We start from the raw sequence: 57,671 nt of genomic DNA on the forward strand, positions 1-57,671 counted from the left end.
CCCGAACTCAGAAGTGAAACCTCTTCGCGCTGATGGTAGTGTGGCACTTGCCATGTGAGAGTAAGTCATCGCCAGCTTTTAAATCTAAACACCCCCATTCGAAAAAGTGGGGGTGTTTTTTATTGGGAATAGAAAATAATAGATAACTTTAAGGCCCAATTTAAGGGCCTTAAAATTTAAATAGAGAAAAATTTATTTAGTATTGATATTAGGACTGGTATGATTTTCTATACACTTTTATCTGGTATTGGTGCGGTCTATTTATGTTTCTTAATGTGGAGCAGATTGAAAAAATCCAAGCAAAAATATCAAGCACCTAGAATAATTCGTAAATGGGTCCTTGATAATCCTGAAGGAGAGCTTTATGAAGCTTTTATCACATCTGATAAGAAAGTCTGGTCTGCTTGCGGGCGTTATGCACATTCTTCTGGTTCAGCGAGTACGACTTGGTCTGATTTTCTCTCAGGCGATTTAAATGAACTTGTGCAAAGAACTATGGGGCAGAAAGTGCTTGAAGAAATGCTTGAATGTCTTAAGCAACAAAATATAAAGTAGTTGATACTTCCTCACCATAAAAAGATGCAATCTGCTCTGATAAGTGTTTCCATTTAACTTGAGCTATCATTTTCAAGAGAGCGTTGAGGTTAAAGTAGACTTCGTATTACAATAAATATTTATACTTTCGCTAATTTTTTGAACAAATAAGTCAGTAGAAAAGAATTTTCCTTATATGCGTAAACATTTCTTTATGTTATAAATAATTTTATAGGCATGTTTTTTGCTTGATTTTTGAAGGAAGATTTTATGAGATTATCTGTTGGGTTGAAAGTTACGAATAGTCTATCGCTAACTCCTCAATTGCAGCAGGCGATTCGTCTCTTACAACTTTCAAGTTTAGAATTAGAGCAAGAAGTACAAATTCAATTGGATAGTAATCCGTTACTCGAAAAAATTGAAGAGATTAGTACAACAGAAAGCTTATCTACATTAGAGTCAACGGAAAATGGGGATTTAACCACAGAGATTAATGCTGATCATCTACCCAATGATTTACCTGTTGATACAGAATGGGATGATATTTATACACATCAATCAACTGCTTTGGGATCACCTGAGTATGAAGAAAGAGAGGATAATCGGCAGGTTCAACATAATCTAAAAGAACATATTTTAGAACAGGTCAATTTATTACATTTTTCTAATCTCGATAAGTTGATTGCATATTGTGTAGTGGATTCTTTGGATGATAAGGGGTTCTTAGATGCGGATTTGGATGAAATTCTGTTTGCCGTAACGCGTATATTACAAGAATTGGAAAGTGAAGAAGAGGTTGAATTAGATGAAATCATCGTTGTCTTAAAACATATTCAACATTTAGATCCAATTGGTGTTGGTTCTCGAAATCTTGCAGAATGTCTCAGGATTCAACTGGAAAGTTTAAGTGAAAACGTTCTTTATGTGGCTGAAGCAAAAAAACTGCTGAAGAATTATGAATTACTCATTGCAAATGACTTAAATAGGCTGTTGAAGCAAACGGGCTTATCTAAAGAGCAGTTAAAAAGTGCAGTTGATTTATTAAAAACGTTGAAGCCTTATCCTGGTTTGGAATTCAATCAGCAAGAATCTGAATATCAAGTTCCAGATGTGGTTGTAGCTAAAAAAGATCTGCATTGGCAGGTGCAACTTAATCCAGATGTCATTCCAAAATTGAGAATCAATTCTTTTTATTCCAGTATGATTCGTCGTGCTGATCAGAGTGATGATAATATTTATTTGCGCAATCAGATGCTAGAAGCTAAAAATTTCATTAAAAGTGTTGATGAGCGTCATAAAACTTTATTAAAAGTCGCAACCTGTATTGTTGAGCATCAAAGAGCATTTTTAGAGTTAGGACCAGAGGCAATGAAACCTTTGGTATTGCGTGATGTCGCTGAAGAAGTTGAATTACATGAGTCGACTGTGTCTCGCGTGACAACAAATAAATATATGCTGACACCACGGGGACTTTTTGAATTGAAATATTTCTTTTCAAGTCATGTTGGAACAACGTCTGGTGGCGAGGCTTCTTCTACAGCAATTCGAGCCATGATTAAAAAATTAGTATCAAATGAAAACCCACGTAAACCTTTGTCGGATAATACAATTGCTGAGATGTTAAAAGAGGAAGGGATTGAGGTGGCTCGACGGACAGTCGCAAAGTATCGTGAATCGTTACATATTCCCTCATCTTCTGAAAGAAAAGTCTTGATCTGAGTTTCAAGGTGTGACTATTCTAGTCATTCATTATGACCAAATAATGAATTTTTTTAATAATCACTAGAGGATTCGCTAAGATGATTTAATGGGTGTTAAACCACATTCTGTGCATTAAATTGCTTGAGCGATGTTCTCGTATCCTAAGAAAAGGTGAGGGATAGAATTATGCAAATAACGATTCGTGGACACCATTTAACCATTACACCTGCAATTGAAGAAAATATTAAAGAAAAATTTAGTCAAATGACCAAGCATCTAGATCAAGTCAATAGTATGCAGATCAAATTGGCTAAAGATCATCAAGTTGATAAACGTTCACATAAAGGGAGTGCAAACCATATTGCAGAGGCAATCATACGCTTGCCGGGGATTGAATTGTTTGCACAGGCGACAGCTGACGATATGTATACTTCAATAAAAAAACTAACAGAAAAATTAAAACGACAACTTGCAAAACATAGAAAAATACAATGTTCTTATCAGCATGAACTTGCGATTTCGACTTAATTTTTAAGTTGAGTAAAAGAGGCTTTTTATAGAGCCTCTTTTTTTAATGATAAAAAAAGAAAACGCTTACTGAATTATATGAAAAAGTTATAGTAAAATATATCGTTTTACACCAATGGTTGTATAAGAGGTCTTGGCAATGAATAGTGAGCAGCTCACGCAAATTTTAAAAGAAGCTTTTCCTGAAGCAGAAGTAGCAGTGAGCGGACAGGCTGGGAAGTTTGACCTTCGTATTATCGATGACCAGTTTGAAGGTAAACGTACCGTCACTCGCCAACAGGCTGTTTATGCACCCCTAAATTCTTATATTGCGAGTGGTGCAGTTCACGCTGTTACGATTCGCGCAATGACAAAAGACGAATGGCGTAAAGCAAGCCTTTTCGGAGCATAAATATTAATGGATAAATTTTTAATTACGGGCGGTGTTAAGCTCGAGGGTGAAGTGCGCATTTCTGGTGCTAAAAATGCAGCTTTGCCTTTACTTGCAGCAATGATCCTTGCTGACTCTCCGATTACGCTAACCAATGTACCCAACCTAAAAGATGTGAACACATTGGTTGAACTGATTGCGGGTTTGGGTATCACCATGCGTTATGAGGGTGAAACGGTTTGTGCTGATGCTTCAACATTAGATAACCAATTTGCACCCTATGAACTTGTAAAAACGATGCGTGCATCTATTTTGGTGCTCGGTCCATTATTGGCGCGTTATGGCAATGCGAAGGTCTCATTACCCGGTGGTTGCGCGATTGGTTCACGTCCAGTTGATCAGCATTTAAAAGCATTAGAAGCATTGGGCGCACAAATTGAAGTTGAAAATGGTTATGTACATGCTTCGGTTGATGGACGCTTAAAAGGTGGTGAAGTTGTTTTTGATATGGTCACTGTCGGTGGTACAGAGAACATCTTAATGGCTGCGGCATTAGCTGATGGTGTAACGACGATTCGTAATGCTGCTCGTGAACCAGAGATCACTGATCTTGCGCAAATGTTGATCAAAATGGGCGCTAAGATTGAAGGCTTAGACACAGATACGCTCATTGTGACTGGTGTTGAAAGCTTGCATGGTTGTGAATACGCTGTGGTTGCTGACCGTATTGAAACAGGTTCATATTTAGCTGCTGCTGCGATTACAGGTGGTCGAGTCAAAACCACTCATACGGATCCTTTATTGTTAGAAGCTGTATTGGATAAGTTTGAAGAAATGGGTGCAGAAGTCACGCGTGGTGATGACTGGATTGAGCTTGATATGCAAGGTAAACGTCCAAAAGCGGTCAGTTTTAGAACTTTACCCCATCCAGAATTTCCAACTGATATGCAAGCACAACTGATGGCTGTGAATGTGATTGGCCGTGGTTTTGCAACGATTTCAGAAACAATTTTTGAAAACCGTTTTATGCATGTGCCTGAACTGTCACGGATGGGCGCGAATATTCAAGTTGAAGGGCATGATGCTGTTGTAACGGGTGTGGAAACACTTCAAGCTGCACCTGTGATGGCGACTGATTTGCGTGCTTCATTTTCACTGGTTCTTGCAGCTTTGGTTGCAGAGGGTGAGACATTGATTGATCGTATCTATCATATTGATCGTGGTTACGAACATATCGAAGAAAAATTGCAAAGTTTAGGGGCTCAGATTAAGCGAGTAAAAGGATGAATGACGTAAGAAACGATGATCCAAATTTCGATGTGATGGGCAATTTTGATCATGGTTTAACTTTGGCGCTCAGTAAAGGTCGTATTTTAAAAGAGACTTTACCTTTGCTTGAAAATGCAGGTATCAATTTACTGGAAGATCCAGAAAAATCGCGTAAGTTGATTTTTCCAACCACCCATAAAAAAGTACGTATCCTCATTTTACGTGCTTCTGATGTACCAACCTATGTTGAAAATGGTGCAGCAGACTTTGGTGTGGCGGGTAAAGATGTCTTGATGGAGCATGGTGCACAACATGTGTACGAATTGCTTGACCTTAAAATTGCCAATTGTAAGTTAATGACTGCGGGTAAAGTGGGAATGGAACGTCCGAAAGGACGTTTGAAGATCGCGACCAAATATGTCAATTTAACACGCCAATATTATGCAAGCTTAGGTGAGCAAGTGGATGTGATTAAGCTCTATGGTTCAATGGAGTTGGCACCATTGGTTGGCTTAGGCGATTACATTGTTGATGTGGTCGATACAGGTAATACTCTGCGTGCAAATGGCTTAGAACCATTAGAGGAAATTTGTAAAGTTTCTTCACGTTTAATTGTCAATAAAGCAAGTTTCAAACGTAAACAAGCTTTACTCAATCCAATCCTGACCCAACTTGAGCAGGCGATTAAAGAACGTTAGAAATAGAAGTCTAATTTTTGTAAATAAGGTCAACTTCGGTTGACCTTATATTCTTAAGTTAGCTGGGATTAGCTAAAACATAGATATTTTGAATCTGCTGTTGGCGATCAAATGTAAATATCAGCGCGAGAATGCAAATAGGTTGATGATCATATCACTTAGCCAATAACTATCATTGAGATGGCATATTTCCCAAAAACTCACTTCAAGCCTTAAAAGAGCAAGCGTTCAAAAAGCGTAAGATGTTGGGCTAAGAGATTATTTTTATTTAAAAAGTCTTTTCTTTTGTTTAGAAAATGTTTAGAAACAGAGAAAATGAATAGGTCATCGGAGAATTCACTTTTTCTCATTGATTTTTTAGGCTGATATTGCATCCACAAAGAGGGTGAAAAAGAGTAAACTTAGCGCTCTCTTATTCGCTTTGTGGGTAAATTGATGCGACGTTTATCGACTCAGGATCAAAACTTTAAACAGACATTTGCTGAACTTTTAGCATTTGAAACGGTTAATGATCCTCAACTCATACAAACTGTAGATCAAATTATTGCTGATGTTCGTCAGCATGGTGATGATCATGTGCTTAAATTAACGCAACAGTTCGATCGACATCCAGCGCATCAATTCTCTGATTTAGAACTCACTCAAGCGCAACTTAAAACTGCATTTGAGGGATTAACGGTTGAAATCCGTGATGCATTAGAACTTGCTGCAAAGCGTATTCGTACTTTCCATCAAGCTCAAAAGCAAGAAGGGTGGACGTATGTTGATGAGTTGGGAAATACTTTAGGTCAAAAAGTCACACCACTGGATCGTGTTGGAATTTATGTACCAGGCGGTTTAGCGTCTTATCCGTCCTCAGTGTTGATGAATGCCCTTCCTGCCCATGTTGCGGGTGTGCCTGAAATTATTATGGTTGTTCCAGCACCAAATGGTGAGTTGAATCCATTGGTTTTAGCGGCCGCATATTTAGCTGGGGTGAGTCGAGTTTTTACCATTGGTGGTGCGCAAGCAGTCGCGGCTTTGGCTTATGGAACGCAAACTGTTCCAGCAGTAGATAAAATTACAGGCCCAGGAAATCGTTTTGTTGCAGCCGCAAAACGCGCAGTATTTGGTCAAGTCGGTATTGATATGATTGCAGGACCTTCGGAAATTTTGGTGTATGCCGAAGGTGAAAATAATGCAGATTGGCTCGCGATGGATGTGTTGTCGCAAGCGGAACACGATACGGTTGCCCAAGCCATTTTTATTACCCCTGATGAAGATCTTTTGAATGCTGTTGATGCTGCGATTGAAAAGCATTTAAGTGAATTACCAAAAGCTGAAATTGCGAGAACTTCGATTCAAAATCGTGGTGCCTTGGTTTTAGTCAAAGATCGTGCAGAAGCGGTTGAATTGATTAATCAAGTTGCACCTGAGCATTTAGAATTATGCCTTGATGATGCAGAGTTGATGAGTCAGGAGATTCGTCATGCTGGCGCAATCTTTATGGGGCGCTATACGCCTGAAGCAATTGGTGACTACTGTGCTGGGCCAAATCATGTTTTGCCAACATCAGGCACCGCTCGGTTCTCATCGCCACTGGGTGTTTATGATTTTCAAAAACGTTCTAGCTTAATCATGTGCTCGCAAGAGGGAGTCAAACCTTTGGCGAAGACTGCGGATGTGCTTGCGGTACAGGAAAATCTGGATGCCCATGCGCGTTCAGCACGCTATCGTTATCAATAACTCTATTATAGAAACTCTCCCCTTGCGCAGCAGTGCTGCTCATCTCCTAGGAGGAGAGGGAATTGGTCACATGAATACTAAATATACATGTGGCGTAAGTCTAAGATTCCTCTCCCTTTGGGAGAGGTTAGGAAAGGGCAGAAAGAGAAATTAAAATGACATTTACAACAGAACAAATGCGTTTTTGGAGTCCTGAAGTTCGTGAATTGGAACCGTATGTTCCAGGTGAGCAGCCCAAAATTCAGAACTTATTAAAACTCAATACCAATGAAAATCCATATCCGCCATCACCGAAAGTTGAGGCAGCAGTTCAAGCTGTTTTGGCAAATCAAGCGGATGCCTTACGCCTATATCCTGACCCTGATGCAACAGTATTGAAGCAAGCCATTGCCAAGCAGCAAAATGTTGATGTTACACAAGTCTTTGTCGGCAATGGTTCAGATGAAGTGTTAGCGCATATTTTTAAAGCCTTTTTTATTCAGAAAGAACCTGTGCTTTATCCAGATATTACCTATAGTTTTTATCCTGTTTATAGTCAGTTCTTTGGAATCCACACCAAGCAGATTCCATTGAATCAAAACTTTGAAATAGATGTTTCAGACTATAAGCAAGAAAATGGCGGGATTATTATTACCAATCCAAATGCGCCAACCAGTATTGCATTGGGTCTGGATCAAATAGAGCGGATTCTGCAAGCGAACCCAAATCGTGTTGTGGTGATTGACGAGGCTTATGTCGATTTTGGTGCTGAGACGGCTGTGCAGTTGGTTAACACATATGAAAATTTAGTGGTCTGTCAAACAACCTCTAAATCACGTTCGTTGGCTGGTTTACGTGTTGGCTTTGCAATAGCTCAGCGTCATTTGATTGCTGCACTTGAAGCAGTCAAAAATAGTTTTAACTCTTATCCGATGGACCGTTTTGCAATTGCTGCCGCAGTGGCTTCATTTGAAGATCAAGCCTACTTTGAAACGCAGTGTGAAAAAGTCATTGAAAGCCGTGACAAACTAGTCAGTGAATTAACGGCTTTAGGCTTTCAAGTATTGCCATCGAAAGCAAATTTCATTTTTGCCACGCATCTAAAACATGATGCGGCTCGATTAACCCAACAATTGCGTGAGCAGGGGATTCTGGTTCGTTATTTCAATAAACCTCGGATTAACCAATTCTTGCGTATCACGATTGGTACGGAAGAACAAAATAAGCGTTTAGTGGATACGTTTAAAACGCATATTTTATAAATCTATTTTTGATTTATAGGTCTACTTTCTGCCATGTATTGAGCAAATCAAGCATGGCAGAAATTTTATCAAAGCATTCCTGATATTCCGCTTCTGCATCCGAAGCGATGGTGATACCACCGCCAGCCCACATTGATAATTCGTTTTGATATTTTTGAATGCTACGAATTAAAATATTCCAGCGACCTGTTCCATCAAAATTAAAATAACCTAAACTGCCACAATAGGCACCGCGAGGCGCACCTTCCAGTTCTTCAATGATTTGCATGGCACGAATTTTAGGTGCACCTGTAATTGAACCACCGGGCAAAGCCGACAAGAGCATTTGCATGGGATTGATTTCTTTTTTCAATGTTGCTGTGATTTCACTGACCATGTGATGCACTTGGCTGAAGCTTTCAATCTCAAATAATTTCGTGGTGGTGACAGAACCTGTTTCTGCATAAACACTTAAATCATTACGTAATAAATCCACGATCATGACATTCTCAGCCTGATCTTTTTCAGAGTTGCTCAGCTTATCTTTAGACATTTGATCCTGTTGAGGATCATCAAACCGTGGCATCGTACCTTTAATAGGGCGTGTTTTTATTTCCCGATTCTTTCGAAACTCGATAAATAACTCAGGAGAACAGCTCAATAATTCAAAGTCATCAATTTTTAGATAGCCTGCATACGGTGCATGTGTGAGTTGCCATAACGCTTGTGCTGAGCTTAGCAAAGAACCTTTAACCGCTGTTCTAAACTCTTGCGTTAGATTAATTTGATAACAATCACCAGCTTTGATGTATTCTTGAACGTGTTGAAATGCTTTGAGATATTGTTTTTTTGACCAACGAGGGCGGCATTCCTCAAGTAAGGAAAGTGTTAATTGATCCTTTTGAGATGGTTGATTGACGAGATCAGAGATAAGCACATAAATAGATTGAGCTTGTTTTTCATCACTATAAAAATACCAAGCATTATCCTGAAATTTTAAAAAAGTAGAATATTGGCCTAAGAAAAAACCTGGTTGGGAGTGAGTAGAAATATCTACATATTGATTGGCACTATAGTCATAACTAAAAAAACCAATATAACCCCCATTAAAAGCCACATCTTGCGGTGACGTTTGAGATGTTGGATCAAAGTTTGAGAATTCAGTAACGGTTGTTGCTTTTGCTTGTATTTGATATTGATTAAATTCAGTTTGATGAAATTGCTGAACTGTTGATCGTTGAAATATTAGAAATTTCTGAGGTAGAAAAGCAATAACAGGGGAGTTTTGGTCGTGTAAATACACCAAACCCTTTAAATCATAAAGTTGGGTGAGAAGATCAAATGCAGATGTAAGTTGCGTGTTCAGCTTTTGTTTAAAGTAAGACATAAAATGAAAATAGATTCATCTACATTTAGAAGAGAGGATTGTACTACAACCCAAAAAACTCTAGCGACACTTTAATCATTATTTAGAGTGAAAGATAGACAGACTTTTTATGTATATGATTAAAGATAATGAGGAATATAAATGTCAATGTTATCTATACGGCGAAATAGAGGAAAAATTTTTCTTACATTTCATCGTTACTTTTTAGAAGGAAGATAAAAGAAGCGTTTTTTACAATTTCTATCCAGATTTGAGTGTTCATTTCTTATAAAAATATATATTTCTTATGTGTTTATATATTTTTTTGTTGGTGGCGAAGTTAGGTGATGTTTTGCATGCCGTTTATCGGGTTGTTAGTAAAAAACATTTAACAGGAGTTGAACATAAAATAACAAACGAGTAATTTAGTAGTTGCTAAACGAACTACTCAAGGATTGGAAGTTCAGGTTGTCATTTAAGAAAAAACAACAGTGAACAGTTTAGAGTAGTGAAAGTCAAAAAATAAATGCTCTTGGGAGAGTGCTCAATGAAAATGTTTACTAAACTCGTTTTAGTTTCTTCAATGGCGATTAGCGCAAATGCAATGGCTATGCAGGCAATGGACGATACTGCACTAAGCGCTGCGACAGGTCAAGATGGGATCAATATCGGTATCGCTTTAGGTGCTGGTGGTATCTCGATCGATAAATTATATATTCACGATAATGATGGTTTACAAACATCAACTAATATTACTGGTGCAACAGGTGTTGCAGGTGCGATCACCATTGATGGTCTTAATATTACTCAAGTTGGTACTGGTAATCTGCTCGATCTAGTGATTGATAGTGATGCAGGTACTGCTGGTGCATTTCTGAATATTGCTGCTAGTGTTGGCGCAGTTGATGTGAGTATCGGTTCTATTGGTGTTGCAGCATCTAACGGCACAGCTTTAGCTGATACAGTTACTGCTGTTCGTGGTGTAGATGGTACACCAACAGAAATTTTATCTGGCTTAGATCTATCTTTGGGTGCAATTACAGCAAATGTTCAATTGGGTGCTACGCCACAAGGTGCGATGATCAAACTTGATTCTACTCTACAAGGTGGTTTAACGATTTCTAACCTTGGTATTAATGATGCTGCTGGTGGCGGTCAAATCTACCTAGACAATATTTATGTTCGTGGTACGGGTAATTCCACCGGTAACCTTAATATTGATACTGATATTTCTGTAACGACTTCAGGGCTTCAGTTAACAAATAACAGTACTCAAGGTATGAATGTTTATATTGAAGGTGTGCGCCTAGGTAGTAGTACTGCTGCTTCAATTGGCGATGTTGAAATTCAGGGCTTAAATGTCGGTACATCAACAATTACCATTTCTGGTCACTAATATCCTTTAAATAAAAAAAGCGCATCATGCGCTTTTTTTATTGCCTATATGTTGCTAATAAATATTGATATAGTCATATTGTGTCTAGGGTTATGTTTTGGATACATAAAATAGGTCTAACTCAAGAGAAAAACATACATTTCGTCAAAAAAAATAAAAAAAAGCTGTATTTTCTTATAAAAAAAGGTATCTTCAACAGGCAAGGACGTAGTGTTTGTGACTAAACACTAAAAATAAAATGAATAAGGCAAGTGCTGCCACGGTTAGAAAAAGAGACTTATGTTAGAGATCGCTTTAGGCTCGGCATTGATGTATTACTTCACAACGCAAGCCTTTGAAATAGAAAAAAAACCTGAGGGGACTGTCTACTATACAGAAACCCTGGATTCTCGTAACCCTTCTTTTACACGGAATCACCGTGAAGTCGTCACTATTAAACCTGCTGTGGAAGATCAGTTTCGCGGTATTGTCCGACAGGCGTATGACTATAGCTGTGGTTCAGCGGCTTTAACCACCCTATTAAATGGTTATGGTGGTCTGAGTTTGACAGAACAGCAAACGATGTCTGGTTTACTTCAATATGGTGAATATCAACGTATTATTGAGCGCCGTAGTTTTTCATTATTAGACATGAAACGCTTTGTCACCGCGCTTGGGCTGAACAGCGGTGGCTATAGAGGGAAGTTTTCAGATTTGATCGAATTGAAACAACCTGCGATTGTTCCAATTACTTATGCAGGCTTTAAGCATTTTGTTGTTTACAAGGCATATAAAGATGGACGTGTTTATGTCGCTGATCCTGCTTTAGGTAATATCAGCTTTGATGAGGTTCGTTTTAAAGAGGTTTGGGATAACAATACGCTTTTCCTAGTTGATGTGCCTGAGCAATATCGTAAAGACTTATTGGCATTGCAAGATGCGGATATGCGTCATGTAGAGGATGCGACCATCAATAAGTATGCACTTGCAGACATTCAATTTCAAACACCTCGGTTTGAGCGTTTAGCGGATAGAGCATCGACCATGCGCCGTGTGTTGGAAACAAACAAAGATTCAGCGAACTACAATCAACCAGTGACGACATATATGCGGATGTACTATAAGCGCAAATAGTTCTTAAGTTTTAGTAAATTAAATGCATAAGTAGGATGTTATAATGAATAATCAATGGATGAATATGAGTGTGCTTGCCTTAAGTCTAAGTGCAATCACAACAACTCTTTATGCGGAAGATCAAACACCACTAGATCAGGTTGAGCAGGTTCAAGATGCGGAACAGACCTTAGCTGTAGAATCAGATGAAGCTGCTGAGGCTCCGTCAGTTGTGGTTGAACCATCATCAGTTGGGAATGGTGTAAATCAAGCAGCAACAGCATTACAGCAGCAAGAGGGTGATGCATCACAGGAAACCAATCTGCAAGAGGTTTTTACCTCCAGTGAGCGCCAGTACTCCTTGATTAAGAAAGGTGTGATTTCTTCATATTATGATATTGATTATACCTATTATCGCGATAGTCGCATTGATGCCTCAATGGAAGATGGCAGTTTAAATAATCTCCGAGTTGAAGAAGATGCTAACCACACATTAACCAATACATTTACCTTGCAATATGGTCTTTTGGATAATGTCACTTTATCGGCTTCGTTGCCTTTTATGGCAAAAAAACAATTATTAGATGACAAGACAGCAGCAGGACTGGGTGATATTTCTTTTGGTGCTCGTTGGGAGCCATTCCCTCTCAAACAAGGACGTCTACCTTTGATTGTGTTTGGTAGCCTATCAACCAAGACGGGTGATAGTCCTTATGAAATTGCCATAGATGAGCTTTCTACAGGGAAGGGTTATTATTCTGTCGGTGGTGGCGTCAGTACGCGTAAATATATCGATCCAGTGGTTTTATTTACTTCTGTTTCAGCAAGCTATGGCTTTAAAGAGAGTGGCTTAAATCAAATTCGTGGTGGTGGGAATAGTAACGAAACTAAAGGTCCTCGAATTTTAGAAAGTTTTGATCCAGGTATCAGCGGTGGTTTTGCTTTTGGTTTTGCATATTCATTTAACTATGATGTTTCGCTGACGATGTCATATCAACAAAGCTTTAACACAGGCGCACAGTTCTATTTCAAAAATGGGGAAAGCTTTAAGTCAGCTGACCAAAGCAGTTCTATGTTGTCATTTGCTTTAGGTGTTCGTGTTTCACCTGCAACGATTGTCAATGGAACTGTTGGAATCGGTTTAACCGAGGACGCGCCAGATGTATCATTAGGTTTGTCTTTCCCGCTTGATATCATAGGTTTCGGTAAGAAACTACGTTAAGGAGACTAATGGTGAAATATCCTAAGTTATGTCCTTTGACGATTGGGGTTTTGATTGCGGGACTTTCGAATATTACACATGCTCAGCTCGGGCAAGATTTATCCGTTGATTTAAGATCATTGGCTTTGGGGAATGCGGTAACTGCGGACCCACCAGGCATTAGCGCTGTACATTTTAACCCTGCTGCCCTCGCAAAGTTGGAAGGTCTACAAACAGATGTACAAGGGATTTTAGCGAACTTCTCGATTAAGCGAGATTATACCGCACCTGCTGGCTACAATGTCTTTGGCTACTCAGATGATCCACTTGTTTGTAATGATGGTCCAGAGATAGACTCACGTATATGTACCGATTTTAAGGGAACGGTATCTGGTGATGTTGAGTATGCGAGTCTTTATGTCCCAATTTTGAAGAAAATCGTGGACTTAGGGCCTAATATGCCAATTGCTGCTCCGACAGCTGGTATTTCGTATAAACCACCAGGTTCTAAAGTCACCTATGCAACCGCGATTTACGCACCCTTAGTGGCTGGTTTTGGTGCTGAAGATGGTAATCCAAGTAATTATATGGGGCAACAAGTTGCATTAGAGCGTATTACGTATTTATCACCATCATTTGGTTATCAGGTGAATGATCACTTAGCGGTTGGTGCTTCATTTGGGATGTCATATCAAGCAATTGCATTGAAAACAGACTTACGTTTTCCCAATGAAATGATTGGTGTGCTACGGATGGTCGATGAGGTTGTCTGCGCTCCGTTTAAAGGGAATGGCGATATTATTACGGATTTATTACTTTTTGGGATGTGTAATTCCAAAGAAGGAATGAATCCGTTTAATAAAATGGGGGCACTTGAAGTCTCTATGGAGCAATCGCTGAGTCCAAGTTATAACCTAGGGATTTTGTGGGAACCCACAGATGATTTTAGCTTTGGTATGGTTTATCAAAGTGAAGCAAAAATGCGCTTGCGTGGTAAGTATCTGATTAATAATGCTGTTGCTCCACAGCAACTTGTTGCTGGTCTTAATTCATCTGCAACAGGACAGGTTTTGGCGGCGATCTTGGGGCTGCCAGGCTATGTTCCTGATATTGAATCTGGTTTAGTTGCAATGGATTTTAAATATCCGCAACATTTTAAGGCAGGGATCAAGTATAAAATCTTTCCAGACTTACAAATGAATTTTGATGTCGGTTGGACAGATTTCTCTGCTTGGGATAAATTCAAATTTGAGTTTGATCGTCAGATCTCTTTATTAAAAGTTGCGAAGTTATTGTCTGCGGATGTTTCGGATCGATCGCTAGCATTGCCATTACAATTTCAATCTGCATGGCGGTGGGGCATTGGTTTTGAATATTCAGCAACGGATCGCTTAAAACTTCGTATGGGATATGAGCCTCGAACCAGTTCAATTCCTGATGGTAAACGTAATACGATGGTACCGATTAACAATGCACAGTTATTTGGCTTGGGTATAGGCTATCGATTTGACCAAGATACTGACTTAGATTTATCGATTGGTTTTTTACGTAGTCGTGATGATATTCCCGCCAATACCAGTAGCCTAGCCAATAAAACTGGGGTTGATAATATTTTATTAAACCCATATGCAGGTCTAGATATTAAAACAAATACGAAGGTTACATTACTTGGTATTAATTATAGAACAAGATGGTAATGCAAAAGAGAATGAAGCAAGGATCTAAATTTGCGCTGCTGATGCTAGGTGTTGTATTGGCAAATGGGTCAAATAGCTATGCAGACGGCTTCTATACGATCATTGGGCCAGATGGTCGCCCAATGATTGTGCCTAAAAAAAATGTAAAACAGGAAGTATCGCCCAAAAAACAAGTTGAGAATGTCATTCCCCCAAAGAAAGTTGAACAGATAGAAAAGTCAAAGCCTGCGCGATTACAATCATCTGAACCAGTACCAGTATTAAATACGGTCAAAGATCTAATATCGCCGCAAACAAAGTCATTATCCTTACCTTCTGCAGAGATTCAACTTTCTCGTACAATCTCTACGAAAGATAAAGAAATAGAAGATCATGTTCTAAAACCTTCGGTAGAGCATGAAACAGCAACTCCTGTGGTGACCAAGATGAATCCTCAGTTGGAGGATAAACCTATTCTTCAACCGAAGAAAATAGAAAAACGGCCAGTACAGGTTGCTAAACAACAGAAATCATCAATTGTAAAAGAGACTACTGATCCTTCATCTTTAGCTCCTATTCAGCAAGTAACAGCACCAAGCTCCTTTGCTAAAATTGATGGTGTTGAGTATGTGAATAATGAATATCTTGAAGACCAAGAATTCAATTTGGATGGGAAAAAACGTTTTTATATGATGCCAGACGGCAGTGGTCGCTTAGAAACGGTAGAACGTAAAAAAGGTGTGAGTCGATCAGTTCTTGATAAGCTTTTAAATCGTTCAGTTCAAAGCGCAGCACCTATTGTTTTAGCTGACAGCTATATACGGTTGTCTGAACAGGATTTATCTCTCGCATTTGAAGATGATCGCTGTTTTTTAAAAGATTATTCTAAGTCAATTAAAACATTGGCACTTCAAAAGGAGGTGGGTGTATGGCCACGGAAACCTTTAAAAGAAAAGTTTGAATATGATTTAGTTAAAATGGATGCTTCTATTCAGTATATGCAGATTGATTCTTATGCTATCAGTAATGAAAAGCCTGTTTATTACTGGCCTCTGGTGGTTTTTTTAGATGAGCAAGGTTGTATCAAAGAAGGCGCAAGTGGCTTTAAGAGTGGCGAGACAAACGCGACTTTCTTACAGCATGCAGCAATTCATGGTGTAATCAAAGTCCCTTCCGATGCACGTTATATCATGATGACACCATTGGCTTCAGCAGTGGATGTATCAGAGCACGAACTCTCGAATCAAGGACAGATCAAAATCTCTGCTATACAGTAATTATAATTTAGGATGAATGATGGATGAATAAAAGAATAGTATTACCATTTGCACTTTCTGCATTAGCCATTTTATTGAATGGGTGTGGTGGAGAAAGTTCTAAAATTAATGAAGATCCTACCAAAGGTACGAAAGGTGTTACATCAAATACCAGTTGTGATGTAAATACAAGCACTTGCTTACAGTTTGCGACAGACTATCCAATAGCTGGACTGAACTTCGATTGTAGTACCGATATTGTGCATCATTTTGCGACTAAACTTGACAGTAATACGGTGACAGGTGCTTGTAAATTAGGTGATACCGCAACTTTTTATATTCAAGGTGAGGAGTCTCCAAAAATTAGTCTGGGTGCGATTAACTTAGACAGTATCAGTAAGCTGAAAATGCCAACCTTAGCACGTATCCGAGTGATTGATTTGGCGATGGCGCTGACTGGGAAAATACCTACTACTTTGGATACGACAGATGAGACTATCAGTGTTGCGGTGGCATTGATTAAGATATTCCAAAGTTTGGGTGCCGAGAAGGAAGATGAAGGTAATGTTATTGGTGATATTCAGCCAACTGAAATATCGCAGGAAAAGAAGAATCAACTTGCTAATATTAGTGGGTCGATTGGTGCCGCTGAATTGATTAGCGGTGAATATGTTAAAATTATAAAGCCTTGGATTGATGTTAGTTCAATTTCTGATGATCAAGCGTTAGCAATATTAGCGCAGTTGTTAAACCTTTCAAATACAGCAGTATGGACTGCGGATTTACCTGTTTTTAAACTTGGTAGCGGAAGCAGCTCTTCAAATACAACATCCCCAGATGGTTTTTTTGGTTGTAATGTTGATTATTCAAAATGTGTAGATGCTAGCGTGAGTAATTTATTACATTCGATGGGTAATTTTCTATTATTAACAGATCGACAGGGATATATTCTTGGTTATGGTCAACAATGGACTGGTGCTGCCACTGTAACGAATAATAGAGTACTTCCGCCTTATTATTTAACAAGTTTAGTTAAGCCGCAGAAAATACAATTAAAGACGCAAAATGATTGGTTGAATCCTTTTACATATTCTCTTAATACGGATAAACCTTTATCTTTCAGTACTAGTGCCGATCCGCTTAATGATTTAACGATTAAGCAAGGACGTTTTATGAATCAGAGTACGATTTCTGGAACAGAAGGGTTTTATCGCGGTTTAGTCAAGATGAAAGATAGTGACAAAGTCGATATCTCGCATTTAGGTCAATGGCAACAGACTGCTTCAAATCAGAGTTTTAAGGGGGCTATTGATATCGTGAAAGTGAATCAAGCGAGTTTTCTCTCAAAGGATATCTTTAGAACTGAGTTGAATGTGGCGTCAGGACAAAAATATGTATTCCCATTGTATGCCACCTTGACGATTAGGTTTGATGAGGCTGCAAAATTACCACCTGTAGATTTAGGTATCGTGATTGATGAGTTTGGTGATATCCGTACTGATATTCGAAAAGATTATACAGCAACGGATATGTCTGGAAACTGTGCGAAAGCTGAGCCAAATGCCGATGGTACCTATACCGATGAATATGGTGAAACTCAATATCGTATTGGTACAACAGGGGCAACATTATTTTCAACCAATGATAAATCGATCTCTGTTCGTATGTTGTTATCAAATCCGAAATTTGAGACGATTGATGGTGTGATGTTTGGAATAAACTTTAGTACAGTATCCGGTGCTAAAATCAACCTTCATAATTTGCTTGTTGGGCAAGCAGATGGGATTAACTTGACTAACTTTTCGAATAATACTGTTGTTTGGTCAAATCAGTATGCATTTTATCAGGCTGCTTATGTTGGCTTGTACGACCGACTAGATAAGGATAAAGACAAATATGTTGCGCCAACAGCAGAAGAACGTGAATTGGCGAAACGTTGGACGGGTGTAGTCAGTATAAAAATCGCAGATCAAGCGATTCCAGCGTGTAATGCCATTAAAACCAAGTCCTAAATTTTAGTGATAAAAAAGACCGCGATTTGCGGTCTTTTTAATTTAACCGGTATGGTCTAAACGCGTGCCTAGTGTCTCTAAATGAGGTGGAAAGATACCGCTTTTACGGTCAGAAAAATAGTGTCTTAAGGTTTGTTCTACACTGGGAAAGGCCAGTTCGTTCCAAGGGATCTCATGTTCTTCGAACAAACGACATTCTAGGCTTTCTTCACCCGCACCAAACATGCCTTGTTTTAATATCGCTTTAAATAGAACATATATTTGCCCAATACGTGGGATATTATACATACAGTAAAGCTGTTCAATTTCGACGTCAGCTTCAGCCTCTTCACGGGTTTCTCTGGCAGCACCTTGCTCCATGGTTTCAAAGAGTTCCATATAGCCTGCAGGTAAAGTCCATAGCCCATAGCGAGGCTCAATTGCACGACGACACAGTAAAACTTTATTATCCCAAATAGCCAATGCACCACAAATAACTTTAGGATTTTCATAGTGAATGTTGCCACAATGGGTGCAAACAAGTCGTGATTTATGATCACCTAATGGAATTTTTTGTTCGGTTTGATGCCCACACGCAACGCAAAAGCTCATAATTATCATCAGCGATAGAGATAGCCCAGCATAACTGAATTTTGATGACTTCGCATCATCATCTATATTTGCTGTTCAAATTTCAGCTATGATGCATAATGAAGGAAAAGGCGAAAAAGAGATGAGTCATATGGAAGAACCATCGTTAATACAACTTTTACAACAACGGTTGCGTTTTTCCAAACGAATCCAACAGGCTGATGCTGCTGTTTTGATTGCGATTACACAAGAAACGCAACCAAAAGTTTTACTGACACGCCGTTCGATCCATTTATCGCAACATGCGGGTGAGGTTTCATTTCCTGGCGGGAAGCGTGATCCGAGTGATACCAGTAACATTGTGGTTGCTTTACGTGAGGCGCAGGAAGAAACTGCGTTAAATCCATTTGACGTGAAGCTGTTAGGTGATCTACCGATCCAACGTGCTCGTAGTGGTCTGTTGGTTAAGCCAATTGTGGGATTGATCCCAGCGCAAGTTGACTTAATTGCACAGCCTTCTGAAATTGATCGTATCTTTTTTGCTCATCTTCAAGAGTTGATTGATGCTCCACCTTTGCCTTATGAAGTTCGCTTAGCTCGTCAATCGCTGTATTTTCCGAGTATGCAGGTTGAGAGTGAAGTGGTTTGGGGTTTAACAGCGAGAATGTTGGTTTCTTTGTTTCAATATGGTTTGGGGCATCAAAAAAATTGGCCTTTTCTTGTCAATCCACCTAATTTTGGTCTATCTAAGTTTTAATTTTTAAAGAAGTATTTTCTCATGATGTATACGTATCAAGGATTGAGTCCGAAAGCATTATATGAACCTTGGGATGGTTGGGTTGCGCCAACCGCGACTGTCATTGGTCAAGTGGAGTTTGGTCGTCAAGTCAGCATTTGGTTTGGTGCTGTGGTACGTGCAGATAATTGCGTCATTCGTATTGGTAATTTTTCTAATATTCAGGAAAATGCAGTAGTGCATACGGATGCTGGGATTGAATTGAATATCGGTGAGTATGTAACCGTTGGCCATAAAGCAATGTTACATGGTTGCAGCATTGGTGATAATTCCTTGATTGGGATGAATGCGGTAATCCTTAATCGGGCAGTGATTGGTAAAAACTGTATTATCGGTGCGAATGCTTTGATCCCAGAGGGTAAAGTGATTCCTGACAATTCTGTAGTGATGGGTTCACCAGGTAAAGTTGTAAAGACGATTGATGAACAGGATGTTGAGCGTTTGCGTTGGAGTGCTTTACATTATGCCGAGCACTATAAACATTTTTTAGCGTTAGAAGAATTTCATTTTTAAGAGTATCTTAATCAAAAATAACATTTGCCAAACAGTAGTTTGGCTTTTTTGTATCAAAATGGAGAACAACTCGAATATCAGAATGGAGTGGGGTATGATATCGCTCGTTTTTCATCATATTTCGCTTAAGGTTTTGAATGAAGTTGCTTGCATTGGAAACTGCCAATGAGCAGTGTTCTGTATCATTAATTGATGCGACTCAAGAGCTCTATTTTCAATTAGATGGGCGTGCAAAAGCACAAACTCAAACGATTTTGCCGTTAATTGAACAAGCTTTATTACAAACACAAAATCAACTTAAAGATTTAACCACAATTGCATTTAGTCGGGGACCGGGTTCATTTAGTGGTGTGCGGATTAATGCTGCGGTTGCGCAAGCATTGGCTTGGTCACATGATTTGCCTGTCATCCCTGTTTCAAGTTTACAAGCGTTGGCACAAGCAGCGTATCGTTTGCATGGGTTAACACAAGTGACGGCTGTATTAGATGCGCGAATGCAAGAAGTGTATATTGCAAATTTTAGCTTGGATGAGCAGGGTGTCATGCAGGCCGTTAATGATGAAAAATTATTGAGTTATGAGCAAGCTTCAAGCTATTGCAAAAATATTGCAGTGGGTTCAGGTTCAGCGTTGATTCAGTCTGAGCAGCGACATTCAGATACCGTTGTGGCGACAGCACAAGATATTGCAAGTATTGCGAAGGTTTATGCAGCAGAACAAAAATGGGTAGATGCAGCCTATGCATTGCCTGTTTATTTACGTGATGATGCGTGGAAAAAGATTCCAGAACAAGGTAAAGCGGGTTAAGTATGGATTTGTTACTGCTGCTTAAAGCAGCGATCATGGGTATTGTTGAAGGTATTACCGAGTTCTTGCCGATTTCAAGTACAGGTCACTTGATTTTAGCATCGGAATTAATGAACTTTTGGACACCTGAAAAAAGCGCTGTTTTTGTCGTGATGATTCAGATCGGCGCGATTGCTGCCGTGATCTATGAGTACTGGTCACGCTTGTGGAATGCTGCAACAGGTATGGTAACTGGCGAAGAAAAAGGGCGCCGTTTGGGATTTAGTCTTATTTTTGCCTCGATTCCCATTGTTTTAGTGGGCTTAACCTTTGGGCAAATGATTAAAGATGTGCTCTTTAATGATCTTGTGGTTGCGTTAGGCTTGATTATTGGTGGATTAATCATTATTTGGGTGGAAAAGAATCCACCTCAAATTAATGCAGTTGAAGTTGAAAATATCACCTTTAAACAAGCTGTTTGGATCGGTTTAATTCAAGTGTTGGCTTTGATTCCAGGAACATCACGTTCAGGCGCAACCATTATCGGTGCAATGTATTTAGGTGTATCGCGTAAGGCGGCAACCGAATTTTCATTTTTTCTCGGTATCCCGGTGATTATTGGTGCGGGCTTATTAGACTTGTATCAAAGTTATCATGTGTTTGATGGCTTCGATGATTGGATCGTACTTGCTGTTGGTCTTTTTGTTTCTTTTGTCTCTGCTTTACTCTTGATCCGTGCATTGGTCGCTTATGTAGCTAAGCGTGATTTTATGATTTTTGCATGGTATCGGATTGTTTCAGGACTATTAATTTTATTACTGTTCTTTACTGGTTGGAAATTATGGTAGGCGAATTTCGCTTATTTTTTGAAAGCTCTGAGGTTGAGAAAGCACAGCACTATCAAACTGTGCTTTCTTTACGTGGGGTGGTTGTCGAGCTCTGTTTGATCGAGCAATTAAATGCTCGATTTCTGCGTCTGAATCCTGAACTTGCCTTGTGTGCTGATGCATCGGGTTTGTGGTTATGCGCGAATGGTATGAAAATGCGACCTGATTGGCAGGCAGAGATTCCACGCTTAAAGCGTGCCAGTCTAAAGTCGGAAATGCTAGCTCGTGCATGTCAATTGGCTGAAAAACCAAACTTGGTTGATGCAACTGCGGGTTTGGGGCATGACAGTTTGTTAATGGCACATTTAGGCGCACAAGTTCATTTAATCGAACGCAATCCGATTCTATTTAGTCTATTAGAAGATGCCAAAGTCCAAGCACAGCAAGATCCATTTTTACAGCTCACGATGTCACGTATACAATTAATTTTTGCTGATTCAGCGGTGTACTTACAGCAGCTTAAGCAACAAGATCAGTCGGTTGATGTGGTGTATTTAGATCCAATGTTTCCTCAGCGTGATCAAAATCATCAAGCAATCAAAAAGCAAGCGCAAGTGAAGAAACAAATGCAATTATTGCACTTATTATTACCTGAGCAGGGTGAAATGGATTTAGGTGATCAATTATTGGCTTTGGCAACACAGGTCGCAAAACGCGTAGTTGTGAAGCGTCCACGACATGCTGTTTTTCTTGCTGAGCAAGTTCCTGATCATCAGTGGTTAGGTGATGCTTGTCGTTTTGATGCATATTTTTCCAAGGATTAATTTTAAAATACATTCCAAGGATTGTGTGGCTTCGGTCAATGCTCAGTAAAGATTTGTGATATAGTGCCAAAGCATAATTGCTAAAAAAATCTGGTCCAGCATACACTAGCACTTCACATCATATCTTTTTAAAAAATGAGATTCATTCTGTAAAAGATTGGCATATTTTGAGTTTAATCCCGAAGAATTTTATGATAGACCTCAAACCATCGATAAATATCTGGCATGATTTTAAAAGTAACCAAATTGCTGGAATGTGGTTGTTTCTAGGGTCACGTCGATCTTTACAAGTGGTTCATCCATCAATCACGCAATTGATTCTCTGGGGGATTTTAGGTGCTTGCACCAACTCACTTTATAGTTGGCTGGTTGCAGGGCAAGTCGGAGAGTTTAATTCTCAGGGCTTGATCGGTTATGCGCTTTGGCCTTTTATTGCCCTGATTGTCGGTATTTTTTTATCGCAGAGGATGAACCAACCGCGCTTGATGCTTGTTCCTGCATTATTGTGGTTAGTGCTTGATACCAATATTCTACTTTTACAATGTTTGGTCCAATATCTTGGTTCAAATGGTTATCTGAACTTTATTCCAGACAGTATTTATAATGGCTTGCTACCACCATTATTTGCTGGACTGTTTGTTTGGCAAAGTTTAGCTGTTATTTGGGTTTTTTCTCGTGCCTTGAATTGGCCGTGGTGGGAACGTACTTTAGTTTTTGTGGCGACCATTGCAACTTTGGTCGTCTGGCAGCTATCCGTAAAAGATCAACCGATTTGGAAGGTAGAAGAAACGCCTGCCAGTTTTGCCGAAGATGCTTTTTACGCGCAAAGCCATTTGCTGAATAATGCCTTAGATCAAATTCAATATAGTGATATTGCAACGAGTCATTGGTATTTTTTTGGTGTGGCTGGAGACAGTTATGCCGATGTCTTCAGGTCTGAAATTGAACGAATCAAAGAGCAGTTTGATACCCGTTTTGGCACTTTTGGTCGCTCTATTATGTTGGTCAATAACCCTGCAACGCGTTTAGATATCCCAATTGCATCTAAAACCAGTATTGAATTGACTTTGCGCCGTATTGGTCAGCAAATGAATCGTGATAGTGATGTGTTGTTTCTTTATATGACGTCACATGGTGAGCGTAATCATTTTGAGCTTGAAAATGCGCCTTTAGATTTAGGTCAAGTTGATCCGAAATGGTTGCGTGAAACACTAGATAAATCAGGGATTCGCTGGCGCGTGATCGTCATTTCAGCATGTTATTCAGGTAGTTTTATTCCTGCATTACAATCGCCAGATACTTTAATTATTACCGCATCTGCGGCAGATAAGACCTCGTTTGGTTGTAATAGCGAAGCAGATTATACTTATTTTGGTCGTGCTTTTTTTGATCTGGCAATGCGCGAACAAAATTCGATGAAAACTGCTTTTGAGCAAGCAAAACAGACGGTTACTCGGTGGGAAACCGCACAAGGAGTTGTACCCTCCGAACCACAATGGTCAATTGGACGCAATATGGAGCTGATGTTGCCGCAATTAGAACCGTATTTATTCCCAATACAGAATATGACAACAACAGATATGACAAAAACACAGGATAATGAACATGCAGCTACTGCAAAAAAATCGTTGTTTTGAGGGTGAGCAACGTATTTATCAAGTTGAATCTCAGCATCTAAAAGGCGTGAGCAAGGTTGGGGTGTATTTACCACCAGCTGCCTTAGAGGGAAAAGCATGTTCTGCGTTATTTTATCTTGCTGGTTTGACGTGTACTGAAGAAACTTTTGCGATTAAAGCTCATGCACAGCGTATGGCTGCTCGACTCAGTCTGATTTTAATTACGCCTGATACTTCTCCTCGTGGAGAAGGGGTTGCACAAGGTGATCATTGGGATATTGGGCAGGGTGCAGGCTTTTATATTAATGCGACGCAACAACCATGGGCTGAGCATTATCAAATGGAGTCTTATTTGGTCGATGAGCTGTATGCACAGGTGTTGCATACGTTTCCGATCATTGAAAACCAAGTCGGAATTTTCGGGCATTCAATGGGTGGTCATGGCGCATTGACCTTAGCATTTAAATATCCTGAACAATTTAGATCTGTTTCTGCATTTGCCCCAATTTGTGCACCCAGCATTTGTCCTTGGGGGGAAAAGGCATTTAGTCAATATTTAGGTACTGATCAGCAGCAATGGTTAGCCCATGATGCAATGGCTTTGGTTCAGCAAAAGGGGCAAGTGTTTGAGGAAATCTTAATTGATCAAGGTGTCGATGATCAGTTTTATAGTCAACTCAATCCTGAAGCGTTTAAGCAAGCGTGTTTAGATGCAAGTCAACCGATTACGTTGCGTCTGCATAAAGGTTATGATCATGGTTATTACTTTATTCAAAGTTTTATGGATGATCACTTACAGTTTCACGCGATCCAACTGGAAAAAGTAACGACTTAAGATTTAAACAGAAGCAAGAAGCTCATCTGAGCTTCTTTTAACGATGTTCCCATTCCGCAGTAAATTCTTGCTGCGCCATACGATTTAAATGATCAATCACCACTTGTTCTAAACGTTCGACATCTTCTTGTTGATTTTCAATGAGAATATCTAAATGTTGTTGTTGGGGTGTCAAGGTCACGGTTGCAGTAGGCATAAAGATTTTTGAATATGTGTCAGTTTCAGCAACTTCAAACTTGTGTTTCCAATGATTCACTAAGCGTTTGCTAATACGTTTTCCTTCGATGGTTGTGATTTGTGTCGTGCTATTCATTTCTCTAAGTCTTGTTATGGCTTAATTTTCAACTTAGCAAATTTGGTTTTGTTTGAAAGTAGTATTCCTGCAACGTGCTGTTGCAACTTTGCAATGCTGTTTTGATGACTTTGTAACAGACGGCGTTGCGGTAAATTTGTTATACTTTAGCCATCATTTTCTTCGTTTTTTGCCAGGTCATCCATGTCCAAGCCTTATTTAATTGCTCCTTCGATTTTATCTGCTGATTTTGCACGTTTAGGTGAAGATGTAGAAAAGGTTTTAGCTGCGGGTGCAGACGTTGTGCATTTTGATGTGATGGATAACCATTACGTACCGAATCTGACTTTTGGTGCGGGCGTATGTAAGGCATTAAAAAATTACGGTATTAAAGCATCGATTGATGTGCATTTAATGGTGTCACCTGTCGACCGCATGATTGGTGATTTCTTGGATGCGGGTGCTGACATTATTACCTTTCATCCAGAAGCGACTGATCATATTGATCGTTCTTTGCAACTGATTAAAGCAGGTGGTGCAAAAGCAGGATTGGTCTTTAATCCAGCTACGCCGTTACATCATCTTGATTATGTTTTAGATAAAGTCGATCAAATTTTATTGATGAGCGTAAATCCTGGTTTTGGTGGACAAAAGTTCATTCCAATGACTTTGGAAAAACTACGCCAAGCACGTAAAATCATTGATGCAAGTGGTCGTGATATTCGTTTAGAAGTTGATGGGGGCGTAGGTCCAGCCAATATCAGAGAAATCGCAGAAGCGGGTGCGGATATGTTTGTCGCCGGTTCAGCAATTTTTGGTCAACCAGACTATAAAACAGTGATTGACCAAATGCGGGCAGAATTGGCTAAAGTGCATCAGGTAGAGATTTAACTCCATTTTTATTTACAGCATATGAGTGTGGGTAACTTAATCCTTGCTACTCGAGCGTAGAGCTTGTTTTGCGCATGAGGAATATATTCCGCAAGAGCTTCGCTTTTCTTAACGCTGCTCATGTGGATAACTTTGTTTATAACTGGGTGGATAACCGTGTTGATAAGCAGGTGGATAAGATGTTGTTAAAATAAACAAAATGATTTCAGTTGTTTATATTCGCAACAAAATGATGAAAAAAGGACAAGTTTTTGTCCTTTTTTTGTGCGCTAACTTATTTATTTTGCTTTATTTTTGTTCATTGTTGCTTTAAAGCTGAATCGTGTAATAAAACAACGACTTCGTGCTGCAAATAGATGGAGTTAGCATAATTTGAACATAAAGAAGATTGTGCATAAGGTTGAAAGAAATTATGCTAAGCACATTCAACTCATTTGAACATTGACGCAAGGACATTCAGTGCAACTTCGCAAACGATACAAACATCTGTGGTTTGTATTCCTGATGATATTTTTCATCGGGGGAAGTAGTGTGGCTGTTGCAGCAGTTCAGTCGATTCAAGTTGATCAAAAAACCTCAACGGCACAAATCATACCGTGTCATGACATGCAAATGATGGATCAACATCATCACATGCAAATGTCACATCCCGACACAACCCCTCTCGCCAAATGTCATACTGGGCAAATGCAAGATAATCAGCAGCATTGTCAGGACTGCAATAGTCCTTCGCATTGCCAAGCCGTAAATCTTGCTCTGGATCAACACACGCCGAGTGTGTCTTCTTTGCCTCTTTTAGAACTTCATACGCATAAAAATACGGACTATCAAGCCCGACATCTTGCTGGATATTGGCAAGAGATATTACGCCCTCCTAAAACCTGATTTGTCTTTACAGGCTCTTTCTTTTACTGAAAAGAGAATAGGGCAATTTGCAAAGTTAACAGATTAGGAAAATATCATGTCTTCAAAAATATATGCTGGCGTTGTTGCTAGTCTAAGCCTATTGTTTGCACCCTATAGTTGGGCTGCGATTAAAGAATATCATCTGAATATTAATCAAGAGATGGTCAACGTTACGGGAAAACCAGTAAAGCGTATGACCGTAAACGGTAAGTTTATTGCACCACTTTTAGAGTTTGAAGAGGGCGATGAAGCGGTGATTCATGTCCATAATCAACTCAAAGATCAAGATACCTCATTGCATTGGCATGGATTACTTTTACCAGGGTTAATGGATGGCGTACCCGGATTTAATGGTTTCCAAGGCATTCAACCGAATGGTAGTTTTGAGTATCGTTTTAAAGTCCGTCAAAATGGGACTTATTGGTATCACGCGCATAGCAAAGGACAAGAGCAAGATGGTCTATATGGCGCATTGGTGATTTATCCAAAAGGAAAACAACCTGTTGCAGTGCATGAAAAAGCTGAGCGCGACTATGTGGTGATGTTGTCTGATTTCCATGAAACGGAAAGTGACAAAATCATGGCCAATCTGAAAAAATCTGCTGAGTACTATCAAGACCAACGTGAAACCGTTGCGGATGTTTGGAAACAAGTGAAGCAACAAGGTTTAAAAGCGACTTGGCAAGATCGCTCGATGTGGAATCAGATGCGGATGCTCAAAACCGATTTGTCTGATGTCACGGGGTATACTTTTCTTGTAAATGGAAAAACACCACAACAGAACTGGACAGGGGCATTTAAAACAGGTGAAAAAGTTCGCCTACGTTTTATCAATGCATCGGCAATGTCGTTCTTTGATGTGCGTATTCCAAATTTAAAAATGACGGTGGTCAGTGCGGATGGTCAGCCTGTGCAACCCGTAGCTGTTGATGAATTCCGTATTGGTGCCGCAGAAACGTACGATGTGCTGGTTGAACCAAAGCAGCCACATTATCAAATTGAGGCTGAATCGATTGATCGCTCAGGCTTTGCCATCGCTTCGTTACATAATGAAATGCAACCCCAGCATCAGCATATGATTGAAATGCCAAAAGCACGTCCACGTGCTTTACTGACGATGGATGATATGGGGCATGGTTCGCATGCTCAGATGGATCATAGTGCTCATGGTCAAATGGATATGACCGAAATGGATCATAGTGCTCATGGTCAAATGGATATGACTGAAATGGATCATAGTGCGCATCATCAACATTCGACATCTATAGCTGCACCTGCAAAAGATCAGCCTGATACCGTCCAAGGTTGGGCAAATGCTGCAACGCCTGCTGGGCATAAAGCTTTGCAGTACGCTGATTTGAAATCATTAACACCTCAATTGGATACGCGTCCAGCCGAAAGGGAGTTGGTAATTCGCCTTGGCGGCACCATGGAGCGTTATATATGGACCATGAATGGTAAGAAATTTAGTGATGCTGAACCCTTGCAAGTGAAGTTTGGTGAGCGCATTCGCTTGAAGTTTGTGAATGACAGCATGATGGCGCATCCGATGCATTTGCATGGCATGTTTATGCAATTAGAAAATGGGCAGACCTCTGCCAATATGCCAAATAAACATACGGTTGTCGTACCACCAGGTCAAACGGTTACTGCGATGTTGACTGCGGATGAGTTAGGTGAGTGGGCGATTCATTGTCATTTGTTATTCCATATGTCCGCAGGCATGATGAATAAACTGATTGTGGCAAATGTTGATGACGTGAAAGTACCTCAACAAAATATAGCGCCTGTTCAACCATCTCAAGGAGCGAGCCATGCACATCACTAAGCGATCTTCTGAAATGAAACGATCTACACGACGGTTTTTCATCGGTGGCATGATGTCCTCTTTGAGCGTATTGACTTATGCGCATGAAGGACATGATCAGATGATGCAAACGCAGATGAATAGGTCTGAGCAATCTAGTACAGTAATGGATCATTCATTACGCTCAAGTCAGATAAAATCAGTGCAATCAAAAACTGCTGTTCAACATCAACAGCACGATCATCGCCGTGAACATGGTGGACAGATTTATCAGGCAACCACTTTGGAAAGTGCTTGGACTATCGATGATCATGGACGCGGTAGTGCGAGTACTGAATTGAAAACATGGGTTGGTACAGATGAAAATAAAATCTTTGTCAAAGCGCATGTAGAAAAGGCTGAATCTAAGCAAGCCGACACTGAAGCAAAAGTATTGTACAGCCGTAATATTGCTGATTTTTGGGATGTACAGGCTGGCGTACGTTATCAATATCAGTCCGAACAACAGCAAGACCAAAATCAATGGAGTGCAGTGTTTGGTTTACATGGTTTAGCACCTTATTTCTTTGAAACGGATGCGTATGTGTATGCAGGGCAGGATCAACGTTGGCAGCTTAGTTTGGAAACAAGTCGTGATTTCTTGTTTACACAAAAGTTGATTGCTCAGCCTTATCTCAATGCAGATATTGTGTTGAGTGACCAATCAAAATATGCACGTAAATCAGGTTTAGCTAAACTGCAAACTGGCATACAAATGCGTTATGAAATCAGTAAAAAAGTGATGCCATTTATTGATGTTGCTTATGCCTATAGTAAAGGCGTAAAACAAACTGAATGGCAAACCGCATCGCAGCATGAAAAAGGTGGATTGTATGGGGCTGGTCTTACGCTAAAGTTCTGATATTTTGCTTAATTCTTAACATTTTTGAGATACTGTTAGTTTATACTAGCAGTATCTTTTTTGAGTCATTTATGGTGCATCAATGGCTTTAGAACAACAACACAATCAAATAACAGCAAAAACAAAGCAATCTGAAAAGATCGAGCGTGCTCAAGCATCCCTATCATCACAATTAGAGTTGATCGCAACCGATGGCAGTATATATGTGAGTTACTACTATATTCCACATATGAGCAGTGTTGTGGAGGCTCAACGCGTCAGAAAAGCGCTTATTCCTTTTGCTACGATACTTGTAGAACACAATATTGATTTGGATGTCCGCCATTTAACCCTTTATCACGATGATTCAATTGATGAAGTCACCGCTGCATTACAAGCTTTGAATTTAGGTGCAGAACTACAACAAACGATGTCTCATTATGAGCCATTGGAGCTTGCGAATCTCCAATCACAACAATTTGATGTATTGACCAACCAAGAAGAAACGCTGGGACGTTATTTCAAAGCGACTCAACAATTTTTATATGCTGTATTAGAAAAGTTAAGGCAATGGATTAAAGCGTTGCTAAGTAAAAAGGATAAATAAGATGCCAAGATGGATGTATGGCCTGATGGGCTTTGCATTGATTTGGTTGGTTTGGACCAATTGGCTCAAACCTGTACCCAATCTCACTCAGGTGACGGCACAGGGTGTGCAAATCGTAGAATTACAGTCTTATGAAGGTACCTTTCGTGTGCTTTCACGCAAAGATTATCATTCGGGGCGAGAGGCTGAGTTTTCTCCAATTGATTTAGCTGTGGGTTGGGGCGACATGGCAAAACCTGAAATTTATAAGCAGATTGATATTTCACAACGGAATCGTTGGTATTACTGGAAAGTAGATGCACAGCCTCCAATCGGTTTACGAGAGATCGCAGTACAAAGTGCCAATATGCATATGGTGCCTGCAACCGCACAGGTTGCTGATCAGCTTAAGAAAATAAAAAAAGATGATTTGGTTGACTTGAAAGGTGCGTTAATTGAAATTCAGGCTTCGGATGGTTGGCGTTGGCGGAGTTCTTTATCTCGTGAAGATACTGGGAATGGGGCATGTGAGTTGATGCGAGTGGACAGTGTGGTTTGGCACTAAATTATTAGCGTATTTATTTTCATTGTTAAAATGATTCGATGGTCTAAATACATAACAATTCACATAATCGTCAAATTTTAAATTACAATGTTGAACTGAGGAGGACGACCTCCCAGAATAGAATCACGTTGGGACGACCCAACCCTTGCTATGCATGAGAGAAAAAATGGCGTGGGCAATTTTAATTTTGGCTGGTATTTTCGAAATTATTTGGGCGTATTCGATGAAGTTGTCGGATGGTTTTACTCGTTTAACTCCGACAGTGATTACCCTCGTTTTTATGATTTTGAGTTTTGGTTTACTTTCATTTTCGATGCGGACCCTTCCATTAGGCACAGCATATACGGTCTGGACTGGGATTGGTGCAATCGGATCATTTGTTATTGGTATCGTGATCTTAAATGAACCAATGACTGCAATGCGGATGATCGCAGCAGTACTCATTGTATCGGGTTTGGTTTTGATGAAACTTTCATCCCCTTAATGTTATCTTCTTTGAAAAGAGGAATGAGGGGAGTTTATAAGGAGATAGTAGATGCAACTGGTTTATATGTACATGGACTCTCCAGTGGGTGCATTAAAATTGGTTGCACATGATCATGCTTTGGTGGCTGTGATGTGGGATAACGAGGATCATAAACGAGTACGTTTGGCCGAATTAATAGAAGACCGTCAACATCCAATGCTACATAAGGTAAAACAACAATTAGAACAATATTTTGCGGGGCAACGTCAGCAGTTTGATTTGCCTTTGGATTTTCAGGGTACTGCATTCCAGCAACAAGTTTGGCAAGCATTGCTCACGATTCCTTTTGGGGAAACGCGTAGTTATAAGGATATTGCGCTTCAGATTGGTAATGAAAAAGCGGTACGTGCTGTCGGTGCTGCCAATGGTAAAAATCCGATTTCGATTATTGCACCGTGTCATCGGGTGATTGGTTCGAGCGGAGCTTTAGTTGGTTTTGCTGGTGGTTTGGATAAGAAGCAGATTTTACTGAGTTTAGAACAGAGCCAAATTCAATAATCTATCTCGTTAATACTCGATTTTAATCGTCTTTTGGAATAAGCTTAAATCTTTCATAACAAGTTGAATGGATATCTATAATGGCTGTTGGTGACGTAACGATGCCACTTATGCATGTGGTGCAGGGTGTAAAAATTGGCTCAACTGAGGCGTATGTACGTTATCCAAACCGACGAGATCTAGTCATTTTTGAGTTTGCAGAAGGATCAAATGTTGCGGGTGTATTTACCCAAAGTGCATTTGCAGCCGCGCCTGTTTTAATCAGTAAAAAACATTTGGCTGAAAGTACTTCGCAAAAACAGCCACGTTACCTGATTATTAATACAGGCAATGCCAATGCAGCAACGGGTGCAGTCGGTTATCAAAATGCAGAAGTAACCTGTGCTCAATTAGCTGAATTGACAGGCGTGCAAAGCAATCAAATCTTGCCGTTTTCAACAGGCGTGATTGGTGAGCAACTGCCGATTGAGCGTTTAGTTCAAGGTATTCAACCTGCTTTGAATGATCTAGATGTTGATCATTGGGCAGATGCGGCATCGGGCATTATGACCACGGATACCACACCAAAAGGTGCGTCTGAACAATTTGAATTAGACGGCATCACCTATACCATGACAGGTATTAGTAAAGGTGCGGGCATGATTCGTCCGAATATGGCGACGATGTTGAGCTTTGTTGCCACCGATGCACCGATTTCAAAAGCATTGGTTGAACAACTACTAAAAACAACGGTTGAGCATTCATTTAATCGGATTACCATTGATGGAGATACCTCGACCAATGACTCCTGTATTTTTGTTGCAACAGGTTTAGCGGGTGGTGCTGAGATTCAGAGCCAAGATGATCCACGTTATCAACACGTGCTGGATGTCCTTGCTCAAATCATGAATCGTTTGGCGCAATTGATTGTACGTGATGGTGAAGGTGCAACCAAATTCATTACGGTTCAGGTTGAGGGCGGTGCAAATACCCAAGAGTGTTGTGATGTCGCCTATAGTGTTGCTGAATCGCCATTGATCAAAACAGCTTTATTCGCATCTGATCCAAACTGGGGACGTATCGTGATGGCGATTGGTAAAGCTGGTGTATCTAATCTAGATAGCAGTCAAGTACAAGTCTGGCTGGGTGATGTGCAAATCTGCTTAGATGGTGGTGCCAATCCTGACTATACCGAAGAGGCGGGTGCGGCAGTGATGGTAGAGAAAGAAATCACCATTCGTATTGATCTTGGGCGTGGTACGGCACAAGATACCGTTTACACCTGTGACTTTTCTTACGACTATGTGAAAATTAATGCCGATTATCGTTCGTAAATTTGCGTTATAATGAAGCCTCCACAGTGAGGCTTTTTTTATATTGCTTGTTTGTGGATGATGTGATTAATCCCAAATCTCAACAGATACCCACGTTATTAGTTTGCAGTGATGCAAGCACGCAGGATAGAGAAGACGCTTTATGAATGATGCGAATTTAATTGCGAACGACGCCAAAAATATTGTGCAGACGCATTTAGATCGTTTGGGCGAGCCAAAGGACAATAGCCTTAGCCCAGAAGTGAAACAACAGAAGTTTGCTCAAATTGCAGCCGAGCTTAAAAAAAGAAATGCTGTATTGGTCGCACACTATTACTGTGATCCTGACGTACAAGAGCTTGCAGAGCTGACAGGTGGATGTGTTTCTGATTCATTAGAAATGGCACGTTTTGGTCGTGATCATCCTGCGACGACATTGGTGGTTGCTGGGGTTAAGTTTATGGGTGAAACCTCAAAAATTTTATCACCTGAAAAAACCGTGCTTATGCCAACTTTAGAGGCAACGTGTTCACTCGATATTGGTTGTCCTGTGGATGAGTTCTCTGCATTTTGTGATCAACATCCTGATCATACGGTAGTGGTTTATGCTAATACCTCAGCTGCGGTAAAAGCACGTGCAGACTGGGTTGTAACGTCGAGCTGTGCAGTTGAAATTATTGAGCACTTAGATAGCTTGGGTGAGAAAATTATTTGGGCACCAGATCAACATTTAGGTCGCTATATTCAAAAGAAAACAGGCGCAGAAATGTTGTTGTGGGATGGTGCTTGTATCGTGCATGAGGAATTTCGTGCACGTGGTATTACTCAGATGAAAGCACTTTATCCCGATGCCGCTGTTTTAGTCCATCCTGAGTCGCCTGAAGCAGTTGTGGATATTGCGGATGCGGTGGGAAGTACTTCGCAGTTGATCAAAGCTGCACAGACGTTGCCACATAAACAGATGATCGTGGCAACAGATCGAGGCATTTTTTATAAAATGCAACAAGCCGCACCAGACAAAGAATTATTTGAAGCACCGACAGCAGGTGAGGGGGCAACTTGTCGTTCATGTGCGCATTGTCCTTGGATGGCAATGAATGAATTGGATGGTATTTTGCATGTGTTACAACATGGCGATGAAGAAATACATGTCGACCCAGCATTGGCTCAACGTGCGAAATTACCTTTAGATCGAATGTTGAACTTTAGTGCTGCGCTAAAGCGTTAAAATGTCTGTTAAATATACATTTGATAAGGAAAAATCATTTTTTTTAAAACTAGGTGTTGACGTGATGCAACGTCAAGCCTAGAATGCACACCGTACCGCACGATGTGCGATACAATAAAAGCTGAGATAGATCGGAGCATAGCACAGCCTGGTAGTGCACCTGGTTTGGGACCAGGGGGTCGTAGGTTCGAATCCTACTGCTCCGACCATTTAAAATAATGTTTTAAAACATCGTTTTATGATCGGCGAAGTATCGCTTGATAGTATTATCATCGTTATGCGCCTGTAGCTCAGTTGGATAGAGCATCCGCCTTCTAAGCGGATGGTCACAGGTTCGAATCCTGTCAGGCGCGCCATTTGGTAGCTTGGTACATAGAATCAAAAAACATGTTATGGTGGATGTAGCTCAGTTGGTAGAGCCCCGGATTGTGATTCCGGTTGTCGCGGGTTCGAATCCCGTCATTCACCCCACTCTTTTAGAGTAAATCGGAGCATGGCGCAGTCTGGTAGCGCACCTGGTTTGGGACCAGGGGGTCGTAGGTTCGAATCCTACTGTTCCGACCATCATCTTAAAGATGAGATAAAAGCCGCTAAATAAGCGGTTTTTTTGTGCCTAGATTTTTTAATTTATTCACTTGCTTATCGATTAAATCGCTTCTATTTTTATTGATTCATTTAAACTTTCAAAATTTAAATATAAGTTTGTTTGTCACAATTAAAAACGCGCCTTTTACCTTTAATATCTACTCTTATAACGAACCTAAAAATGATCTAATGTTCGATTGGTCAAAATATGAAATACTCATTGAAAAATTGATATCTAATTATATTTCATTTCTATAAATCGGCTTTAAAATTCTAAAAGAGAGAGGGCACGTGAATAATATAAACTATGTCTTTATTTGTCTTTTGGGTGGGCTTATTGTGCCGCTGCAATTGGCTATGATTAATGCTTTTCGTCATGCAAGCGGTGCTACACAAATACAATCAACATTTTTCTTATATGTTGGTGGTACGGTTGCGTCATTGATTCTTGCACTCTGTGTGGATGGTAGTATTAAACCACCGTTGTATCAACAAACCTCATGGTGGATGTGGTTATCAGGATTGTTAGGATCATTTTATATCCTGTGTATATTTCTTGCAGCTCCACATATAGGAGCAACCAATACCTTATTGTGGGTGTTTTTAGGTCAAATGATCTTTGCAACAATCATTGATAGTAGCGGTGTGCTTGGAATGCAGATTAAAAAAATAGATGGTCTTAAATTGATAGGTTTAGGTCTTATTTTTATTGGTGGGTTGATTATGATCTATAGTGAATATAAACATTCGACTCCTTAACAAGGTTGCAGATATTGCTGAGAAATGCTGAAGAGATTGATCAAAAATCTTGTTTTAAGTCGAATATTTAAAATCAAAAAAATGACAGGACGAATGAATAATTTCATGTTTTGATCGAACTGATTATTTGTTGCAAACCGCTTGCTGGATTTGGCTATTGTAGTTTGAGCGATATCCAGCTATTTTGCATTTTATGCGGCTGGTCTGTTCGACAGCTACAACAGTATTTAAATACCATATTTAGCATAATGCATGCACTTTTTAAAAAGAAAAAAAGGGATAGAAATGACACAAACAGCTTTTGATTTTGTAATTATTGGTGGTGGTTCAGCAGGTTGTGTACTGGCTGGGCGACTATCTGAAAATCCAAATATTTCTGTATGTTTATTAGAAGCTGGTGGTGATGGAAATAGTTGGCTCGTAAATACGCCTGCTGCTGCGGTCATCAGTATTCCTACAAAATTGAATAACTGGGCGATAGAAACTATTCCACAAAAGGGTCTGAATCAACGTAAAGGTTATCAACCCCGTGGTAAATGTTTGGGGGGAAGTTCTGCAATCAATGCAATGGTGTATATCCGTGGTCATCGTGATGATTATGATCATTGGTCGGCTTTAGGAAATATAGGTTGGTCCTATGATGAGGTGCTTCCATATTTTAAAAAGTCAGAACATAACGAAAGAATTAAAAATGATTATCATGGGCAGCATGGACCTCTTAATGTAAGTGAGTTGAATTCAGATAACCCCTATCAAAAAACATTTATAGAGGCTGCGAAACAAGTTGGTTATCCACTCAATGATGATTTTAATGGCGCTGAACAGGAAGGTTTAGGTGTTTATCAAGTCACACAAAAAAATGGTGAGCGTTGGAGTGCTGCACGTGGTTATTTATTGCCACATTTAGGCAAACGTCCAAATCTACATGTGATTACGCATGCGACAGTTACTCGTATCATTATTGAAAATGGTCGTGCTGTTGGTGTGGAATATAAACAAAAAAAACAAACAACAATTGTGAAGGCAAACAAAGAGGTTTTGTTGTCAGCAGGGGCATTTCAATCCCCGCAAGTGTTGATGTTGTCGGGCATAGGCCCACGCCAAGAACTTGAAAAGCACGGTATTCCTGTAATTAAAGATTTAGCTGGGGTGGGTGAGAACTTACACGATCACCCTGACTTTATTTTTGCTTATAAAACCAAGCAAATGGATGGAACCTTTGGTCTTTCGGTTGGTGGTAGTCTGGATTTGGTCAAACAAATTGGACGTTATCGTAAAGAACGCCGTGGTTTGATCACCACCAATTATGCTGAATGTGGTGGTTTCTTAAAAACTCGCCCTGAACTGGACAAGCCCAATTTACAATTACATTTTGTGATTGCCATTGTGGATAACCATGCACGGACGATGCATGCTGGGCATGGGATCTCATGTCACGTGTGTTTATTGAATCCACGTGCACGTGGTTCAGTCAAACTCAGTGGTAAAAATGTGGATGACCCTTTATTGATTGATTTTAAATTCCTTGAGGATGAGCAAGATCTTCAAGACATGGTGGATGGCTTTAAAGTCACGCAAAAATTAATGCAAGCACCTGCGTTAAATGAAAAGATCAAAGAAGATATGTTTACTGCGAATGTAAAGTCGGATGATGAAATTCGTGAGATTTTATGTCAGCGTGTAGATACGGTTTATCATCCAGTCGGTAGTTGTAAGATGGGTGTGGATGAGATGGCAGTGGTTGATCCTGAGCTGAAGGTTTATGGGGTTGATGGTCTTCGTGTGATTGATGCTTCAATTATGCCAACCGTGGTGAATGGTAATACCAATGCACCTACGATTATGATTGCAGAAAAAGCAGTAGATATGATTCGCCAAACTTGGAAGTAAGATTTTGGAGCTAAGGTTTTTGCCTTAGCTCTTTTCATTTTTAGCTGCGTTGCGTGGTGTTTCGAGCATGCGAGGGAAGGTGAAATTATAATCTTCGAATGCATAGCGAAACAATTGAGCAGGGCGTTTGCCCACAATTTTTTGTTGTCCAGTTTCCTCAACTGCACCTGCTTCTTGCATACGACGTCTAAACGATTTTTTTTCTAATGTATGACCTAAAATAATTTCATAAATAGTTTGTAATTCTGTCAAGGTAAATAGCTCAGGCATTAGGCTAACGGGAAGAGCGGTATAGCGAGTTTTGTTGCACAGACGGTCAAATGCTAGCCGTAGTAATTTTTTATGATCAAAAGCTAAATCAAATTTTAATGCCTGATTTATGGGAACCCATTGACTTGTTTCTGTAGTTGTACTTTCTTGAATTTCAAATTTGTCAAAATCAATTAGTGCAAAGTATAAAGCAGTAATTGACCAACCCCGTGGATCACGATACTGATTGCCAATGGTCTCGACTTGTTCAAGATATGGCGAGTTAATCCCTGTTTTTTCAAATAGTTTACGGTGCGCAGTGACCATTAAATCTGGATCGGTTTTTAAATTGACAAAGCCACCAGGTAAAGCCCATTTCCCTTTTTCTGGAAAGTTTGAGCGTTGAACCATTAAGACCTGTAATTGACCTTTTGTAACTGAAAATATAGCCATATCAACAGTAAACAGCGGTGTGTCATAGTCTGTTTTTTGATAATGGGTAAGGTATTCTTGTTCAGAAATATAGGTCACAGTTTAGAAATCTCGGACATGCATCAATAGATTGAGTATAGAGAGAAAGATTTCTGTGTACAGAGAGAAAGGCCTAAATTCTAATAAAAGAATTTAGGCCTTGAGATTTAAGCCAATCTCTCCCGGATTTGATCAAGTGAGCATTCTTTTAACAATTGACCATTTTCAAATACTGTTTGAAGTGCACCCATATTCTCCTGCTCAAAACTTTGTTGATCAAATAACTCAAAGCCATTCGCTGTTTGTTCAACCCTTAATAAACCCTTAGCCGATTTTTTAACACCTGAATCAGTTACTGGGTCTTTAAACAGTTCACGATCTACACCGTTGACTTGTCCCCAAGTAGCTTTCACTGCAAAACCAAAGGTATCGCGAGTCAAATAGTTATAGGTATAACTGCCGATTCCGAAGACCAGATTGTTTGAAGCAAAGCCTTTGGCCTCCAAACCGTTTAAAATATTTTGGGCACGTTCCAGTGTAATCGAATCACCATAGATCAAACCGACACGCTCGTTCAGTACTTTATAGCCTTGTGCAGTTTCTGTTCCGCCGAAAATTTCCCATAAACATTGCACCGCACCTTTATAAGCAGGGCTATCAATCTCTGCCTCGGGATCACCGCAGATAATTTTCACAGGATCACCTGAGTCGGGACGAAACACCACTTTGGCGAGTCCGAGGGCATTCGGTTGACGCTTCAAAATCTCAGCTTTTAATTCCACACTAAACTCAGTGACCACACGCCAAAAATCCCAAGTATCAGAGACGATACTGACCACCCCCATAGGATAAAGTTCACAGATGAGACGTTTAAAAGTGTCGATTTCACTTTCTTCGCTACCCATACACATGACACTGTGCTCAGTTGCAGGCACTGAAACCCCAACGATACCTGTGGCATTGTAATATTCTTCCGCATAATCAATTGAAGCCACCGAATCTGTTCCAATGAAACTGGTGAGGTGTCCGACACCTGATTGGGCTGCATCATAGATGCCACTCATACCACGGCTACTAAAATCATGGCCTTGAACCGGAACAAAATCTAAAGGTGCACCCGTTTTTTCAGCGTATTGTGTCAACAAGCGTTTGTATTCATAAGCAATGCTGGCTGTGGTACAGCTTTTCCAAAGTTCGGCACTGAGCACAGTCTCGATATAGTTGGTTAACCAAAAGAAATTTGGGTCAGTATTGATAATAGTTAATACTGGTACTTTGATATTGACTCGGCTACCTTCTGACAAGGCTTTAATTTTTAAGGGTAAATAGCCGAGATCGTGCAGGGCTTCGATGTGTTCGACAGGCACTGCACCTTCACCTAAAGAGTTGTCCATGCGACGTTTATAGGCTGCGACTACTTTGGCTTTGGGTTGCTTAAAAAAGCCTTCATTCCAAGTTTCAATCAAAAAGTGTTTGATAAAACCTTGTAGGCCGAAGAACACAATCTTGTCATCAAAATCAGGCAGCATTTTGGCTAGGCGTGATGAGCGAGGGGTAAAATTGGCATAGACGTATTCAGTTCCCACTGGATACTGACGACGGTGATCTGCTTTGTAGAAATCGATTGCATTGAGTGGGTTAATTTTAATACTCATTTTATACTCCTCGTTCTCTGAATCTTAGTTTTGAAAATTGATAATATTGAGTTTGGTTGGTTCTGCTTGTGGCAGACTATTACTGGTAAAGACCTGATCGACTAATCCATCAAATACAGCTAGCCCTTTGCTAAAAATGCCATGAGTGACATACAAAATAATGTTTTGGCAATTTAAGCTGCGTAGCTGTTTGGCAATCCCAATGAAGGTTGCACCACCATCACAAATATCATCGGTGATCACTGCTGTTTTTCCAGTCAGATCTGGGCTATCTACCGCTGTTGTTCTAATTTTGCCAGTGCTTGGATCACGTTGTTTTTCACAGTGAATGACGTCAATCGCCTGTTGGCGTTGCGGATTGATGTTGTTGGCAATGGCCAGAGTGCGTTGTGTTGCACCTGCATCAGGGCAGATCAACACAGTATTGTTAGCAGTTAAAATCTGCATCAATGCAGGGCTTTGCTGGATAATTTCAATCGGTTCGATATTGATCACCGCTTGAAAACGGGTATTTTTGCGTAACAGCTCTACAGTCATTGGACTATGACAATCCCACACCACAATTTTCTGACGCTGTCCTACAAATCTTTCGCTATTGCTATTCAATAACTTGGTCATTAAATCAAGTGAGAAGGCCTGACCTTGTGCACAGATACGATCTTGACGTGCATATGGAAAATAAGGGATTTCCACTGAAAGGCGAGTGCCTTGTTCCAGCAACACATTTTCTAGTAAAAGGTAATCCATCACATCCGCACTGTTATGCAGTGAAGCGGTGATCTGAGTGTCAGCTTGTAATTGGTTTAATAACTCAGGTTGCAGTTGAATATGACGCTCACCACCTGAAAACTGCAAAAACTCGATGGGAACATTCGCTTGAGCTGTCATAAGTTGAATCGTCATTTTTAGCTTCTCTTTTATGGTGGCTTAAAGCCAGTAAATATATATTGGCATAATGACACTATTAAATGCAAGCCTTAAAAATATACATTTTTATAAAGGGGAGTCTTGGTTCAGAGAAATTTACTCATCTATCTGAACTTAAATAAGAAATATTTTTAAGAAATCAAAACTAGCTTTAAGTGAATCAATTGGTAAAGTAAGCAATAGGAAAATTAGAAATTTGCTGACCCCATTTGATAACGATATTGATATTTGGGTCATGGATTCTGACAATACAGTTTGTCAAAATTAAAATGAAATGTGTTAGTCAGACTGTTTTAATCGAAAAAACTGAAAAGCTAACAAATGCAATAAAACAATAAGGAAAGCATCCTATGAAATCGCTAGTTTGTCATAACGCCGAGTTGAAGCTAGAAGACAGTCTTCAATTAGTTCCCGCTAAAGGGCAAGTATTACTTGAAGTTGTACGTTGTGGAATTTGTGGCTCGGATTTACATATGCAACATCACTGCGATCACATGCATGATTTGGCAGCGCGAGTAGGTTTTAATGGGGTTGCAAAATCCTCGGATAAATTAGTTTTTGGTCATGAATTCTGCGGAAAAGTACTGGATTATGGTCCAAAAACACGACGTAAATTAAAAGCCGATACATTGGTTTGTGCCATGCCATTGTTAAATGTTGATCCGCAAGGCTATGTTCCAACAGGTCTTTCACCAAGTGCTTCAGGTGGTTATGCTGAGCAGGTCTTGGTGCAATCAAGTTTAATGTTTGAAGTTCCCAATGGTTTAGATGCGGATCGTGCTGCGCTGACTGAGCCAATGGCGGTTGCCTTACATGCGGTACGTCGTAGTCGAATCAAGAAAAACGAGCCAGCGATCGTGATTGGTTGTGGTCCTGTTGGTTTGGGCGTGATTATTATGCTCAAAGCAGCTGGTGTCAAAACCGTGATTGCCAGTGATTTTTCACCGAACCGTCGTCATTTGGCTGAGCAATGTGGTGCGGATGTCTTGATTGATCCTAAACAACAGTCTCCATTTGGTAATTGGAAAGAGCTTGGCTTATTGGGCAATGTCTCTGAAGCAGTGAATATGGGCATGGGGATTTTTGACAAGGTTCAGACTTACTCATTACCGTGGGTTAATGCCATGCGTGTCGGTGATAAACTCGGGATATTGCCGAAACGCCCCGTGATTTTTGAGTGCGTGGGTGTTGCAGGGATTATGCAGCAGATCTTGGAAGGTGCACCACTGTTCTCGCGTATTGTGGGTGTTGGTGTCTGTATGCAAAGCGATAAGATAGAACCAGCATTGGCAATCAATAAAGAATTGGAAATCCAGTATGTACTGGGTTATACACCACTTGAGTTCCGTGACACCTTGCATATGATTGCTGAAGGGAAAGTGGATTGTTCTCCACTCATTACGGGTGTGGTTGGCTTGGATGGGGTGAGTAATGCCTTTGATGCCTTACGTGATCCAGAGCAACACGCCAAAATTTTGATTGATCCGAAACGAGCAGGATCAGAGATTCAACTGATCAAAGCTTAATGAGATAAAATAAAAAGCTGCTATTCCTGAAAATAGCAGTTTTTTTGTTTTAAATGACTAAAATAGCCTAAGCAATCTCTGTTTCAGCCGATATTAAGCTTAGGCAGATTCAGCACTTAAAAACTTTTGCTGAGCGAAAATGTCACAGTCGAATCAATTGGATTTGAAACTCGAGCATTCGGATTGCCATTACTATATGCTTTGTAATAATCCGCTTTGTCCCATGCTTTGCTATACATCAGGCTGGCTGCAAGATCATACGGCAATTCTTTATTGACTGAAAAACTGGCATCTTGAAAGCTTGCTGCTGAAAAGTTTTTAATACGTTGATTGCCATAATGTGCATCAGCAGACCAACCTTGTCCCAGTGGTTGGTGCCAGCTTACATCTAAATAACCTGAACCACGCGAGTGTTGATTATTGCCGATGCCTAAAGTATCCGAGTTATTACCGAAATAATCTTGGGTATAGGTGATCGCGTATTTCACGCTGAGCGGGCCATAGCTGATTTCTGGAATGATTTCTCCATAGTCAAAGCGGGTATTGCCTGTGTCAGCCGTGGTTTTTGCGCCGGGATAATAGTAATAAGCGACTTGAGTCCCTAAGGTTAAATCACCAAAGCTACGCGAATAACCAGTGTAAACATCCCATTCAACAGAGGCATCACGGATAAAATGATCACTTACCGTCGATGCCCACGTACCTGCATAAAAACCACTTGGATGGTTATAGTCGACACCACCTTGTATGGTGGGTTTGCCCCATGTTTGTTGAAAGCCTCGTGATACATATTGGCTTGCAACTGTGAGATTGGCACTAAATGGTGATTCTATTTCAGGTGTTGATTCGGCTGCATGGGTAGTGTGTAAAAAAATGCCCAAAGGTAGCGTGAGTAAAATTCTTTTCATTTGGATTTTCCTAATGGTTGGCAGCACCTTAGTGATATAAGGTGCTGAATATAACTGGACTAGGTTATGCAAATGGACGTAAAGGGGTTTGGCGTACTGGGGCTGTTCCAGCTTTGTAATAGTCTGCTTGCGAGCGAGGTAGCTTTTGACCGCGAATTTGATCTGCAATTTTCTCCGCCATCATAATGGTGGTGGCATTTAAATTCCCTGTAATGATCAATGGCATAATCGAGGCATCAACCACACGTAAGCTTTGTACGCCATGAACACGGCCTTGTCCATCAACCACGGCCATCTCGTCTTCGCCCATCTTGCAACTACATGATGGGTGGTAAGCGGTTTCAGCATGATTGCGGATAAAGTCGTCTAGTTCCTCATCTGTTTGCACTTGCTTTCCGGGGCTGATCTCTTCGCCACGATAAGGATCAAGTGCAGGCTGATGCATAATTTCGCGGGTAATACGGATGCCGTCTCTGAATTCACGCCAATCTTGCTCTGCTGACATATAGTTGAACAAAATACTTGGATGCTCAAATGGGTCTTTAGATTTCAGTTTAATTCGACCTCGTGATGGCGAACGCATTGAACCAACATGGGCTTGGAAACCATGCTCTTTCACGGCATTACTGCCGTTGTAGTTAATGGCAACAGGCAAGAAATGGTATTGAATATTTGGCCACTCAAACTCATCTGAACTGCGGATAAAGCCACCAGCTTCAAACTGATTGCTTGCGCCAATACCTTTGCCGAGAAACAGCCATTCTGCTCCAATTGCAGGTTGGTTATACCATTTCAGAGCAGGGTAAAGTGACACAGGTTGTTTGCATTTATACTGTAAATACATTTCCAGATGGTCTTGCAGGTTTTCGCCCACACCCGGCAAATCATGTACAACATCGATGTCCATTGATTTGAGGAATGTGCTTTCACCCACACCTGAGCGTTGTAAGATTTGTGGTGAAGCAATTGCGCCTGCACAGAGCAAGACTTCACGTTTTGCCTGTGCTTGTTTCATGTTGGCTTGATCAGTGCCGATAATATATTCTACACCCGTTGCTTGTTTCTGATTAAACAAGATTTTATTAGTGGTGGCATGCGTCACAATGGTTAAATTCGGACGATCTTTCGCCATATCTAAATAACCACGTGCCGTGCTTGAGCGACGACCTTGAGGGGTTACGGTACGGTCCATTGGGCCGAAACCTTCTTGTTGATAACCATTTAAGTCATCTGTACGTGGGTAACCTGCTTGAACGCCTGCATCAACCATCGCATGGAACAATACATTGTTGCCATTCTTAGGTGTCGCAACGGATACGGGACCATTGGCACCGTGGTAGTCATTGCCGCCAATATCACGTGTTTCTGCTTTTTGGTAATAAGGTAAACAATCCGCATAAGACCAATCTTCCAAGCCTTTCAGCGTAGACCATTGATCTAAATCCATGGCATTACCACGGATGTAGCACATCCCGTTAATGAGGGATGAACCACCTAAGCCTTTACCACGTCCACATTCCATACGGCGATTGTTCATGTGTGGTTCAGGATCAGTCAAATATGCCCAGTTATAGCGACGACCTTGTAATGGGTAAGCCAAAGCTGCTGGCATCTGAGTGCGGAAATCTAAACGATAATCTGGACCGCCTGCTTCTAATAATAAAACAGACACATCTTTGTCTTCTGTGATACGTGCTGCGAGAACATTTCCGGCAGATCCTGCGCCAATGATAATGTAATCGTATTCTTGCTTATTCATAATGAGCCTTTATTTGTTGCATGATCAACTGAATACCTGCTGATTCAGTTGATCAAGTGAAGATAAAGCGCAATGCTTTTTAGAAAATACTTTGGTAATCACCAAGTTCAACTTGAATGGATTTCATGCGTGTGTAGTGGGCAAGTGTCGTGATGCCATTTTCACGACCCACACCAGATTGTTTATAACCACCGACTGGCATTTCAGCAGGAGATTCACCCCATGTATTGATCCAGCAAATACCTGCTTCGATTTGATGGATAATACGATGTGCTCGACTAATATCCTGAGTCACCACACCCGCAGCTAAACCAAAGCTGGTATTGTTGGCGCGACGGATGACTTCTTCTTCTGTGTCATAGCTGAGAATACTCATCACAGGACCAAAGATTTCATCTTGGACAATACGCATATCATCTGTACAGTCGCTGAAAACAGTTGGTTGAACATAGGCACCTTGCGCCAAGTCACCCTCTGTCACACGTTCTCCTCCAATCAATAATTTAGCGCCTTGTTGCTTGCCTGCATTGATATAGGAAAGAACTTTGTCCATGTGTGGGAAGCTAGTGAGTGGCCCAAAATTGGTTTCAGGACTCATTGGGTGACCAAGACGAATTCGTTTAACGCGCTCCACAATCGCCACTTCAAAATCAGCGAGCAGTGCTTTTGGAACAAAGACGCGGGTACCATTGGTACAGACTTGGCCAGAACTAAAGAAGTTCGCCATCACCGCAATATCTGCGGCGCGATCGATATTTGCGTCAGCACAAATAATCAGTGGTGATTTACCACCCAGTTCCATGGTGACTTCTTTCAATGTCGAACTGGCAGCACTGGCCATGACCTTTTTGCCTGTTTCGACACCGCCTGTGAATGAAATTTTTTCGATCACTGGATGTTCAGTTAACCATTGACCAATCTCACGACCTGCACCTTGAACAACGTTAAATACGCCGTTAGGTAGACCTGCTTCAGTATAGATTTCTGCAAGTTTAAATGCGGTCAGTGGGGTGGTTTCACTTGGCTTGAAAATCATGGCATTTCCCGCAGCAAGCGCAGGGGCTGATTTCCATAAAGCAATTTGAATTGGGTAATTCCAAGCACCGATGCCAGCAACGACACCGAGTGGTTCACGGCGGGTATAGAAAAAGCTCGATTCACGAAGTGGGACTTGCTCACCTTGAATCGCAGTCGCAAGACCTGCGTAATATTCCAGAACATCAGCACCTGTGACAATATCGACAGTCGATGTTTCGCTATAGGCTTTACCCGTATCTAGGGTCTCAAGTTGGGCAAGCTCATCATTGCGTTCACGTAAGATGTCGACAGCACGACGTAAAATACGAGAACGTTCCATCGCGGTCATGGCTGCCCAGATTTTTTGTCCTTGTTGCGCACTATGAACTGCGGCTTCAATATCTTGTTGTGAGGCTTGTTGAAGTGTTGCGATCACTTCACCATTGGCAGGGTTAATACTATCAAATGTTTGACCACTGGTTGCTTCGACATAGCGTCCGTGGATATATAATTGATGAACGTGTGTATCACTCATTCTGTTTCTCCTGCAAAGGTTTTTTCGCAAATTGTAATTGCGTTTTTACATAATCATAAGCAATGGAACGGGCGAGTTGGCTGTCAAACTCATCGTGACTGCTTAAACTGCCACGTAACCATAATCCGTCAATCAATGCTGCTAATCCGCGAGCAGCAATGCTGGCCTGTTCTTTATCAAGTAACTTGAGAAAATAGTGCTTCAAGTTTGAGTACAGACGCTGATCATTAATGCGTTGCAAACGACCAAGTTCAGGTAAGTGCATACTGGCTGACCAAAAATCCAACCAAACACGCATCGCCTGTTTATTGACCTGACTGATATCAAAGTTTGAATCAATAATGGCCTTAATCTGGCTTTCTGGCTGCGAATCTGCCTCAACCTTATATTGATCTGTTTTCTGACGTAAAACGTTGAGCATTTCTTGCATGCAGGTGTTGATTAAGCCTTGTTTGTCACCAAAGTAGTGACTCACAATACCCGTGGATACTTCCGCCTTTTTTGCAATTTGTGCAATGGTGGTATTGGATAACCCCACTTCATAAATCACATTGAATGCGGCATTGATAATTTCTTCACGTCGCACATGCTCTGGTTTTACTCTACGTTTCGTCATGCTGATCCATTAAAAGCCCGATTCAGGTGCTTATTTATTTAACATTTTTCAATGTCGGACATCATAACATTTTTTTATCATACTTTTTATTGATTGAACGTTCAATCAATAAAAAGTATAATCTGTAAAAATCAACGAATTTTTGATTGATTGGTCAAGATTGAAAGCAATAAGAATACACCGATTGCAAGGAGCAATAACATAGTGCCAAACAGTAGTGATGGATTTTTTTCAGAACGTATCCGATTAAATTTATTCGTTTTTTGGAGCTCTGCAATCAGTATTGGTGTTTTTGGCCTATTGTTTGTGTTGTTTCCAGAACAAAGTCAATTTTGGCTAACCTATGTGCAAGAACAAGTGAACCATTTATTTGGTTGGTATTACATGTTGGTGATCGTCGCTTGTCTAGGTTTTGTTGCTTGGCTGGCTTTTTCTCGGGTAGGGCACATTCCATTAGGAAAAGATCAGGATAAACCTGAGTTCGGCTATCTGGCTTGGGTCTCGATGTTGTTTTCTGCTGGGATTGGCATTGCATTATTGTATTACGGTGTTGCTGAACCTGTAGACCATTTTTTAAGACCACCAGAAGGTGAGGGCGGTACGGTTCAGGCAGCGCGAGATGCCATGATGTATAGCTTTTTACATTGGGGCATTCATGGCTGGGTACTCTATGCCTTGATCGGCGTGACACTGGGTTATTTTGCTTTTCGATTAGACTTACCGCTGGCTTTACGTTCTGCACTTTATCCAATTTTTGGTTCGCGAATTTATGGCTTGATGGGAGATTTTGTCGATGGTTTTGGTATTTTAGCCACCGTTATTGCATTGGTCACCAACTTGGGAATTGGTGCATTAGTTCTCGTTTCTGGGATTGTTTACCTTGTACCAGACATTCCAAATAACCATACAACATTGATTGCGGTTGTGTTGTTGATGATGTTCGTGGCAACGATTACCACCGTGATTGGGATTGAAAAAGGACTGGCTTGGCTGTCTCGTATCAATTTGCGCTTACTGTATGTTTTGCTATTGTTTGTGTTCCTAACTGGACCGACCAATCATTTGCTCAATGGTTTGGTACAAAATGTTGGGGATTATCTCAGTCAATTTATCGCCAAAAGTTTTGATGTGTATTTGTATGATCAACAGGCAAATACATGGTTGGGTTCGTGGACTGTGTTCTATTGGGCATGGTGGATTGCTTGGGCGCCTTTTGTGGGTATGTTCATTGCGCGTATTTCCAAAGGACGCACCATTCGTGAGGTCGTATTAGGTGTATGTCTTATACCACTGGGCTTTACCTTGGCATGGATTTCTATTTTTGGGAATACGGCAATTCATTTGATTCTAGATCAAAAACACAAAGTCCTAGGGGATATGGTCTTAGCTGACCCAGCATTGTCATTGTTTAAGTTTCTCGAATATTTGCCATTCAATCCTTATGTTGCGGGGATTGTTGTTATGATTTGTTTCGTTTTGTTTTTGACCCCAGTGGGTTCGGGTACACTCATGATCGCAAATCTATCCTCGAAAGGGGGTAGTAATGAGAGTGATTCACCTATTTGGTTGCGTATCTTTTGGTCTGTGGTGATTACCATTGTGAGTATCGGTTTACTTTTGGCTGGCAGCTTTGATGCCATGCAAAGTGCAGTGGTACTGTGTGGATTGCCATTCTCCGTTATTATTGTGCTTTATATGTTTGGCTTGGCCAAGGCACTTAAGCAGGATCAATATCATCCTCAACCACCGCAAGCGGTAACGAGGGCAACTCAGTCATCACAGCTTCGTACCGAAGAACCAGAAGTGATGTAATTGGGGTTAATGACCTTTTTTCATTTTTTATTCAAAGAGGTCTTTTCGTTCTGAATTTAATAACGAAAAGACAAGGATGAATATTTTCTTTTTTTCTCTAATTCACTTGAGGATTGTATGGTGACAGATAATCCAAGAGCAGTTGATGATTCACCTATTCAAACAAAAGATCATCTTAATCGTGTGGTCTTTTATGTTTCAGCGCTCATAATTTTAATATTTTCATTAACAACGATTTTATTTAATGATTTTGCCAATCATGTATTGAATACCGTTTTGGCGTGGGTCAGTGCGACATTTAGTTGGTACTACTTACTTGCGGCGACATTATATTTAGTCTTTGTAATTTTTATCGCCTGTTCTCGTTATGGCGATATCAAGTTAGGACCAAAACACTCAAAACCTGAATTTAGCTTATTGAGTTGGTCGGCGATGCTCTTTGCTGCAGGGATTGGGACGGACTTGATGTTCTTCTCGGTGGCTGAACCTTTATCTCATTATATGAACCCACCTGTTGGTGAAGGGCAAAGTTTTGAAGCTGCCCGTCAAGGCATGGTTTGGACTTTATTTCACTATGGTCTAACTGGTTGGGGCATGTATGCCTTAGTGGGTATGGCATTGGGCTATTTTAGCTATCGTTATAATTTACCACTTACGATTCGTTCGGCATTGTATCCCATTTTTGGCAACAAAATTGATGGTCCGATCGGGCATAGTGTTGATATCGCTGCTGTGATTGGAACGATTTTCGGGATTGCCACCACCTGTGGTATCGCAGTGGTACAACTGAATTATGGACTACATGTCCTGTTTGATTTACCTGAAAATTTATGGATTCAAACCACATTAATTGTGGTTGCTGTGATTATGACCGTTATTTCGGTAACCACTGGTGTCAATAAAGGAATTAGAATTTTATCCGAAGCCAATGTTTATGTGGCGATTGGTTTAATGCTGTTTGTTTTATTTCTTGGAAATACTGAATTTTTACTCAATGCATTGGTACAAAATTTTGGTGATTATATTAGCCGTTTTCCAAGTCTAGCATTGGATAGTTTTGCTTTTGAACAACCCAAAGACTGGATGAATAGTTGGACGCTATTCTTCTGGGCATGGTGGGTCGCATGGTCACCTTTTGTTGGGCTATTCTTGGCACGTATTTCTCGTGGACGTACGATTCGTGAATTTGTCTGTGGTACGTTGATTATCCCATTATTATTTACCATGACGTGGCTGTCTATCTTTGGTAATAGTGCGCTCTACAATGTCATCTTTGATGGCAATATGGCATTGGCTGAAACGGTCATGACCAATCCTGCTCATGGTTTTTATGATCTCTTGGCGCAGTATCCGTGGTTTGCTTTTATTGCAGGTATTGCCACCATTACTGGTCTATTATTCTATGTGACTTCGGCGGATTCAGGCGCATTGGTACTGGGCAATTTCACCACCAAATTTTCTAATATTGATAATGATGCACCGTGTTGGTTACGTATCTTTTGGGCGATTGCAATTGGTTTATTAACGATTGCCATGTTGATGGCAAATGGGATTACCGCCTTACAAAGTGCCACTGTGATTATGGGTTTGCCATTTAGCTTTGTCATGTTGTTGGTCATGATCGGGCTATATAAATCCTTACGTTTAGAAGATTATCGTATAGCGAGCCGTAGTCTTAATGCTGCACCAGTGGTTGGGAATGTCGATATTCTGAATTGGAAGAAGCGTTTAGCACGTGTGATGCACCATCCCGGTACCAGTGAAACACAGCGTATGCTCGATAGTGTATGTGAGCCAGCAGTGAGAACGGTTGCCGATGAACTGATTAAACGAGGGATGAGTGTTGATGTTACTCAGACAGTGCTGGAAGACAATGATGCGCTCTATCATTTGGATTTAACGATCCATTTGGAAGAAGAGCATAACTTTGTGTATCAAATCTGGCCTGTACGTTATATTGCACCGAACTTTAGTGAACGTGGTAAACGCGGTAAGCAATTTTACTACCGTTTAGAGACTTTCTTATATGAAGGTTCTCAAGATAACGATTTGGTTGGTTATACCAAAGAGCAGGTGATTAATGATATTTTGGATAAATATGAGCGTCATATGTCTTTCTTACATATGAACCGTATTGGTCCGGGAAATCGTCCTTTGTATCCTGACTCACAAGATTAATAACCTGAATAAAACCTCACAGTCTATCTGTGAGGTTTTTTATTGGGCGTTTATAAAGCACCATATTGTTGCCATGTTTCCCCTGTTTCATGAGGTGCGTATTTTTCTTTTAACTCATGTAAAGACTGAGCTTGATAAAGTGCAAATATGATTATAATTAAAAATAACCCCACCAGCTTGATGAGCTTCTTATATCTATAATGTCCTGAATATAAATAAAAAATACAATAGAATGCTAAGACCAAATAAGTGCAAAAAAGTGAGTTCAGTGCTAAATAAATCAGTAGCAATGTCGTGAACACCAACGCAATTCGGTTTTTAAACGTACTTGGTCGGAAACTCAATATATGCAGTACCAACAAACCCAATGACGTCCAAAACAGATAAGTGCTGCCACCGATAATCACGATATAGCTGGATTGTAGACATAACAGAACCAACCATACCAAGACGGAAAAGATAATAACTTTAGAGAGGCCAGAAGTGGGGGGTAAAGAGTCTTTCATATGGATTAGATTTTAAAGCTACTATTGGGTGTGAGTTAGAAGCCAAAATGTCGAATGTGTTGAGCGCAATGTTGATGCTATCACATGCCTTTATCATAATGAGAACCGAGGCGGAAAAATACAGTTGTCTAGTAACAATGAAGAAGAGTGTCTAGCGAAGCCTATTCGTGTAAATAGCATTTTTAAAATCAGTACAGATAAAGGCAGCCATGCGATTGAAGGGAATAAGCTAAGCCGAGATGCTTATATGCAGTAAAAACTGATGAAGTCGCAGAAGCGATAGAAGGGCGATACAAAATAGAAAAAAATAAAAAAGGGATGAGTCGTAACTCATCCCTTTTGATTGATGTTGAGATTTAGTTATTGAGCAACAGCTTCTGCTTGAGCTACTTTTTTAGCGGGAACTAAGTTCGCAGGTGTTGAGTAGGTTAAGCCTAAAGTTGAGCTGGTGTAATGACGGATTTGATCTAACAACGCTGGATCTGTTGCAAGGTCTTGACCATAAGAACGAACGATCTCATGAAGTTTGCCATTCCATGCCCCTGCAGTTTGTTCAGGGAATGCTTTTTCAAGCAAGTTCAACATGATATACGGTGAAGTCGAAGCACCTGGAGATGCGCCCAGTAATGCAGTGACAGATTTATCTTCAGATGCAAAAATTTCTGTACCAAACTGCAATTTAGCAGGTTTGCCTGGCTCTTTCTTGATGATCTGTACACGTTGACCACCTTGACGTAAATGCCAGTCTTTAGGATCTGCCTCTGGATAGTATTTTCTCAGCTCATTGAAGCGATCTTCATCCGACATGAGGACTTGGCTGACCAAATACTGTACGAGATCAGCATTTTGCATACCAATCGCTGCCATTGGCAACACATTGTTCTTGTTGGTCGATGCCAGTAAATCAAGCTGTGAACCGTATTTCAGGAACTTGTTTGAATAGGTTGCAAATGGTCCAAACAAGACATATTTCTTACCGTCGATATAACGTGTATCAATATGCGGTACTGACATTGGAGGTGCACCAAGATCAGCGCGACCATAGACCTTAGCGGTATGTTTTTCAGTGATTGCGGGGTTATCGGTAACAAGGAATTCACCGCCCACAGGGAAGCCTGCATATTGTTTGGCTTCTGGTAAGCCAGTCATTTGCAATAATTTAATTGCTGCACCGCCTGCACCAATAAACACAAAACGCGTTTTGACATGGTTGACTTCACCAGACTTCAAATCTTTAAATGCGACAGACCATGTATTGTCATCGTTTTTACTGATACCCGTCACTTCAGTTGAGGTTCTCAGTTTGAAGTTTGGATTTTTTTCGAGATGATTGACAAGTTGAGTGGTGATCGCGCCGTAGTTTACGTCAGAACCAACGTCCATACGTGTTGCCGCTATTTTTTGCTGTGGATCACGACCATCCATCACTAAAGGTGCCCATTGCTGAATTTCAGTTGGGTCTTCAGTGATTTTCATGCCAGCAAATAAGGGCTCTTGAACCATGGCTGCATAACGCTTTTCCATGAATTTCACATTGTCACCCCATACAAAAGCAATGTGTGGTACAGGGTTAATAAATGTATTTGGTGTGTCTAATACACCTTGTTTCACTTGATGTGCCCAAAATTGCTTGGCAATTTCAAACTGGCTAGCCACATTCACGGCCTTGGAAACGTCCATCTTACCGTCTTTTTCTTCGGTATAGTTCATTTCCATAAAGCCTGAGTGGCCTGTACCCGCATTGTTAAAGCCATTTGAACTTTCTTGAGCAACGGCATCAAGACGTTCATACATGCGAACATCCCAATCGGGTTGTAATTCGTTGAGATAAGCACCTAATGTAGCACTCATGATACCGCCACCGATGAGTACGACATCGACAGTTGGTTCGTCACTTTTTGTTTTCACTGCCTTAGACGTAACGGGTCTAAAAAGAAAGGCAATTGCGATAACGATTAGCACTAGCAGTAATGCTAATAAATATTTCCAAAATTTTTTCATTCAATTTACCTTAAAAATTAAATGATCCCCTATATGAGTGATATAGAGAGAAAAGATTTAAATGAGGATGGGTGTATTAAAGACACATTGGGGTAGGTGAGTGCCTTAATTGATGTTGGATACAATTTTGTGAATTTTACTTTAATTTAGACAGTATTTTTGTGTGTTTAGTGTTTCATAATACGTGACTCAAATCACCTTTTCATTGTTGGCTATCGGTTTTTTATCATAAGTTATGGCAATACTTGGTTTTTTAGGCTGCGATGTACATCACGTTATTCATCTTATTTTTAAATCTAAATGTAATAAAGAAGCGATCAAGGGGCAGCCTTATCGTGGCGTAATTCATTGTTAATACGAAAGAACTCATCAACATGAATTTAATTCATTTTTGAATTAGATTAAATCATTTTTATTCATGTAATGGTTCAGGTATAAATCACACTATAAAGAAATTAGGGTGTCAGATCACAATGAGTAAAGAGTTTGCATTTACGATTAAGCGTATTCGTTTCGATGAAAACTATCGTCCTTCAGACAATACACGTATCACAACCAACTTTGCGAATTTGGCTAGAGGCGAGAGTCGTGAAGAGAACTTGCGCAATACCTTAAAGATGATTGACAATCGTTTCAATGCCTTGGCGCATTGGGATAACCCTAAAGCAGATCGTTATTCTGTTGAACTTGAAATCATTTCGGTTGATATTGATGTTGAAGGTAACGGTGAAGCCTTTCCTACGATTGAAATATTGAAAACCAATATTGTTGATCACAAAAATAATAAATGCATTGAAGGCATTGTCGGGAACAATTTCTCTTCATACGTGCGAGATTATGATTTTAGCGTATTACTGTTAGAACATAACAAGGATCAAGCTCAATTTAGCCTGCCAGAAAACTATGGTGAGCTTCACGGAAAAATCTTTAAATCTTTTGTAAATTCAAATACGTTTAAAGATAATTTCAATAAATCACCTGTGATTTGTCTCAGTGTTTCAAGTAGCAAGATCTATCATCGGACAACAAATCAGCATCCTGTACTCGGCGTTGAATACCAGCAAGATGAATATTCTTTAACGGATGAATATTTCGAAAAAATGGGCTTACAGGTTCGCTATTTTATGCCGCCAAATAGTGTTGCGCCTTTGGCATTCTATTTCAGTGGTGATTTGTTGAGTGATTACACTGATCTTGAGCTGATCGGTACCATTAGTACCATGGAAACCTTTCAAAAGATTTACCGACCTGAAATTTACAATGCGAATTCGGCAGCAGGAAAATCTTATCAACCAAGTTTGAAACACCAAGATTATTCACTCACTCGTATTGTTTATGACCGCGAAGAACGTAGCCAATTGGCGATTAAGCAAGGCAAGTTTACTGAAGAAAAGTTCATCAAGCGATACCAAAATATCCTTGAGCAATGGGCTGAGAGCTACTCTGATAAAAACCACGCTGCTGTGTAACCTGATATAGAAGATCATTGATTATGAAAATATTATTACCGACTTCAACTGCTGGCAGTTTACCGAAACCTTCTTGGCTTGCAGAACCTGAGAAACTTTGGTCACCTTGGAAATTACAAGATGAGCAACTAATTGAAGGCAAACAAGATGCTTTACGTTTGTCATTGCAAGAACAACAACATGCAGGGATTGATATTGTCAGTGATGGCGAACAAACCCGCCAACACTTTGTCACCACCTTTATTGAACATCTCGACGGTGTTGACTTTGAAAAACGGGAGACGATTCGGATTCGTAATCGTTATGATGCAAGTGTACCAACAGTCGTCGGTGCTGTGTCTCGCCAAAAGCCTGTTTTTGTTGAAGATGCCAAGTTTTTACGTCAGCAAACCAAGCAACCGATTAAATGGGCGCTACCTGGCCCGATGACGATGATTGATACGCTTTATGATGCACATTATAAAAGTCGTGAAAAACTCGCTTGGGAATTTGCCAAAATTCTCAATCAAGAAGCACTGGAATTAGAGGCTGCTGGTGTAGACATCATTCAATTTGATGAGCCTGCATTTAATGTTTTCTTTGATGAAGTGAATGACTGGGGTGTTGCTACCTTAGAAAGAGCGCTTGAAGGTCTTAAATGTGAAACTGCTGTACATATTTGTTATGGCTATGGCATCAAAGCCAATACCGATTGGAAAAAGACTTTAGGATCAGAGTGGCGACAGTATGAAGAAGCTTTTCCTAAACTTCAAAAATCCAAGATCGACATCATCTCACTAGAATGTCAAAACTCGCGTGTTCCAATGGATCTCATTGAACTGATTCGAGGTAAAAAAGTGATGGTTGGTGCTATTGATGTGGCAAGCAATAGTATTGAAACACCAGAAGAAGTTGCCAATACCCTACGAAAAGCACTTCAGTTTGTAGATGCCGATAAGCTCTATCCATCGACCAACTGTGGTATGGCACCTTTAGCTCGTGAGGTTGCGAGAGGCAAGCTCAATGCTTTAAGTGCAGGCGCGGAAATTGTTCGTAAAGAACTCGCTTAATTTACCGATCTTTTGATGGCTTAAGGGCTACACATCGTAGCCCTGAGCACATTTAAAACAGATCGGGTTTAATTTAGGAATAAAGTGATGGTTGAAGCAACAGATTTTAGAGATGCAATGTCTTTACTCACCAGTGCAGTCAGTGTGATTACCACCACAGGCATGTCTGGTCGTTATGGCTTTACTGCATCTGCTGTATGTAGCGTCACAGATACGCCTCCGACTTTATTGGTCTGCATGAATAGAGCATCGAGTTCGCACGTGCATTTTGTCGACAATAAAATCTTGAGCGTGAATGTGTTAAGCGCAGATCATCAACATATTTCTAAAGCTTTTTCGTCTAAATTGAGTCCAGAAGAACGTTTTAAACATGGTGCTTGGTCAGAGTTGGAAACGGGTGCGCCTGTTTTGGATGATGCCTTGGTAAATTTCGATTGTGAGATTGATCAAATTCAGGAAGTTGGGACGCATACGATTTTTATTTGTCGTATTGTGGCGGTTCAACAAAGTGGGCATGATCAAAGCTTGGTTTATTTTAATCGTGCTTATCATCATGTCGGGCAGACGGAAGTGGCTTAACGTAAGGTTTTATAAATACTTTTATTTTAAAGAATGGTTGGTTGAAATGAGTCTCAGCTTTCAGTTAGACTTACCCAAAGAAGAAGTGCGCTCATTGATTCGTACACACAAAGATTTCACTGTTCATGAAAAGCTCAAGCGTAATGCTTATCAGATCGTGGTTGAATACCGAAACTGGCTCATAAATGAAATTTATAAACTGCTTTTAACAAGTAATGTGAGTGCTTCAAAATAAGATGTGCAGATGTTCTTATTTGTGATTGATGGGGCTATTGGATGATAAGGGGCGGTTGCTGTGGGGAAGTATGTAGGCGAGCGGTATTGATACAAAGAATGAATTTTGTATTATTGTTCAATAAACACTCTAAGGTTACTTTTAAAATTTATCATCACGTGACTTACCTTTAACAAAATAATACTATTGTTCTTAACTGTAGAGCGGGTAAGAGAATGGTTGAAGTCGTGGTTAAGCTATGAAATGGCAAAATAAAGCTATAGCTAAAATTTTTAATAGCAATGTTCTTAATAGTATTGCTAGAGGTGATTTTTCGTATCTAGAAAAACTTCAAGAACAAAAAAACTATGATATCAATGGCTTGAATTTGAGTGATTTCTATCAACAAGCTTATACATATTTATCAAAAAATTATCAAAATGAATACTTTTATAAAAGTTTGATTATAAAAAAAATACTTTTAGGACGACATTCTCTTAATACAGCTACAATGCTTTCTGAGTTTAGAGTGGGCTTGAGAAAAGCAGACTGTGTTATTTTGAATGGTAAATCTACATGTTATGAAATTAAAACTAATTACGATAGTTTGATTCGTCTAGAAGATCAGCTAGATTCATATCTACAACTATTTGATGAAGTATATGTTGTCTGTTCTACAGCTCAT

53 protein-coding genes, 4 tRNA genes and 1 pseudogene (1 of these 58 running past the window's edge) are annotated in these 57,671 nt (G+C 40.3%); 46 read left to right on the plus strand and 12 right to left on the minus strand.

The window, feature by feature from the left end:
- Positions 1-219: 219 nt before the first annotated feature.
- The 8 genes from MMP72_RS14770 (at position 220) to hisC (ending at position 8,066) form a co-directional block, all read left to right on the plus strand.
- Positions 220-555 carry a hypothetical protein gene (locus MMP72_RS14770; protein WP_241406037.1) on the plus strand — a complete coding sequence of 112 codons (336 nt, stop codon included), beginning with the start codon at positions 220-222 and terminating at the stop codon, positions 553-555.
- 249 nt (positions 556-804) lie between these two features.
- The gene (locus tag MMP72_RS14775; protein ID WP_241406038.1) at positions 805-2,253 is read left to right on the plus strand and encodes an RNA polymerase factor sigma-54; all 1,449 of its coding nucleotides are present in this window, start codon (positions 805-807) and stop codon (positions 2,251-2,253) included.
- Positions 2,254-2,421: 168 nt separating this feature from the next.
- Positions 2,422-2,763 (plus strand): ribosome-associated translation inhibitor RaiA, encoded by a 342-nt coding sequence (raiA, locus tag MMP72_RS14780; protein WP_241406039.1) that lies wholly within the window; start codon positions 2,422-2,424, stop codon positions 2,761-2,763.
- A 139-nt stretch (positions 2,764-2,902) separates the two neighbouring features.
- On the plus strand, positions 2,903-3,154 hold the full coding sequence (gene ibaG / locus MMP72_RS14785) for a BolA family iron metabolism protein IbaG (RefSeq protein ID WP_241406040.1): 252 nt from the start codon (positions 2,903-2,905) through the stop codon (positions 3,152-3,154).
- A gap of 6 nt (positions 3,155-3,160) precedes the next feature.
- Complete coding sequence (gene murA, locus MMP72_RS14790; RefSeq protein WP_241406041.1) at positions 3,161-4,420, plus strand: UDP-N-acetylglucosamine 1-carboxyvinyltransferase; 1,260 nt, start codon at positions 3,161-3,163, stop codon at positions 4,418-4,420.
- Entirely contained in the window at positions 4,417-5,100 is a 684-nt protein-coding gene (hisG, locus tag MMP72_RS14795; RefSeq protein ID WP_121930046.1) for an ATP phosphoribosyltransferase, read from the plus strand. Before murA ends, hisG begins: the two co-directional genes overlap by 4 nt.
- Before the next feature lie 435 nt (positions 5,101-5,535).
- On the plus strand, positions 5,536-6,825 hold the full coding sequence (hisD, locus tag MMP72_RS14800; RefSeq protein ID WP_241406042.1) for a histidinol dehydrogenase: 1,290 nt from the start codon (positions 5,536-5,538) through the stop codon (positions 6,823-6,825).
- 155 nt (positions 6,826-6,980) lie between these two features.
- A complete protein-coding gene (gene hisC, locus MMP72_RS14805) occupies positions 6,981-8,066 on the plus strand; it encodes a histidinol-phosphate transaminase (protein WP_241406043.1) in 1,086 nt (361 codons plus the stop codon).
- A gap of 13 nt (positions 8,067-8,079) precedes the next feature.
- On the opposite strand, the gene pabB is transcribed toward hisC, so the two are convergent.
- Positions 8,080-9,432, minus strand: a complete 1,353-nt coding sequence (gene pabB, locus MMP72_RS14810) for an aminodeoxychorismate synthase component I (RefSeq protein WP_241406044.1) — start codon at positions 9,430-9,432, stop codon at positions 8,080-8,082.
- A gap of 526 nt (positions 9,433-9,958) precedes the next feature.
- On the opposite strand from pabB, the gene MMP72_RS14815 reads away from it, so the two are divergent.
- The 6 genes from MMP72_RS14815 to MMP72_RS14840 all read left to right on the plus strand — a co-directional run bounded on the left by MMP72_RS14815 (position 9,959) and on the right by MMP72_RS14840 (position 18,044).
- A complete protein-coding gene (locus MMP72_RS14815; protein WP_241406045.1) occupies positions 9,959-10,807 on the plus strand; it encodes a DUF6160 family protein in 849 nt (282 codons plus the stop codon).
- Positions 10,808-11,086: 279 nt separating this feature from the next.
- Positions 11,087-11,920 (plus strand): C39 family peptidase, encoded by an 834-nt coding sequence (locus MMP72_RS14820; RefSeq protein ID WP_241406046.1) that lies wholly within the window; start codon positions 11,087-11,089, stop codon positions 11,918-11,920.
- A gap of 43 nt (positions 11,921-11,963) precedes the next feature.
- Positions 11,964-13,121 carry a hypothetical protein gene (locus tag MMP72_RS14825; protein ID WP_241406047.1) on the plus strand — a complete coding sequence of 386 codons (1,158 nt, stop codon included), beginning with the start codon at positions 11,964-11,966 and terminating at the stop codon, positions 13,119-13,121.
- 11 nt (positions 13,122-13,132) lie between these two features.
- A complete protein-coding gene (locus MMP72_RS14830; RefSeq protein ID WP_241406088.1) occupies positions 13,133-14,797 on the plus strand; it encodes an outer membrane protein transport protein in 1,665 nt (554 codons plus the stop codon).
- The gene (gene filE, locus MMP72_RS14835; protein ID WP_241406048.1) at positions 14,797-16,053 is read left to right on the plus strand and encodes a putative pilus assembly protein FilE; all 1,257 of its coding nucleotides are present in this window, start codon (positions 14,797-14,799) and stop codon (positions 16,051-16,053) included. The genes MMP72_RS14830 and filE overlap by 1 nt, the downstream gene beginning before the upstream one ends.
- Before the next feature lie 23 nt (positions 16,054-16,076).
- Positions 16,077-18,044: a hypothetical protein gene (locus MMP72_RS14840; RefSeq protein ID WP_241406049.1), complete on the plus strand. Its 1,968-nt coding sequence runs from the start codon at positions 16,077-16,079 to the stop codon at positions 18,042-18,044.
- A 42-nt stretch (positions 18,045-18,086) separates the two neighbouring features.
- Here the strand turns inward: MMP72_RS14840 and MMP72_RS14845 are convergent, their stop codons facing one another.
- Complete coding sequence (locus tag MMP72_RS14845; RefSeq protein WP_241406050.1) at positions 18,087-18,635, minus strand: NUDIX hydrolase; 549 nt, start codon at positions 18,633-18,635, stop codon at positions 18,087-18,089.
- A gap of 121 nt (positions 18,636-18,756) precedes the next feature.
- On the opposite strand from MMP72_RS14845, the gene MMP72_RS14850 reads away from it, so the two are divergent.
- From MMP72_RS14850 to fghA, 7 genes are all read left to right on the plus strand, one after another.
- Positions 18,757-19,371, plus strand: coding sequence for a CoA pyrophosphatase (locus tag MMP72_RS14850; RefSeq protein WP_241406051.1), 615 nt, complete (start codon positions 18,757-18,759; stop codon positions 19,369-19,371).
- Between the two features lie 24 nt (positions 19,372-19,395).
- Positions 19,396-19,923 carry a gamma carbonic anhydrase family protein gene (locus MMP72_RS14855; protein ID WP_241406089.1) on the plus strand — a complete coding sequence of 176 codons (528 nt, stop codon included), beginning with the start codon at positions 19,396-19,398 and terminating at the stop codon, positions 19,921-19,923.
- A 137-nt stretch (positions 19,924-20,060) separates the two neighbouring features.
- The gene (tsaB, locus tag MMP72_RS14860; protein ID WP_241406052.1) at positions 20,061-20,729 is read left to right on the plus strand and encodes a tRNA (adenosine(37)-N6)-threonylcarbamoyltransferase complex dimerization subunit type 1 TsaB; all 669 of its coding nucleotides are present in this window, start codon (positions 20,061-20,063) and stop codon (positions 20,727-20,729) included.
- Between the two features lie 2 nt (positions 20,730-20,731).
- Positions 20,732-21,556 carry an undecaprenyl-diphosphate phosphatase gene (locus MMP72_RS14865; RefSeq protein WP_241406053.1) on the plus strand — a complete coding sequence of 275 codons (825 nt, stop codon included), beginning with the start codon at positions 20,732-20,734 and terminating at the stop codon, positions 21,554-21,556.
- Positions 21,550-22,359 (plus strand): class I SAM-dependent methyltransferase, encoded by an 810-nt coding sequence (locus MMP72_RS14870; protein WP_241406054.1) that lies wholly within the window; start codon positions 21,550-21,552, stop codon positions 22,357-22,359. The genes MMP72_RS14865 and MMP72_RS14870 overlap by 7 nt, the downstream gene beginning before the upstream one ends.
- Positions 22,360-22,550: 191 nt before the next feature.
- Positions 22,551-23,996 carry a C13 family peptidase gene (locus MMP72_RS14875; protein ID WP_241406055.1) on the plus strand — a complete coding sequence of 482 codons (1,446 nt, stop codon included), beginning with the start codon at positions 22,551-22,553 and terminating at the stop codon, positions 23,994-23,996.
- Positions 23,965-24,810, plus strand: a complete 846-nt coding sequence (fghA, locus tag MMP72_RS14880) for an S-formylglutathione hydrolase (protein WP_241406056.1) — start codon at positions 23,965-23,967, stop codon at positions 24,808-24,810. The genes MMP72_RS14875 and fghA overlap by 32 nt, the downstream gene beginning before the upstream one ends.
- A 37-nt stretch (positions 24,811-24,847) precedes the next feature.
- Here fghA and MMP72_RS14885 read toward each other — a convergent pair whose 3' ends face one another.
- Positions 24,848-25,123 carry a DUF2218 domain-containing protein gene (locus MMP72_RS14885; RefSeq protein WP_241406057.1) on the minus strand — a complete coding sequence of 92 codons (276 nt, stop codon included), beginning with the start codon at positions 25,121-25,123 and terminating at the stop codon, positions 24,848-24,850.
- A 183-nt stretch (positions 25,124-25,306) separates the two neighbouring features.
- Here MMP72_RS14885 and rpe point away from each other — a divergent pair, with 183 nt between their 5' ends.
- From rpe to MMP72_RS14965, 16 genes are all read left to right on the plus strand, one after another.
- Positions 25,307-25,993 carry a ribulose-phosphate 3-epimerase gene (gene rpe / locus MMP72_RS14890; RefSeq protein WP_241406058.1) on the plus strand — a complete coding sequence of 229 codons (687 nt, stop codon included), beginning with the start codon at positions 25,307-25,309 and terminating at the stop codon, positions 25,991-25,993.
- Between the two features lie 459 nt (positions 25,994-26,452).
- Complete coding sequence (locus MMP72_RS14895; RefSeq protein ID WP_241406059.1) at positions 26,453-26,878, plus strand: hypothetical protein; 426 nt, start codon at positions 26,453-26,455, stop codon at positions 26,876-26,878.
- Between the two features lie 76 nt (positions 26,879-26,954).
- Positions 26,955-28,727: a copper resistance system multicopper oxidase gene (locus tag MMP72_RS14900; RefSeq protein ID WP_241406060.1), complete on the plus strand. Its 1,773-nt coding sequence runs from the start codon at positions 26,955-26,957 to the stop codon at positions 28,725-28,727.
- Positions 28,714-29,607, plus strand: a complete 894-nt coding sequence (locus MMP72_RS14905; protein WP_241406061.1) for a copper resistance protein B — start codon at positions 28,714-28,716, stop codon at positions 29,605-29,607. Before MMP72_RS14900 ends, MMP72_RS14905 begins: the two co-directional genes overlap by 14 nt.
- A gap of 82 nt (positions 29,608-29,689) precedes the next feature.
- Complete coding sequence (locus tag MMP72_RS14910) at positions 29,690-30,193, plus strand: cobalt transporter (RefSeq protein ID WP_241406062.1); 504 nt, start codon at positions 29,690-29,692, stop codon at positions 30,191-30,193.
- Position 30,194: 1 nt separating this feature from the next.
- On the plus strand, positions 30,195-30,737 hold the full coding sequence (locus tag MMP72_RS14915; RefSeq protein ID WP_241406063.1) for a hypothetical protein: 543 nt from the start codon (positions 30,195-30,197) through the stop codon (positions 30,735-30,737).
- Between the two features lie 166 nt (positions 30,738-30,903).
- Positions 30,904-31,221 (plus strand): multidrug efflux SMR transporter, encoded by a 318-nt coding sequence (locus MMP72_RS14920; RefSeq protein WP_241406064.1) that lies wholly within the window; start codon positions 30,904-30,906, stop codon positions 31,219-31,221.
- Positions 31,222-31,272: 51 nt separating this feature from the next.
- A complete protein-coding gene (locus tag MMP72_RS14925) occupies positions 31,273-31,761 on the plus strand; it encodes a methylated-DNA--[protein]-cysteine S-methyltransferase (RefSeq protein WP_241406065.1) in 489 nt (162 codons plus the stop codon).
- Between the two features lie 80 nt (positions 31,762-31,841).
- On the plus strand, positions 31,842-33,074 hold the full coding sequence (argJ, locus tag MMP72_RS14930; RefSeq protein WP_241406066.1) for a bifunctional glutamate N-acetyltransferase/amino-acid acetyltransferase ArgJ: 1,233 nt from the start codon (positions 31,842-31,844) through the stop codon (positions 33,072-33,074).
- 142 nt (positions 33,075-33,216) lie between these two features.
- Positions 33,217-34,281 carry a quinolinate synthase NadA gene (gene nadA, locus MMP72_RS14935; protein ID WP_241406067.1) on the plus strand — a complete coding sequence of 355 codons (1,065 nt, stop codon included), beginning with the start codon at positions 33,217-33,219 and terminating at the stop codon, positions 34,279-34,281.
- A gap of 132 nt (positions 34,282-34,413) precedes the next feature.
- A tRNA-Pro gene (locus tag MMP72_RS14940) sits at positions 34,414-34,490 on the plus strand.
- A gap of 70 nt (positions 34,491-34,560) precedes the next feature.
- A tRNA-Arg gene (locus MMP72_RS14945) sits at positions 34,561-34,637 on the plus strand.
- Between the two features lie 39 nt (positions 34,638-34,676).
- Positions 34,677-34,752: transfer RNA gene (locus MMP72_RS14950), tRNA-His, on the plus strand.
- A gap of 16 nt (positions 34,753-34,768) precedes the next feature.
- A tRNA-Pro gene (locus tag MMP72_RS14955) sits at positions 34,769-34,845 on the plus strand.
- A gap of 312 nt (positions 34,846-35,157) precedes the next feature.
- Positions 35,158-35,625: a DMT family transporter gene (locus tag MMP72_RS14960; protein WP_241406068.1), complete on the plus strand. Its 468-nt coding sequence runs from the start codon at positions 35,158-35,160 to the stop codon at positions 35,623-35,625.
- A 285-nt stretch (positions 35,626-35,910) separates the two neighbouring features.
- Positions 35,911-37,515, plus strand: coding sequence for a choline dehydrogenase (locus MMP72_RS14965; RefSeq protein ID WP_241406069.1), 1,605 nt, complete (start codon positions 35,911-35,913; stop codon positions 37,513-37,515).
- Positions 37,516-37,539: 24 nt separating this feature from the next.
- On the opposite strand, the gene MMP72_RS14970 is transcribed toward MMP72_RS14965, so the two are convergent.
- From MMP72_RS14970 to MMP72_RS14980, 3 genes are all read right to left on the minus strand, one after another.
- Positions 37,540-38,295 (minus strand): NUDIX domain-containing protein, encoded by a 756-nt coding sequence (locus tag MMP72_RS14970; protein ID WP_241406070.1) that lies wholly within the window; start codon positions 38,293-38,295, stop codon positions 37,540-37,542.
- Positions 38,296-38,402: 107 nt separating this feature from the next.
- The gene (locus MMP72_RS14975; RefSeq protein ID WP_241406071.1) at positions 38,403-39,890 is read right to left on the minus strand and encodes a nicotinate phosphoribosyltransferase; all 1,488 of its coding nucleotides are present in this window, start codon (positions 39,888-39,890) and stop codon (positions 38,403-38,405) included.
- A 24-nt stretch (positions 39,891-39,914) separates the two neighbouring features.
- Positions 39,915-40,793, minus strand: a complete 879-nt coding sequence (locus tag MMP72_RS14980; RefSeq protein ID WP_241406072.1) for a phosphoribosyltransferase family protein — start codon at positions 40,791-40,793, stop codon at positions 39,915-39,917.
- Between the two features lie 374 nt (positions 40,794-41,167).
- Here MMP72_RS14980 and MMP72_RS14985 point away from each other — a divergent pair, with 374 nt between their 5' ends.
- On the plus strand, positions 41,168-42,343 hold the full coding sequence (locus tag MMP72_RS14985; RefSeq protein ID WP_241406073.1) for a zinc-binding dehydrogenase: 1,176 nt from the start codon (positions 41,168-41,170) through the stop codon (positions 42,341-42,343).
- A gap of 116 nt (positions 42,344-42,459) precedes the next feature.
- Here MMP72_RS14985 and MMP72_RS14990 read toward each other — a convergent pair whose 3' ends face one another.
- The 4 genes from MMP72_RS14990 to betI all read right to left on the minus strand — a co-directional run bounded on the left by MMP72_RS14990 (position 42,460) and on the right by betI (position 47,178).
- Positions 42,460-43,251 carry a TorF family putative porin gene (locus MMP72_RS14990; protein ID WP_241406074.1) on the minus strand — a complete coding sequence of 264 codons (792 nt, stop codon included), beginning with the start codon at positions 43,249-43,251 and terminating at the stop codon, positions 42,460-42,462.
- Between the two features lie 64 nt (positions 43,252-43,315).
- On the minus strand, positions 43,316-45,010 hold the full coding sequence (gene betA, locus MMP72_RS14995) for a choline dehydrogenase (protein WP_241406075.1): 1,695 nt from the start codon (positions 45,008-45,010) through the stop codon (positions 43,316-43,318).
- A gap of 79 nt (positions 45,011-45,089) precedes the next feature.
- Positions 45,090-46,562 carry a betaine-aldehyde dehydrogenase gene (betB, locus tag MMP72_RS15000; RefSeq protein WP_241406076.1) on the minus strand — a complete coding sequence of 491 codons (1,473 nt, stop codon included), beginning with the start codon at positions 46,560-46,562 and terminating at the stop codon, positions 45,090-45,092.
- Positions 46,555-47,178: a transcriptional regulator BetI gene (gene betI / locus MMP72_RS15005; RefSeq protein ID WP_241406077.1), complete on the minus strand. Its 624-nt coding sequence runs from the start codon at positions 47,176-47,178 to the stop codon at positions 46,555-46,557. The genes betB and betI overlap by 8 nt, the downstream gene beginning before the upstream one ends.
- A gap of 204 nt (positions 47,179-47,382) precedes the next feature.
- On the opposite strand from betI, the gene MMP72_RS15010 reads away from it, so the two are divergent.
- Positions 47,383-48,990, plus strand: coding sequence for a BCCT family transporter (locus MMP72_RS15010; RefSeq protein WP_241406078.1), 1,608 nt, complete (start codon positions 47,383-47,385; stop codon positions 48,988-48,990).
- A 117-nt stretch (positions 48,991-49,107) separates the two neighbouring features.
- Complete coding sequence (locus tag MMP72_RS15015) at positions 49,108-51,168, plus strand: choline transporter (RefSeq protein WP_241406079.1); 2,061 nt, start codon at positions 49,108-49,110, stop codon at positions 51,166-51,168.
- 50 nt (positions 51,169-51,218) lie between these two features.
- Here MMP72_RS15015 and MMP72_RS15020 read toward each other — a convergent pair whose 3' ends face one another.
- On the minus strand, positions 51,219-51,674 hold the full coding sequence (locus MMP72_RS15020; RefSeq protein ID WP_241406080.1) for a hypothetical protein: 456 nt from the start codon (positions 51,672-51,674) through the stop codon (positions 51,219-51,221).
- 124 nt (positions 51,675-51,798) lie between these two features.
- Between MMP72_RS15020 and MMP72_RS15900 the strand changes: the two genes are divergently transcribed.
- Positions 51,799-51,930 (plus strand): hypothetical protein, encoded by a 132-nt coding sequence (locus MMP72_RS15900; protein ID WP_277606408.1) that lies wholly within the window; start codon positions 51,799-51,801, stop codon positions 51,928-51,930.
- A 104-nt stretch (positions 51,931-52,034) separates the two neighbouring features.
- Here MMP72_RS15900 and mqo read toward each other — a convergent pair whose 3' ends face one another.
- The gene (mqo, locus tag MMP72_RS15025) at positions 52,035-53,675 is read right to left on the minus strand and encodes a malate dehydrogenase (quinone) (protein WP_241406081.1); all 1,641 of its coding nucleotides are present in this window, start codon (positions 53,673-53,675) and stop codon (positions 52,035-52,037) included.
- 473 nt (positions 53,676-54,148) lie between these two features.
- On the opposite strand from mqo, the gene MMP72_RS15030 reads away from it, so the two are divergent.
- The 5 genes and pseudogenes from MMP72_RS15030 to MMP72_RS15050 form a co-directional block, all read left to right on the plus strand.
- Entirely contained in the window at positions 54,149-55,144 is a 996-nt protein-coding gene (locus MMP72_RS15030; protein ID WP_241406082.1) for a DUF1852 domain-containing protein, read from the plus strand.
- Positions 55,145-55,167: 23 nt separating this feature from the next.
- The gene (locus MMP72_RS15035; RefSeq protein WP_241406083.1) at positions 55,168-56,193 is read left to right on the plus strand and encodes a methionine synthase; all 1,026 of its coding nucleotides are present in this window, start codon (positions 55,168-55,170) and stop codon (positions 56,191-56,193) included.
- Positions 56,194-56,280: 87 nt separating this feature from the next.
- Positions 56,281-56,772, plus strand: a complete 492-nt coding sequence (locus tag MMP72_RS15040) for a flavin reductase (protein ID WP_241406084.1) — start codon at positions 56,281-56,283, stop codon at positions 56,770-56,772.
- A gap of 7 nt (positions 56,773-56,779) precedes the next feature.
- Positions 56,780-57,004, plus strand: a pseudogene (locus tag MMP72_RS15045) (TetR family transcriptional regulator); the annotation flags it as partial.
- Between the two features lie 241 nt (positions 57,005-57,245).
- A protein-coding gene (locus MMP72_RS15050; RefSeq protein WP_241406085.1) for a sce7726 family protein crosses the window boundary here: on the plus strand, positions 57,246-57,671 show its start. Its footprint extends 453 nt past the window's final position; only the first 426 of its 879 coding nucleotides appear in the window; the start codon lies at positions 57,246-57,248; its stop codon lies beyond the right edge, outside the window.

Source organism: Acinetobacter sp. NIPH 2699 (assembly GCF_022549355.1).
Lineage (GTDB): Bacteria > Pseudomonadota > Gammaproteobacteria > Pseudomonadales > Moraxellaceae > Acinetobacter.

Excerpts from the sequence above, each read along its gene's own strand:
- MMP72_RS14770 (WP_241406037.1), top strand. The coding sequence starts at position 220 with ATGATTTTCTATACACTTTTATCTGGTATTGGTGCGGTCTATTTATGT.
- MMP72_RS14775 (WP_241406038.1), top strand. The coding sequence starts at position 805 with ATGAGATTATCTGTTGGGTTGAAAGTTACGAATAGTCTATCGCTAACT.
- raiA (WP_241406039.1), top strand. The coding sequence starts at position 2,422 with ATGCAAATAACGATTCGTGGACACCATTTAACCATTACACCTGCAATT.
- ibaG (WP_241406040.1), top strand. The coding sequence starts at position 2,903 with ATGAATAGTGAGCAGCTCACGCAAATTTTAAAAGAAGCTTTTCCTGAA.
- murA (WP_241406041.1), top strand. The coding sequence starts at position 3,161 with ATGGATAAATTTTTAATTACGGGCGGTGTTAAGCTCGAGGGTGAAGTG.
- hisG (WP_121930046.1), top strand. The coding sequence starts at position 4,417 with ATGAATGACGTAAGAAACGATGATCCAAATTTCGATGTGATGGGCAAT.
- hisD (WP_241406042.1), top strand. The coding sequence starts at position 5,536 with ATGCGACGTTTATCGACTCAGGATCAAAACTTTAAACAGACATTTGCT.
- hisC (WP_241406043.1), top strand. The coding sequence starts at position 6,981 with ATGACATTTACAACAGAACAAATGCGTTTTTGGAGTCCTGAAGTTCGT.
- pabB (WP_241406044.1), bottom strand. The coding sequence starts at position 9,432 with ATGTCTTACTTTAAACAAAAGCTGAACACGCAACTTACATCTGCATTT.
- MMP72_RS14815 (WP_241406045.1), top strand. The coding sequence starts at position 9,959 with ATGAAAATGTTTACTAAACTCGTTTTAGTTTCTTCAATGGCGATTAGC.
- MMP72_RS14820 (WP_241406046.1), top strand. The coding sequence starts at position 11,087 with ATGTTAGAGATCGCTTTAGGCTCGGCATTGATGTATTACTTCACAACG.
- MMP72_RS14825 (WP_241406047.1), top strand. The coding sequence starts at position 11,964 with ATGAATAATCAATGGATGAATATGAGTGTGCTTGCCTTAAGTCTAAGT.
- filE (WP_241406048.1), top strand. The coding sequence starts at position 14,797 with ATGCAAAAGAGAATGAAGCAAGGATCTAAATTTGCGCTGCTGATGCTA.
- MMP72_RS14840 (WP_241406049.1), top strand. The coding sequence starts at position 16,077 with ATGAATAAAAGAATAGTATTACCATTTGCACTTTCTGCATTAGCCATT.
- MMP72_RS14845 (WP_241406050.1), bottom strand. The coding sequence starts at position 18,635 with ATGAGCTTTTGCGTTGCGTGTGGGCATCAAACCGAACAAAAAATTCCA.
- MMP72_RS14850 (WP_241406051.1), top strand. The coding sequence starts at position 18,757 with ATGAGTCATATGGAAGAACCATCGTTAATACAACTTTTACAACAACGG.
- MMP72_RS14855 (WP_241406089.1), top strand. The coding sequence starts at position 19,396 with ATGTATACGTATCAAGGATTGAGTCCGAAAGCATTATATGAACCTTGG.
- tsaB (WP_241406052.1), top strand. The coding sequence starts at position 20,061 with ATGAAGTTGCTTGCATTGGAAACTGCCAATGAGCAGTGTTCTGTATCA.
- MMP72_RS14865 (WP_241406053.1), top strand. The coding sequence starts at position 20,732 with ATGGATTTGTTACTGCTGCTTAAAGCAGCGATCATGGGTATTGTTGAA.
- MMP72_RS14870 (WP_241406054.1), top strand. The coding sequence starts at position 21,550 with ATGGTAGGCGAATTTCGCTTATTTTTTGAAAGCTCTGAGGTTGAGAAA.
- MMP72_RS14875 (WP_241406055.1), top strand. The coding sequence starts at position 22,551 with ATGATAGACCTCAAACCATCGATAAATATCTGGCATGATTTTAAAAGT.
- fghA (WP_241406056.1), top strand. The coding sequence starts at position 23,965 with ATGCAGCTACTGCAAAAAAATCGTTGTTTTGAGGGTGAGCAACGTATT.
- MMP72_RS14885 (WP_241406057.1), bottom strand. The coding sequence starts at position 25,123 with ATGAATAGCACGACACAAATCACAACCATCGAAGGAAAACGTATTAGC.
- rpe (WP_241406058.1), top strand. The coding sequence starts at position 25,307 with ATGTCCAAGCCTTATTTAATTGCTCCTTCGATTTTATCTGCTGATTTT.
- MMP72_RS14900 (WP_241406060.1), top strand. The coding sequence starts at position 26,955 with ATGTCTTCAAAAATATATGCTGGCGTTGTTGCTAGTCTAAGCCTATTG.
- MMP72_RS14905 (WP_241406061.1), top strand. The coding sequence starts at position 28,714 with ATGCACATCACTAAGCGATCTTCTGAAATGAAACGATCTACACGACGG.
- MMP72_RS14910 (WP_241406062.1), top strand. The coding sequence starts at position 29,690 with ATGGCTTTAGAACAACAACACAATCAAATAACAGCAAAAACAAAGCAA.
- MMP72_RS14915 (WP_241406063.1), top strand. The coding sequence starts at position 30,195 with ATGCCAAGATGGATGTATGGCCTGATGGGCTTTGCATTGATTTGGTTG.
- MMP72_RS14920 (WP_241406064.1), top strand. The coding sequence starts at position 30,904 with ATGGCGTGGGCAATTTTAATTTTGGCTGGTATTTTCGAAATTATTTGG.
- MMP72_RS14925 (WP_241406065.1), top strand. The coding sequence starts at position 31,273 with ATGCAACTGGTTTATATGTACATGGACTCTCCAGTGGGTGCATTAAAA.
- argJ (WP_241406066.1), top strand. The coding sequence starts at position 31,842 with ATGGCTGTTGGTGACGTAACGATGCCACTTATGCATGTGGTGCAGGGT.
- nadA (WP_241406067.1), top strand. The coding sequence starts at position 33,217 with ATGAATGATGCGAATTTAATTGCGAACGACGCCAAAAATATTGTGCAG.
- MMP72_RS14965 (WP_241406069.1), top strand. The coding sequence starts at position 35,911 with ATGACACAAACAGCTTTTGATTTTGTAATTATTGGTGGTGGTTCAGCA.
- MMP72_RS14975 (WP_241406071.1), bottom strand. The coding sequence starts at position 39,890 with ATGAGTATTAAAATTAACCCACTCAATGCAATCGATTTCTACAAAGCA.
- MMP72_RS14980 (WP_241406072.1), bottom strand. The coding sequence starts at position 40,793 with ATGACGATTCAACTTATGACAGCTCAAGCGAATGTTCCCATCGAGTTT.
- MMP72_RS14985 (WP_241406073.1), top strand. The coding sequence starts at position 41,168 with ATGAAATCGCTAGTTTGTCATAACGCCGAGTTGAAGCTAGAAGACAGT.
- MMP72_RS14990 (WP_241406074.1), bottom strand. The coding sequence starts at position 43,251 with ATGAAAAGAATTTTACTCACGCTACCTTTGGGCATTTTTTTACACACT.
- betA (WP_241406075.1), bottom strand. The coding sequence starts at position 45,010 with ATGAATAAGCAAGAATACGATTACATTATCATTGGCGCAGGATCTGCC.
- betB (WP_241406076.1), bottom strand. The coding sequence starts at position 46,562 with ATGAGTGATACACACGTTCATCAATTATATATCCACGGACGCTATGTC.
- betI (WP_241406077.1), bottom strand. The coding sequence starts at position 47,178 with ATGACGAAACGTAGAGTAAAACCAGAGCATGTGCGACGTGAAGAAATT.
- MMP72_RS15015 (WP_241406079.1), top strand. The coding sequence starts at position 49,108 with ATGGTGACAGATAATCCAAGAGCAGTTGATGATTCACCTATTCAAACA.
- MMP72_RS15020 (WP_241406080.1), bottom strand. The coding sequence starts at position 51,674 with ATGAAAGACTCTTTACCCCCCACTTCTGGCCTCTCTAAAGTTATTATC.
- mqo (WP_241406081.1), bottom strand. The coding sequence starts at position 53,675 with ATGAAAAAATTTTGGAAATATTTATTAGCATTACTGCTAGTGCTAATC.
- MMP72_RS15030 (WP_241406082.1), top strand. The coding sequence starts at position 54,149 with ATGAGTAAAGAGTTTGCATTTACGATTAAGCGTATTCGTTTCGATGAA.
- MMP72_RS15035 (WP_241406083.1), top strand. The coding sequence starts at position 55,168 with ATGAAAATATTATTACCGACTTCAACTGCTGGCAGTTTACCGAAACCT.
- MMP72_RS15040 (WP_241406084.1), top strand. The coding sequence starts at position 56,281 with ATGGTTGAAGCAACAGATTTTAGAGATGCAATGTCTTTACTCACCAGT.